Origin of the sequence: Streptomyces sp. NPDC056144 (assembly GCF_042264145.1) — a bacterium.
Lineage (GTDB): Bacteria > Actinomycetota > Actinomycetes > Streptomycetales > Streptomycetaceae > Streptomyces.
On record NZ_JBHJVF010000013.1, the window covers coordinates 55488 to 110393 of the forward strand.

Consider the following 54906-nt stretch of genomic DNA (forward strand, 5'->3'; position numbering starts at 1 on the left):
CCAGGGCCCGGCGCTCCTCGGGCAGGTAGCCGCCCCGGTAGGCGGCGACCCGGCGGGCCAGGGCGCGGTCGGTCTCGGCCAGCCGTTCCTGGGCGATCACCGAGATCAGCTCCGCGCCGCGCCGGGAGCGGACGAAGGCGACCGAGCGGACGCCCTGACGGGTCAGGTCGGTCAGCAGGTCGGCGGTCTCGGCGGTGGCGGTGCGGCGCACGGGCGCGCCGCGCTCGCCGTGCAGCTCGGTGAGCGGCGGCTCCCACAGGGCGAAGACCAGTTCGCCGCGCGGGGAGGCGTCGTCGGAGACCTCGGTCACCGGCAGTCCGGTGAGGCGGCCGGCGGCGAGGGCGGGCTCCGCGGAGGTCGCGGAGGCGAGGAGGAAGACGGGGTCGGAGCCGTACCGGGCGCAGATCCGGCGCAGGCGGCGCAGTACCTGGGCGACGTGGGACCCGAAGACGCCCCGGTAGGTGTGGCACTCGTCGATCACTACGTAGCGCAGGGCGCGCAGGAAGGAGGACCACCTGGGGTGGGAGGGGAGTATGCCCCGGTGCAGCATGTCGGGGTTGGTGAGCACGTAGTTCGCGTACTGCCGGACCCACTCGCGCTCCTCGACCGGCGTGTCGCCGTCGTAGACGGCGGGGCGGATCGCGTTGCCGAGGGGGGCGGCCAGTTCGCGGACGGCGCGGCGCTGGTCGGCGGCGAGGGCCTTGGTGGGCGCCAGGTAGAGGGCGGTGGCCCCGCGTCCGTTGGGGGCCTCCGCGCCGTCCAGGAGGGTCGTGAGGACCGGGGCGAGGTAGGCGAGCGACTTGCCCGAGGCGGTTCCTGTGGCGATCACCACGGAATCACCGTTCAGGGCGTGCTCGGCGGCCTCCGCCTGGTGGGCCCACGGGTGCTCGATCCCGGCCTTCTGGACGGCGCTGATCACCTCGGGACGGATGAGGTGCGGCCAGACGGCATGACGGCCCTCCCGGGCGGGCATGTGCTCCGTATGAGTGATGCGCGCGGCCCGGCTCTCGCCCGCCGAGAGGCGGTCGAGGACCATGCCGGGGGAGGGGCGACTGCCCGTGTACCCGGCTGGAGTAGGGGTGCGCTGTTTCTTGGCCATCGGCACCGAGTGTGTCACTGCCAGGACGGACAATGCCGCGAAGCCGTCGTGCATGACTGCTCGTAAGTGATTGAATGCCATTGCGGCTGGCGATCCGTTCCCTGGCTCCGCCCGGGAGGCCCGAGGGGGCGATCGCCCGATAGCAAGGTGCTGGAGGATCCGTGGACCTGTCCCTGTCGACTCGCAATGTGACCGGCGCTGGTGGTGACCGTACGGTCGTCGAGGTCGGTGGCGAGATTGATGTGTATACCGCGCCCAAGCTGCGCGAGCAGTTGGTCGAGTTGGTGAACGACGGCAGCTACCACCTGGTCGTCGACATGGAGGGCGTGGACTTCCTCGACTCCACCGGCCTCGGTGTGCTCGTCGGCGGCCTGAAGCGCGTCCGCGCGCACGAGGGCTCGCTGCGCCTGGTCTGCAACCAGGAGCGCATTCTGAAGATCTTCCGGATCACGGGTCTCACCAAGGTGTTCCCGATCCACGGTTCGGTCGACGAGGCCGTCAACGCGGTCGACTGATCCGGAGGGATCGCATGGCCACCGTTGAACTCCGATTCAGCGCTCAGCCCGAGCACGTCCGCACCGCCCGCCTCGTGGCGGCGGCGGTCGCCCGCAGGGCCGGAGTGGACGAGGCGGTCCTCGACGAGGTCCGGCTCGCCGTCGGCGAGGCCTGTTCCCGTGCGGTCGGGCTGCACCGCAGCAACGGTGTCACGAACCCGATCCGGGTCGTGCTGACCGAGGAGGAGAAGAGCTTCTCCATCGAGGTCGGCGACGAGGTCCCGGGTGCGGGCGTGGCCGCGGCGGATGCCGTCGGCGTGCCCGGAGCGCGGTCCTCGGCCCCGGCCGACGACTTCGACGACGCCGGGGGCGAGGACGAGATGGGCCTCGCGGTGATCCGCGGGCTCGTCGACGACGTGGAGGTGAGCGCCGGCGAGGACGGCGGCACCATCCGGATGAGCTGGCCGACCAGCCCGGCGGACGTTCTGTCCTGACCGGGGGCGTCGCGTGGGGGAAGAGGTTCCGCTGTGCGGGGCCTCTTCTTCCGTTTCCGGGGTGAAGGTGTCTATTTGTGACGGTTCGGATCCCTATGATCCGTCCCCATGGACCCCGACCCCACTTCGCTCGCCGCCGCGGTGCTCACGAGCGGGAACCGGACGATCGTGGTCGTCGTCGCGGCCGTCGCCCTCGGCGCGCTGGTCGTCGCGGCGCTGCTCGTCCGCCAGGTGCTCGCGGCCGGTGAGGGCACGGAGAAGATGCGGGAGATCGCCGCCGCCGTGCAGGAGGGCGCCAACGCCTATCTCGCGCGGCAGCTGCGTACCCTCGCCGTCTTCGCCGTCGCCGTGTTCTTCCTGCTGATGCTGCTGCCCGCCGACGACTGGCCGCAGCGTGCCGGACGGTCGCTGTTCTTCCTGGTCGGGGCGCTCTTCTCGGCGGTCACCGGCTACACCGGCATGCGTCTCGCCGTACGGGCCAACGTGCGGGTCGCCGCGGCGGCCCGGGAGGCCACCCCGGGGCCCGGCGCGCCGGAGAAGGACCTCGCAGAGGTGTCGCACCGGGCGATGCGGATCGCGTTCCGTACGGGCGGGGTCGTCGGCATGACCACCGTCGGCCTCGGGCTGCTCGGCGCGTCCTGCGTCGTCCTCGTCTACGCCGCCGACGCGCCCAAGGTCCTGGAGGGATTCGGGCTCGGCGCCGCGCTCATCGCGATGTTCATGCGGGTGGGCGGCGGCATCTTCACCAAGGCCGCCGACGTCGGCGCCGACCTGGTCGGCAAGGTCGAGCAGGGCATCCCCGAGGACGACCCGCGCAACGCCGCCACCATCGCCGACAACGTGGGCGACAACGTCGGCGACTGCGCGGGGATGGCGGCCGACCTCTTCGAGTCGTACGCGGTGACCCTCGTCGCCGCCCTCATCCTCGGCAAGGCCGCCTTCGGCGACCACGGCCTCGCGTTCCCGCTGATCGTCCCCGCCATCGGCGTCGTCACGGCCGTGATCGGCGTCTTCGCCGTCGCTCCCCGCCGCGCCGACCGCAGCGGCATGAGCGCGATCAACCGGGGCTTCTTCCTCTCGGCGGCCGTCTCGCTCGCGCTGGTCGCCGTCGCCGCCTTCACCTACCTGCCGTCCTCGTACGCCGAGCTCGAAGGCGTCACCGAGCCCGGCATCCACCAGCACGGCGGCGACCCCCGGGTCCTCGCCCTCGTCGCGGTCGCCATCGGCATCGTCCTCGCCGCGCTCATCCAGCAGCTCACCGGCTACTTCACCGAGACCGGCCGCAGGCCCGTGCGGGACATCGGGAAGTCCTCGCTCACCGGCCCCGCCACCGTGGTCCTGGCGGGTGTCGCCCTCGGCCTGGAGTCCGCCGTCTACACGGCGCTCCTGATCGGCCTCGCCGTCTACGGCGCTTTCCTGCTGGGCGGCGCCTCGATCATGCTGGCGCTGTTCGCGGTCGCCCTCGCCGGTACGGGCCTGCTCACGACCGTCGGCGTGATCGTCGCCATGGACACCTTCGGCCCGGTCTCCGACAACGCGCAGGGCATCGCGGAGATGTCCGGGGACGTGCGGGGCGCGGGCGCGCAGGTCCTCACCGACCTCGACGCCGTCGGCAACACCACGAAGGCCATCACCAAGGGCATCGCCATCGCCACCGCCGTCCTGGCCGCCGCCGCGCTCTTCGGCTCGTACCGGGACGCCATCGCGACGGCGGTCGCGGAGGCCGGCGGGCTCCGGGCGATCGGCGGGGCGGCCGACCTCCTGACGCTGTCGATGGACATCTCGCAGCCCAACAACCTCTTCGGCCTGATCCTCGGCGCGGCGGTCGTCTTCCTCTTCTCCGGACTGGCCGTCAGCGCCGTCTCCCGGTCGGCCGGTTCGGTCGTCCACGAGGTGCGGCGCCAGTTCCGCGAGCACCCGGGGATCATGACGTACGAGGAGAAGCCCGAGTACGGGCGGGTCGTCGACATCTGCACCCGGGACGCGCTGCGGGAACTCGCCACGCCCGGGCTGCTCGCCGTGACCGCCCCGATCGCGGTCGGCTTCGCGCTCGGTGTCGGCCCGCTCGGCGCGTACCTCGCCGGGGCGATCGGGACGGGCGCCCTGATGGCGGTCTTCCTCGCCAACTCCGGCGGCGCGTGGGACAACGCGAAGAAGCTGGTCGAGGACGGCCACTACGGCGGCAAGGGCAGCGAGGCGCACGCCGCGACGGTCATCGGCGACACCGTCGGCGACCCCTTCAAGGATACGGCGGGACCGGCGATCAACCCCCTCCTGAAGGTGATGAACCTCGTCGCGCTGCTCATCGCCCCCGCCGTCGTGAAGTTCGGGTACGGACGGGACGCCGACGACGGACTGAGGGCGGGGGTCGCGGCGCTCGCGGTCCTCGTCGTGGTCGTCGCGGTGTGGATCTCCAAGCGCCGTTCCGTGGAGGTCTCCTGACGTGTCGTCCGTCTCATTCCCCGGCGTGAAGGGGGCGTGAGAGGGGCGTCTCCCTTGGTTCAAATGACTGCAATGTGGTCGAAATCGCTCGTACGAAAGGTGGAAGTAGCCCGTTCGGCGTGTATGTTCCGGGGCCGAGAGCCTTGGAAGGGACCGATCCGGTGAACAAGAAGCTTGCGGCCGCACTGTCCGGCGGCGCGGTACTGATGCTCGTGCTGTCGGGTTGCAGCGACGACGAGGGCAACAAGGTGGACGACTGGGCGAAGACGTTCTGCGACCAGGCGAAGCCGCAGATCCAGAAGCGGGCCAACGCCCACCAGATCATCATCTCGACGGCCGCCGACAGCAAGCCGGCCGAGATCCAGGCCGCCGACTCCAAGGCGTTCCAGGACATCGCCGACGCCGACCGCGCCCTCGCCAAGGCCGTCGAGGCCGCCGGGGCCCCGCCCGTCGAGAACGGCGAGAAGGTCAAGCAGGACGCGATCAAGGAGCTGAACGCGACCGCGGTGGCCTACGAGGGGCTCAAGAAGGAGGTCGACGCGCTGGACCCGACGAACCAGCAGAAGTTCGCCGACGGCCTCCAGGACGTCGCCGACGGCCTCACCAAGATCGAGAAGATGGACCAGGCCGCGCTGTCCAAGCTGGAGGAGGGCGAGCTCGGTCAGGCCATGGCCAAGCAGCCCGGCTGCCAGAAGCCGACGGCCTCCGTCCCGCCGAAGACGTCCGCCTCGGCCGCGCCGAAGAGCTCGGCGCCTGCTTCGGCGAAGCCCTCCGCCTCCGCGAAGCCGTCCGCCTCCGCGGAGTAACACCCGGGAGCGCCCGGGAACACCCGGGAGAGCGAGCCATGACCCGGCGGCGGTGGCGATCGGCCGTCCGCCGCCGGGTCGGCTGCCCGGATGTCGGTGGTGCCCGTCACAATGGTTCGTGTGAGTACGACCAGCCTGCCTTCCCGCCTCCCGCTGCCCGCGCACGCCGCCCGTCTGCGCGAGAAACTCCTCGCCGCCGACTTCACCGCCGACGGCCTGCTCGACCTGCTCGGCGCCCCCGCCTACGCGGCGCTCGCCCGCAGCGAGACCGTGCCCGCCCTGCGCGCCACCCGGGGAGACTCTCCGCTGGAGACCCTCGTCCGGCTCTTCCTGCTCCAGGGGGCCGTCGCGTACGACGCGGCCGCCGCCGCCCTCCCCGTCGACGAGGCACTCGCCGACGGCTGGGTGGTCCGCGAGGACGACGCCGTGCTCGCCACCGTCGACATCCGGCCGTACGGCGGCCCCGACGGCGAGGACTGGTTCATCGTCTCCGACCTCGGCTGCGCCGTCGGCGGCGCCGGAGGCATCGGCAAGAAGGCCGAGGGCGTCGTGCTCGGCGTCGGCGGCGCCTCCACCACGCTCGCCGGCATCACGATCCGTACGCCGGTGTCCTCCGCGCTCGACCTCGGCACCGGCTCCGGCATCCAGGCGCTGCACGCGGCCCAGCACTCCACCCTGGTCACCGCCACCGACCTCAACCCGCGCGCCCTGGACTTCACCCGGCTCACCCTGGCCCTCTCCGGGGCCCGCGAGGCCGAGCTCCTCGAGGGCTCCCTCTTCGAGCCGGTCGACGGCGACACGTACGACCTGATCGTCTCCAACCCGCCGTTCGTCATCTCGCCCGGCGCCACGCTCACCTACCGGGACGGCGGGATGGGCGGCGACGACCTGTGCCGCACGCTCGTGCAGCAGGCCGGTGAGCGGCTCAACGACGGCGGATACGCCCAGTTCCTCGCCAACTGGCAGCACGTCGAGGGCGAGGAGTGGCAGGAGCGGCTGCGTTCCTGGGTGCCGCGCGGCTGCGACGCCTGGATCGTGCAGCGCGAGGTCCAGGACGTCACCCAGTACGCCGAGCTCTGGCTGCGGGACAGCGGCGACCACCGCGGCGACCCGGAGGAGTACCGGATCGCGTACGACCGCTGGCTCGACGAGTTCGAGGCCCGCAAGACCAGGGCGATCGGCTTCGGCTGGATCACCATCCGGCGGAACGCGGCGGTCGAGTCCGGCGCCGTCGAGCCGTCGGTCCTCGTCGAGGAGTGGCCGCACCCCGTCGAGCAGCCCCTCGGCGACACCGTCCGCGCCCACTTCGAGCGCCAGGACTACCTGCGAAGCCGTGACGACGCCGGGCTCCTCGCCGACCGGTTCACGCTCGCGCCCGAGGTGATGCAGGAGCAGGTCGGACTGCCGGGCGCCGAGGACCCGGAGCACGTCGTCCTCCGGCAGAACCGGGGCATGCGCCGCGCGACCAAGGTCGACCACGTCGGCGCCGGGTTCGCCGGGGTCTGCGACGGCACCCTCAGCGCCGGCCGCATCCTCGACGCGATCGGACAGCTCATGGGCGAGGACCCCGTCCTGCTCCGCGACCGCACCCCGGCGGCGATCCGGCTGCTCGTCGAGGAGGGCTTCCTGCTGCCCGTGACCGACGGGAGCGAGGATTGATACGGATCGAACTGGACGAGGCCTCGCTCGGGTCGACCCGCATCGCGATCAGCCCGCTCCGCGACGCGTTCTGCGCGATGCACCTCGCGCTGCCGCACCGGCGGCCCTCCTGGCCGTACCAGGCGTGGGTCGGGCAGGCGCGCGAGGTGTGGCGCGAGGACGACCGGCTGCGCCCGCTGTGGCGGTTGCTCGAAGAGGGACCGGGTGAGGTCTCCGACTTCCTGCTGCCCCGCCCGGTCGGCACGGTCCACGTCCACGAGGAGCTCGCCGCGCTGCGGGCCACCGACCCGGCGTTCGTCCGCGAGCAGGTGGAGGTCTGCTACCCCGGCCTGACCGACGCGCCCTTCCTCCAGCCCTATCTGGAGGACCCGGAGGCCGCCTGTGCTGCCCTCGCCGACGCGTACGCGGCCTGGTGGGAGGGGGCGATCGAGCCGTACTGGCCGACGATGCGCCGCCTCGTCGAGGACGAAGTCCTCTTCCGCGCCAGGACGTTCGCGACCGAGGGCGTCGACGCGCTGTTCGCCGGTCTCGAGTCGCGAGGGCGGTGGACCCCGCCCGTACTCGAACTGACCAAGTACATCGAGGCCGCGTACGCGCCGGGCGAGCGCAGGCTCGTCCTCGTCCCGCTGGTCTTCGCCGAGGGCTGCCGGCTCTACTCGACGGACGACCCCGAGGTCTTCGCCCTCAGCTTCCAGGCCCGCGGCGCCGCCGCCCTGCGCGAACCCGTCGAGCCCGTCGCCGACGACCGCCTCGGGCTGCTGCTGGGGCGGGGCCGCGCGGCGGTCCTGCGCGAGCTCGGCGGCCCCCTGACCACCGCCGGACTCGCCGACCGCCTCGGCCTCGCGCCGAGCACGGTCTCCGAGCACCTCTCCGTCCTCGCCGAGGCCGGGGTCGTGACCCGGCACCGCGTCGGGCGCTCCGTGTACTACCAGCTGACCGACACGGGCCGGTCGCTGCTCGCGCTCCTCGCCGGGGAGGGCGTGCTCCGGGCGGTGGTCTGACGGCCGGACGACCATCGGAGGGGCGTCCGGGCCGACGATTCGGGGCGTCCCGAATCGATGGCCCGGCCCTCCCGCGCCCTCCTACTGTCCGGCGCATGCTCGCAATCGAGGCGGACGCGCTGCGCCGCACCTACACCAGCAGGACCGGGTGGCTCAGGCCCCGTCGGACCGAGACCGAAGCCGTCCGCGGCGTCACCTTCGACGTGGCCCCGGGGGAGCTCTTCGGCCTCCTCGGCCCCAACGGCGCCGGGAAGACCACCACCATCAAGATGCTCAACACCCTTCTCCTGCCGACCTCCGGCACGGCCCGGGTGTTCGGCCACGACGTGGCCCTCGACCCCGTCGCCGTACGCCGCAGGATCGGGTACGTCTTCGGTGGCGACCGCGGCCTGTACGACCGGCTCTCCGCGCTCGACAACCTCCGCTACTTCGCCGAGCTGTACGGCGTCGAGGGACGCGACCAGAAGCGGCGCATCACCGAACTCCTCGACCTCGTCGGTCTCCTGGGCCGCGAGAAGGAGCGGGTCGAGGGGTACTCGCGCGGCATGCGGCAGCGCCTCCACATCGCCCGCGGCCTGCTCCACCGGCCCGACGTCCTCTTCCTCGACGAGCCGTCCATCGGCGTGGACCCCGTCGCCGCCCGCGACCTGCGCCGCACGGTCGCGGACCTGACCGCCTCCGGCACCACCGTCCTGCTCACCACGCACTACATGGCCGAGGCCGACGAGCTCTGCGACCGGATCGCCGTCATCGCGGCCGGCCGGATCCAGGCCCTCGGCACCCCCGAGAGCCTCAAGTCCCGTGTGAGGGGCCGGGACGTGCTGGAGATCGAGGCGTACGGCGTGGACGAGGAGCGGCTCGACCGGGTGCGGCGGCTCGCCGGGGTGGCGGGCGTGGCGGCCGAGGACCGGGGCACGCTCCAGGTCGTGACCGTCCAGGTCACGGCGGGGCGCGGGGCCGCCGAGCTGCACGGTCCGGTGCTCGCCGCGCTGGACGGCGTGCGGACCGGACGGGTCACGAGCCGTGAACCGTCCCTGGAGGACGCGTACATCGCGATCGTGGAGGAGGCGGCGGGCCCCGCCTCCGAGGGGATTCCCGAGCAGGCCTCGTACGCCCTGTGCGCGCCGGCCGAGGACGTGGCCGGATGAGGCGCGTCGTACGGCTCGTTCTCGTCGGGGTCCGCACCCATGTCTCGTACATGTCGCGCTCCCCGCTGGAGATCACCTTCGCCGTCCTCGTCCCGCTCGTCTACGCGACCCTCGCCGTCTACCTGTTCCGCGCCGCCGGCGATCCCGACCGGCTGCTCACCGCCTCCGTCGGCGCCGGACTCATGGGCATCTGGGGCTCGGTGCTCTTCGGTTCGGGCGGCGCGGTGCAGAACCAGCGCTGGCTGGGCACCCTGGAGAACCTCGTCGTGGCGCCCGCGCCGCTCGCGCTCGTCCTGCTCCCCCTCACCCTCGCGACCGCCGTCATCGGCACGTACGCGATGGGCGCGACGATCCTGTGGGGCGCGGTCCTCTTCGGCGTCCCGCTCGACTTCGCGCACCCGCTGCTCTTCCTGGTCGCCGTGCCCGTCTGCGTCCTCGCCCTCGGCATGATGGGGCTGCTGCTCGCCGCCACCTTCGTCCTGCTGCGGAACGCCAACGCCCTGGCCAACCCGCTGGACACGCCCGTCTGGCTGCTGTCCGGACTCCTCGTGCCCGTCACCGTGCTGCCGGCCTGGACGCACCCGCTGTCCTGGGCGCTGCCGACCACCTGGGGCGCGCGGGCCGTGCACGCGGCGACCTCCGGCGGGGACGTGCTCACGCCGCTGCTCGCCGCCGCCGCGCTCGGGGCCTGCTACGCCCTGGCCGCCGTCCTCGTCCTCGGCCGCGTGGAGCGCCGGGCGCGCGCCGCCGCCACCCTCGCCCTCGCCTGAGATCCACTTCGGCTGAAAGGCCAGACAGAGATGTTCCGTTTCCCTGCCACCGCCCGGCTCGTCGTCGTCGGCGGGGCGATCTCCTACCGGGCCCTGTTCAACTGGACGACCCCGCCGATGTTCATCGGAACGCTCCTGGTGGGGCCGCTCCTCCAGGTCTTCTTCTTCGTCTTCCTCGGACGGGAACTCGGCGTCGCGGACGACCGTTTCCATCTCGTGGGCAACGCCGTCCTCGCAGCCTCCGCCTCCTGCGTGTACGGCGGCACGATGGCCGTCGCCAACGAGCGCCGGTACGGCACCCTCGGGGCCGTCCTGCTCTCGCCCCGGCGCCGGGTGCCGCTCTGGGCCGGACGAGCTCTCCCGTACGTCCTCAACGGGCTGTTCGTCAGCGCCCTCGTCCTCACCGTCGCCTCGCTCGTCCTCGGGCTGCCCGTGCCCGCCGGGGCGCTGCCCGGTCTCGGGCTCGTGCTGCTCGCCGCCGCCGGCGCCTGCTCGGCCTTCGGGCTCGCGCTGGGCGCGCTCGGGCTGCGCTTCCGGGACGTGTTCCTGGTGTCGAACGTGGCGAGTTCGGTGCTGCTCCTCCTCACGGGCGCCGCCGTCCCCCGGGAGACGCTGCCCGAGTGGATGCGGGTCGCGGGCGAGCTGCTGCCGCTCACGCACGCGGCGGACGCGGCGCGGCTGCTGACCGCCGGCGGTGGCCTCGACGCCGGCCTGCTCGGGGCCGAGCTCGCCGTGGGCGCCGGGTGGGGGCTGCTCGCCGTCGCCCTGCTCGCCGTCTTCGAGCGGGGCAGCCGCCGCAGGGCCACGCTCGACACGATGTGACGGGGGAGACGGAAGGAACAGGGGAGGTGTGAGGGGTGGGTCACTACCGGCCATCTTCGTGAAACCGCGCAGGACGCTCCGCGTCGTTCACCCGGAATTCGCGCCGACGACGTCCGGAGGTGTCAGCCTCGGCTGCGCGGGCGACGAGCTCCGCACCGGAACGGAACGGGGTACGGGCATGGAGAGCGGGCCGGCGATCTTCGCGGGGGCGGCGTTCACGCTGTTCGGGGGCGCTCTCCTGCTGTGGACGACCGTGCGGACGCTGCACGGCGAGCCCGTGGCGCACGGGGTCGCGCCACGCGCGGCCGTCGCGGTGACGAGTCTCTTCGGCGCCGGTTTCCTCGCCCTCGGCGTCTGGTGCTTCGCCCGCCTCTGACACCGCCGCCGGCCCGCCTCCGACACCGCCGCCGGCCCGCCTCCGACACCGCCGCCGCACCGCCTCCGGCACCGTCGCCGCGCCGCCGCCGGGCCTGCCGAGGCTCCCTCCTCCTCTCCCCGGCGCGCCCCGCCCGTCCGCCCATCCGGGAGTCCGGGCGGCAGGAATGCCAGGACTCGGGTTACCGTTCGAGTGGCCGTTGCGGGCTTTCGCCGTTTGACACGGGGGCGGGTTGTACCGTCACACTCCGCAGCGACGGGAGCGTCACCGTCCGTGCCGCTGCCGTGCGTGCCAGTGCCGTACGTGCCAGAGAGTGTCGATCCGGAGAGAAGAGCGAAGTTGTCCCCGACCAGCGAGACCGCACACGGCGGCCGCCGACTCGTCATCGTCGAGTCGCCTGCCAAGGCGAAGACGATCAAGGGCTACCTCGGCCCCGGCTACGTCGTCGAGGCGAGCGTCGGGCACATCCGCGACCTCCCCTCCGGCGCCGCCGAGGTGCCGGAGAAGTACACCGGCGAGGTCCGCCGCCTCGGCGTGGACGTCGAGCACGACTTCCAGCCCATCTATGTCGTCAACGCCGACAAGAAGGCGCAGGTCAGGAAGCTCAAGGAGCTGCTCGCCGAGTCCGACGAGCTCTTCCTCGCCACCGATGAGGACCGCGAGGGCGAGGCCATCGCGTGGCACCTCCAGGAAGTCCTGAAGCCCAAGGTCCCCGTCCACCGGATGGTCTTCCACGAGATCACCAAGGACGCCATCCGCGAGGCCGTCGCCAACCCGCGCGAGCTGAACCAGCGCATGGTCGACGCCCAGGAGACCCGCCGCATCCTCGACCGGCTGTACGGCTACGAGGTCTCGCCGGTCCTGTGGAAGAAGGTCATGCCGCGGCTCTCCGCCGGCCGTGTGCAGTCCGTCGCCACCCGGCTCGTCGTCGAGCGCGAGCGCGAGCGCATCGCCTTCCGCTCCGCCGAGTACTGGGACCTCACCGGCACCTTCGGCACCGGCCGCACCGGTGACGCCTCCGACCCGTCCTCCCTGGTCGCCCGCCTGAACACGGTCGACGGCAAGCGGGTCGCGCAGGGCCGCGACTTCGGCGCCGACGGCCGCCTGAAGAGCGAGAGCGTGCTGCACCTGGACGAGGAGAAGGCCCGGGCGCTCGCCGCCGCGTTGGCCGACACCGCGTTCGCCGTGCGGTCCGTCGAGTCGAAGCCGTACCGCCGCTCCCCGTACGCCCCCTTCCGGACGACGACGCTCCAGCAGGAGGCGAGCCGCAAGCTCGGCTTCGGTGCGAAGGCGACCATGCAGGTGGCGCAGAAGCTGTACGAGAACGGCTTCATCACCTACATGCGTACGGACTCCACGACCCTCTCCGACACCGCCGTCGCGGCGGCGCGGACGCAGGTCACGCAGCTGTACGGCGCCGACTACCTGCCGGAGAAGCCGCGCGTCTACGCGGGCAAGGTCAAGAACGCGCAGGAGGCGCACGAGGCGATTCGCCCTTCGGGTGATCGTTTCCGCACCCCCGCGGAGACCGGCCTGACCGGCGACCAGTTCCGCCTGTACGAGCTCATCTGGAAGCGGACCGTCGCCTCCCAGATGAAGGACGCGACCGGCAACTCCGTCACCGTGAGGATCGGCGGCACGTCCGCCGACGGCCGGGACGCCGAGTTCAGCGCCTCCGGCAAGACGATCACCTTCCACGGCTTCATGAAGGCGTACGTGGAAGGCGCCGACGACCCGAACGCGGAGCTCGACGACCGCGAGCGGCGCCTGCCGCAGGTCGCCCAGGGCGACGCGCTGACCGCCGACGAGATCACCGCGGACGGCCACGCGACCAAGCCGCCGGCCCGCTACACCGAGGCCTCGCTGGTCAAGGAGCTCGAAGAGCGCGAGATCGGCCGCCCGTCGACGTACGCCTCGATCATCGGCACCATCCTCGACCGCGGCTACGTCTTCAAGAAGGGCACGGCCCTCGTGCCGTCCTTCCTGAGCTTCGCCGTCGTCAACCTCCTGGAGAAGCACTTCGGGCGGCTCGTCGACTACGACTTCACCGCCAGGATGGAGGACGACCTCGACCGCATCGCGCGCGGCGAGGCCCAGTCCGTGCCGTGGCTGAAGCGTTTCTACTTCGGTGAGGGCGAGGCCGGGGCCGGTGCCGGTGCCTCCGGCGGCGCGGCCGACGCGGGCAACGGCGACGGCGACCACCTCGGCGGCCTCAAGGAGCTCGTCACCGACCTCGGTGCCATCGACGCCCGCGAGATCTCCTCCTTCCCCGTCGGCAACGGCATCGTGCTCCGCGTCGGCCGCTACGGCCCGTACGTCGAGCGCGGCGAGAAGGACCAGGAAGGCCACCAGCGCGCCGACGTCCCCGACGACCTCGCGCCCGACGAGCTGACCGTGGAGCACGCCGAGGAGCTGCTCGCCAAGCCGAGCGGCGACTTCGAGCTGGGCGCCGACCCGGTCAGCGGGAACCAGATCGTCGCGAAGGACGGCCGCTACGGCCCGTACGTCACGGAGATCCTCCCCGAGGGCACCCCGAAGACCGGCAAGAACGCGGTCAAGCCGCGCACGGCCTCCCTCTTCAAGTCGATGGCGCTCGACACCGTCACCCTGGAGGACGCGCTCCGGCTGATGTCCCTCCCGCGGGTCGTCGGCGCGGACGCCGAGGGCGTCGAGATCACCGCGCAGAACGGCCGCTACGGCCCGTACCTGAAGAAGGGCACGGACTCGCGGTCGCTCACCGACGAGGACCAGCTCTTCACGATCACCCTCGAAGAGGCGCTGGCGATCTACGCCCAGCCCAAGCAGCGGGGCCGCGCCGCGGCCAAGCCGCCGCTGAAGGAGCTCGGCACCGACCCGGTCAGCGAGAAGCCCGTCGTCGTCAAGGACGGCCGCTTCGGCCCGTACGTGACGGACGGCGAGACCAACGCCACCCTGCGCACCGGCGACTCCGTCGAGGACATCACGCCCGAGCGCGGCTACGAGCTCCTCGCGGAGAAGCGGGCCAAGGGACCGGCGAAGAAGGCCGCCAAGAAGGCCCCGGCCAAGAAGGCCCCGGCGAAGAAGACGGCCACGAAGACCGCCGCCAAGAAGACGACGGCGGCCAAGAAGACGGCGGCGAAGAAGACCACCACCGCCGCCAAGACCACGGCCGCGAAGAAGACCGCCGCGAAGAAGACGACGGCCGCGGCGCAGCCGGAGTAGGACCCGCGGGACCCCGGACCGGGGGTGGGAGCAGCCGCTCCCGCCCCCGGTCCGTCGTTCGGCCTCCTGTTCGGCTGGAGGCCGTCAGGTGTCGGACCCTCCGGATAGGGTGGACGGATGACGCGAGCAGAGCAGCCAGACCGCCTCGGCGATTTCGACGCCGCACTCGTCGCGGATTCCCAGGAGCGTGCCGTACGGGCGCTCCTGCACCACCAGCCGCTCCGCCGCCTGTGGAACGCGCAGCTCGTCGGCAGCGTCGGCGACGCGCTCGGACTCCTCGTCCTCGTCCTCCTGGGCCTCCAGGCGGCCGTCGCCGAGGGCGCGCTCGGGGGCGGCTACCGGGGCGCCGCGTTCGCCGTGGCCGCCGTCGTCGGTACGCGCCTGCTCGCCTCGGCCCTCTTCGGGACCGTCCTCCTCGGCCCCCTCGCCAAGCTGACCGGGCCCGACGGCCCGCTCGACCGGCGCTGGACCATGATCGGCGCCGACGGGCTGCGGCTCGCGCTGTTCGTCGTCGCCCCGCTGTGGATCGACTGGCTCCCCGGCTCCGCCCTCTGGTACGTGCTCGGCACCGTCTTCGTGACCGGCGCCGCCGAGCGGCTCTGGACCGTCTGCCGCGAGGGCGCCGCCCCCGCGCTGCTGCCCGCCGCCCCGCCCGAGGGCGACGCCGTGCGGCCGCTCCCGGACCACCTCGGCGCGCTGTGCCGGCTCTCCCTGCGGACCGCCTTCCTCGCCGTGCCCGCCGCCGCCGTGGCGCTGCTCGTCGCCACCCTCGTCGGCAACCTGCTGGGCGCCGGACTCGACTGGTTCTCGTTCCACCAGGCCGCCCTCGGCTCGTACGTCGCCGCCGGACTCTTCGCCGCCTCCGTCACCGTCCTCTTCGGCATGGCGCTGCCCGGCGGACAGGGACCGGAGCTCCGCTCGCCCCTCGCCGGGCTGCGCCGGACGCCGGAGGCCGAGAAGGGCCGTACGGGCGTCCTCCCCGTCCTGGTCCTGACCTGCGCCACCGTCGCCGGGGCGATCGCCGCTGCCGCGTCCCTCGCCGTCCTCCACGCGTACGACCTCGGCGGCGGCCCCGTCACGTACGCGCTCCTGATCCTCGCGCTCAGCGGCGCCACCGCCGTCGGCATCCGCACCGCGCGGCACGTCCTGCCCGTCCTCTCCCGGCGCCGGCTGCTCGCCCTCGCGACCGCCGTCACCGGCGTCGCGCTGCTCGCCGCGGGCCTCGTGCCCGACACGGCGACGGTCCTGCTGCTCGCCGTCCTCGCCGGGTACGCCGCCGGGGTCGCCGCGAACACCGGCCACACCCTCGTCGACCAGGAGACCGAGGAGCCGGACCGCGAGGCGACCACCGGCCGCCTCCAGGCCGCCGCGCGCGTCGGCATGGCCGTCGGCGCGCTCGCCGCGCCGCTGGTCGCCGCCGCGATCGGCCCGCACCGGCTCGCGTCCTCGGGCGGCACCTTCGTCCTGGAGCACGGCGGGGCGGCCTACACGCTCGCCCTCGTCGGCGCCCTGCTGCTGCCCGTCGCCGCGCTCGTCCTCGCCAAGACCGACGACCGCGCGGGCGTCCCGCTCCGCCGCGACCTGCGCGACGCGGTGCGCGGCTCCGACCCGGCCCAGGCGCCGTCCCCGACCGGCTTCTTCATCGCCCTGGAGGGCGGCGACGGCGCCGGGAAGTCGACGCAGGTCAAGGCGCTCGCCGAATGGATCCGCGCCAAGGGCCACGAGGTCGTCGTCACCCGCGAGCCCGGCGCGACCCCGATCGGCAAGCGGCTCCGCTCGATCCTGCTCGACGTCTCGTCCGCGGGGCTCTCGAACCGGGCCGAGGCCCTGCTGTACGCGGCCGACCGTGCCGAGCACGTCGACTCGCTGGTCCGGCCCGCACTGGAGCGGGGCGCGGTCGTGATCTCCGACCGGTACATCGACTCGTCCGTGGCCTACCAGGGCGCGGGCCGCGACCTCTCCCCGACCGAGATCGCCCGTATCTCCCGCTGGGCGACCGACGGGCTCGTCCCGCACCTGACCGTCGTGCTCGACGTCTCCCCGGAGACGGCCCGCGAGCGGTTCACCGAGGCGCCCGACCGGCTGGAGTCCGAGCCGCCGGAGTTCCACGCGCGCGTACGGGCCGGTTTCCTCGCCCTCGCCGCCGCCGACCCCAGCCGCTACCTCGTCGTCGACGCCGGCCAGGAGCCCGAGTCCGTCACCACCGTCGTACGCCACCGGCTCGACCGGATGCTGCCGCTCTCCGAGGCCGAGATCAAGGCCGCCGAGGAGGCCCGCCGCAAGGCCGAGGAGGAGGCGCGGCGCAAGGCCGAGGAAGAGGCCGCCCGCAAGGCCGAGGAAGAGCGCCTGGAGCGCGAGCGGCAGGAGCAGCTCGCCAAGCTCCGCGCCGAGGAGGAGGAGCGCAAGCGGCGCGAGGAAGAAGAGGCGCGCCGCCTGGAGGCCGAGCGTCAGGCCGAGGAGGCCCGGCGGAAGGCCGAGGAGGAGCGGCTCGCGGCGGAGGCCGCCGCCGAGGCCGAGCGCAAGCGCGTCGCCGCCGAGGAGAAGGCCCGCCAGGAGGAGCAGGAGCGGCTCCGCAAGGAGGCCGAGGAGGAGGCCCGGCTGCGCGCCGAGGCCGAGGAGCGCCGCCTGGAGAAGCAGCGCAGGGCCGAGGAGGCGCTGCTCCGCGCCGAGGAGGCCCGCCGCATGGCCGAGGCGGCTGCTGCCGCCAAGGCGGCGGAGGCCGTCGCGATGAAGGCGGCGGCCGAGAAGGTCGCGGCGGAGGCCGCCGCCAAGGCCGCCGCGGAGAAGGCCGCCGCCGAGCGTGCCGCCGCGGTGGCAGCCGCGGCCCAGCGCGCGGCGGCCGCGGAAGCCGCGGCCGCGGAGCGGACCGCCGCCGCGGAGAAGGCGGCGGCCGAGAAGCGCGCCGCCGCCGAGAAGGCCGCCGCGGAGAAGGCCGCCGAGGAGAAGCGGGTCGCCGCCGAGAAGGGTGCGGCGGCCGCCCGTGCCGCCCAGGAGTCGGCGAACGAGGTCACCGTGCCGACCCCCGTCGTGAAGCCGGACCCGAGGGTGGCCCAGCCGCCCGTGTCGGCGAACGAGGTCACGGTGCAGACGCCGGTCGTGAAGCCGGAGCCGGTCGCGAAGCCCGAGCCTGCTGCCGTGAAGCCGGAGCCGGTCGCGAAGCCCGAGCCTGCTGCCGTGCGGCCCGAGGCGGAGACCGCCGTCCTGCCGCAGATCAAGGACTCGCGGGCCGCCGACGAGACGGCCGTCCTGCCCAGGATCACGGACTCCCGCGCGGTGGACGAGACCGCCGTCCTGCCTCCCGTCCGGCCCGTGGACCGGGTGCCGCAGGGCATCTTCCGCGACGAGCGGCCCCAGGCCCGGCCGGAGCCGGAGGGGGCGAACGACCGCACCCGCGAGCTGCCCCAGCTCGACGAGCACGGCCGCCCGCGCCGCCGCTCGGACTGGGCGGAGGAGACCCCGCTCGACGACCTGCCGACCCTCGCGGACGAGCTGTTCGGCCGGCACGACGACGAGGACGAGGGCCCGCGCCGCCGCCGCTGACGGACCCGGCGGTGAGGCCCGGGGGTGGAGCTAGCTCCACCCCCGGTCCGGCAGCCAGCCCCATACCGTCGTGACCTGCGCTTTTCTAGCGTTGCGGTATGACGACGACAGCAGTGACGGAGAACGGCGCCGCCCTCGCCCTGGACGGCGTGAGCCGGGCGTGCGGACGCGGGACGCCCGCGCTCGACGGGATCGACCTGACCGTGCCGCGCGGACGCTTCGTGGCCGTGATGGGACGGTCGGGCTCCGGCAAGTCCACGCTGCTGCGCTGCGCGGCCGGACTCGAACGGCCGACGGCCGGGAGGGTACGGATCGGGGGCACCGACCTCGCCACCCTGAAGGCTGCCGGTCTGACCCGGCTGCGCCGGGACCGCATCGGCTTCGTCTTCCAGTCGCTCAACCTCGTCTCCGCGCTGAGCGTGCGCGAGAACGTCACCCTGCCGCTGCTCCTCGCCGGGGCCCGCGAGGACCGGGCGCTCGCCGACCGCGCCCTCGCGGGGCTCGACGCCGTCGGCCTCGCCGACCGGGCCGACGACCGGCCCGAGAACCTCTCCGGTGGCCAGCGGCAGCGGGTCGCCATCGCCCGCGCCCTGGTCAACGAGCCCGAGGTCGTCTTCGCCGACGAGCCGACCGCCGCCCTCGACCCGGTCACGGCGTCCGGTGTGCTCGCCCTGCTGCGGCGCGCGGTCGACGAGCGGGGCACCACGGTCGTCCTCGTCACCCACGACCCGGTGGCCGCCACCTGGACGGACGAGGCCGTCTTCCTGGAGCGCGGCCGGATGGCCGGCCGGCTCGACCGGCCGGACGAGGCGGGCGTACGGGCGGCGCTCGGCGCCCGTACCGCCGGGCTCGTGTCGGGGGCCGCCCGATGAGCCGCCGCCTCGGGAACCCGGCGGTGCGGCTGCTCGCTGCCCGGTCGCTGCGGGCCCACCGCAAGGCGTGGGCCGCCGTGTTCGCCGCCGTCGCCGTCACCTCCGCGCTGCTCGGCACGCTGGCCCTCGCCGTCGGCTCCACCGCCCTCGGCCACGCGCGCGTGGAGCGGTACGCCGCCGCGCCCGTCGTCGTCGCCGGGGACCAGGAGGTCGAGTCGACGGTCACGCCGTGGGGCGGCGAGCCGCAGACGGCCTCGACGGGCCTGACCGAACGGGTACGGATCCCGTCCGCCGCCGTCGACGTGCTGCGCGCCGTGCCGGGCGTGCGGGACGTGGTCCCGGACGACACCTTCGTCGTACGGGAAGGGGCGCCCACCCGGGCCCCGGCCCCCGAAGGCGCGGCCCCCGGAGGCGTGGCCCCCGAAGGCCCGGCCTCCGAGGGCGCGGGCACGCGCGCGTACCCCGGGCGTTCCTGGGAGGCCGCCCGTCTGGCTCCGTACACGCTGACCGACGGGCGCGAGCCTCGTGGCGGCGGGGAGATCGTCGCCGGTGCCGGGCTCGGCGCGGGCGTCGGGAGCACCCTGGCCGGGCGGGAGGTCGTCGGGGTGGCCGACGGGCCCGACGCGGTCTACGTCAGCGCGGGGGAGGCGCGGCGGCTCGCCGGGCATCCCGGGGCCGTCGACGCCGTCGGCGTCCTGGCCGAGCCCGGTGTCCCCGTGGAGACCCTCCACGCGCGCGTGCGGGCCGCGTTGGACGAAGCCGGGCTGAAGGACACCGCCTCGGGGCAGCCGCTGCGGGCGCTCACCGGCGACGGCAGGGGCGGTGCCGAGCACCTCGCCGCGCTCCCCGCGCGCGGGGACCTCCTCCAGCTCCTCGCCGCCGTCTCCGGCACGCTCCTCCTGGTCGCAGCCCTCGTCCTCTCCTCGCTGGTCGCCCAGGCCCTCCAGCAGCGCTCCGCCGAGCGGGAGCTGCTCGTCTCCGTCGGCGCGTCGCCCCGGCAGGTGCGGGCGGCGGCGGGCCGCGAGGTGGCCCGGGTGGCCGCCGGGGCGGCCCTGTTCGGCGCGCTCGTCGCCGTACCGGCCTTCCAGCTGCTGTGGTCGACGCTGCGGGCCCGTACCGGAGTCGTACCGGAGGGGCTCGAACTGCCGACCCCGGCCTGGCTGTTCGCCGCCGTACTCGTCGTCGCCCTTCTCGTCGTCGGCCTCGCCCGGCTCGTGGTCCTCTTCGCGGCCCGCAGGCCCGGGCGGCCCGGGGCGGGGCGCGTCCGCCGGGTCCTCGGGATCGCCCTGCTCGTGCTCGGCGCGGGATCGGCCGGGGCGGCCACCGTCCAGGGCGGCGAGGCGGCCGCCGCCGCTGCCGGGGCGGCCACGGTGACGCTGGTCGCCGGGTGCGCGCTGCTCGGCCCGTGGATCGCGCGGGCCGCGACGGCCGTCCTCGACCGGCCGTTCCGCCGGTTCGGCGGCGCGCCCGGCCGGCTCACCGCCGCCGGAGCGGGCGCGCACTCCCGGCGCCTCGGTGCCGCGCTCGTCCCCGTCGTCCTCGTCACCTCCTTCGCGCTCGTGCAGCTCTCGGCGGGCGCCACCATGGAGCGGGCGGCGGCGGCACAGGCGCGCGCGGCGACCACCGCCGACCTCGCGTTCACCGGCGTGACGGCGGAGCGCGTACGGAAGCTGCCGGGGGTCGACGCGGCCACCGACGTGCTGAGCTCCTCGGTCGTCCTGGCCCGCACGGAGGCGGGCGCGCCGCGCCTCGACCGGCTCCCGGTCCTCGGCGTGGACGCCGAGGGGCTCGCGGGCACGCTCGACCCGGGCGTGGTCGCCGGTGACCTCGCCGGACTCGGGCGGGCGGGCACGGTCGCGGTCGGCGCGGACATGGCGAAGTCGCTGGAGGCGGAGCCCGGTTCGACGGTGGAGCTCCGGCTCGGCGACGGTACGGAGAAGCGGCTGCGGGTGGTCGCGGTCTACGAACGTTCGCTGGCCCTCGGGGAGTTCCTGCTTCCGAAGGCCGAACTGGCCCCGCACATGACCGATCCGTATCCCGCGCGCGTACTGGCGTCCGGCGTCGGCCACGGGTCACCGGTCGCGCCTGAGGCGGTGGCGCCCGAGGCGGTGGCGTCCGAGGCGGTGGCGCCCGTGGCGGTGGCGCTCCCCGGGGCCGAGTTGAACGGGATCGTCTCCGGCGGCATCGTGGCCGCGATCGGCGGGCTCACCGTCCTCTCCGTCCTCAGCACCCTCGCCCTCATCGGCGCCGGGCGGCGCGGCGAGCGGGAACTCCTGCGCCAGGTCGGCGCTTCGGCGGGCCAGCTGCGCCGGATGCTCGGCCTGGAGGCCGGATTCCTGACCGCGACCGGCCTCCTCGTCGGGCTCGCGGTGGGCGCGCTGCCGCTGACCGCGTTCGCCTGGGCGCTCACCGGCGGCCTGCCGTACCTGCCGCCCGCGCAGGCCGGCGCGATCGCCGGCGTCGTCCTCGTCACGGTCGTGACGGGGGTGTTCCTGGAGGAGCTCCGGCGGACGGGGCGGCGGCCCGGCGCTACGCGTTGAGGTACGCCAGGACCGCGAGGACCCGGCGGTGGCCGCCGCCGTCGGCCTGCGGCAGGCCGAGCTTCAGGAAGACGTTCCCGATGTGCTTGTGCACGGCCCGCTCGGTGACCACCAGCGAGCGGGCGATCGTCGCGTTGTCGAGGCCCTGGGCCATCAGCCCGAGGACCTCGCGCTCGCGGGGCGTGAGCGAGTCGAGCGGGTCGTCGCGCCGACGGGCCATCAGCTCGGTGACGACCTCCGGATCCAGGGCCGTACCGCCGGACGCGACCCGGTCCAGGGCGTCGAGGAACTCGTCGACCCGGCCCACCCGGTCCTTCAGGAGGTAGCCGACGCCGCGCGCGCCGCCGCCCAGGAGCTCGGCGGCGTACGTCTCCTCCACGTACTGCGAGAGCACGAGCAGCGGAAGCCCGGGGAGGTGCTCGCGGGCCGCGAGCGCCGCGCGGAGCCCCTCGTCGCGGAAGTCGGGCGGCAGCCGTACGTCGAGGACCGCCACGTCCGGGCGGTGGTCGAGGAGCAGGGGCAGGATCTCGGGGCCGGTGGCCGCGACCCCGACGACCTCGTGCCCCGACGAGGTCAGCAGCAGGACCAGGCCCTCCCTGAGGAGGGCGTTGTCCTCGGCGATCACCACACGCACGGAAGCTCCACTTCGATCACGGTCGGGCCCCCGACGGGGCTGGTCAGTCGTACGGTGCCGTCGAGCGCGGCGACCCGGCGCCGCATGCCCGTCAGGCCGGAGCCGCCGCTCTCGGCGGCCTCGGCCCCGCCGCGGCCCTCGTCCGCCACGCGCACGCGTAGCGCGGATTTCTCGCGGGTGAGGGAGACGGAGGCGCGGGAGGCGCCGCTGTGCTTGGCGGCGTTGGTGAGGGCCTCGGCGACGACGAAGTAGGCGGCGGCCTCGACGGCGGCGGGGGCGCGCGGGGCGTCCGGCACGGGAGCGCCGGACCCTCCCTCGTCGGCCAGGCCCGTCACCGTCACCGTCGTCTCCAGGCCGCTGCTCGCGGCGAGAGCCCGTACCGCCCCCGTCAGACCCCGGTCGGTCAGGATCGGCGGGTGGATGCCGCGCACCACGTGCCGGAGCTCGGCGAGGGCCTCCTCCGCCTGCGACTGGGCGTCGTCGAGGAACGCGCGGGCGGTCGCGGGATCGGAGTCGTACACGCGCCGGGCGAGGCCGATCCGCATGGACAGCGCCACCAGGCGGGCCTGCGCGCCGTCGTGGAGGTCGCGCTCGATCCGGCGGAGCTCGGCGCCGTGCGCGGCGACCGCGCCCGCGCGGGTGGCCGTCAGCTGCTCGACACGGGCGGCGAGGGCGGCGTCCCTGGCCGCGGCCGGGGACGGCGTGAGCAGGGCGCGCGACCACTCGGCGGCGAGCTCCGCGAGCCGGCCGAGCAGCGGCAGCGCCACCGCCCGGCGCCCCGCGAGCCCGGCCCAGGCGCCGTCGACGAGCAGCGCGGGGACCCACAGGATCAGCGAGAGGTACCAGAGCAGCAGGCCGTAGACGAGCTGCGCGGCGCCCCAGAGGAGGTCCTGCCGGGTGCCCGGGTCGGTGAAAGCGGTCCGCACGCGCGCGGGGAGCGGGCCTTCGATTGGCAGGTACGCCTCCGGGACCGGCGTCCCGGTCCACGCGGCCGTACGGCGGCGCTCCCACCCGGCGAGCCGGCGCAGCAGCAGCACGCTCTCGGGCAGCACGCCCGCCCCGATGACGGTGAGGGTGAGGACGGCGGTGAACAGGGCGATGCCGACCATCAGGCAGCAGAACAGGGAGATCGCGGCCCCGACCGTGAGATGGAGCCACGCCCGGAACGCTTCCTTGATCGCCACACGCATCAGGCCAGCCTAGGCGGCGCCGGGAGGGGAGACGGTGGAGCGGGCTACACCACGGTCCGGGAGCGGGCACCGCTGTGCGGGGCCATGGGCGGGAACGAGGATCGAAGGGCACCCATCCACTCCGCACGGAGGTACCCCATGCGTCCCCTTCTCTGGCTGCTGCTCGTCGTGAGCGTCCTGGCCAACGTCTACGTCGGCACCTTCTCGGACCTGACCGGCGGGCTCCGCGCCGCCGGAAGCGTCGGCACCGGGGCCGTCGTGCTCGGCTCCGCCGTCGGGCTGTGGCTGACGCGGCGGCGCGAGGAGGCCCGTGGCTGATCCGGGGATGTCCCCGTGGCTGATCCGGGGATGTCAGAGCACTGCCCCACAATGGAGGGCGTACCTGAGGAGGGGCAGACATGGCCGTATGGGACGACCTGGTCGGACAGACGCGGGTGGAGGAGCAGCTTTCCGCCGCCGCGCGTGACGCCGACGCGTTCGTGACCGCCCATGCGGCAGGACAGCCCGCCCCCGAGGCGTCGAAGATGACCCACGCGTGGCTGTTCACGGGCCCGCCGGGGTCCGGGCGGGCGACGGCGGCGCGGGCGTTCGCGGCCGCGCTCCAGTGCGTGAGCCCCGACCGGGCGATGAGCACCGGCGGTCCCGGCTGCGGGTTCTGCGACGGCTGTCACACGACGCTCGTCGGCACCCACGCGGACGTGGAGATCGTCCGCACGGACCTGCTGTCGATCGGTGTGAAGGAGACCCGCGAGCTCGTCCGGCGCGCCCAGCTCTCCCCGGCCGGCGGCCGCTGGCAGGTCATCGTCCTGGAGGACGCCGACCGCCTCACCGAGGGCGCGGGGAACGTGCTCCTGAAGGCCGTCGAGGAGCCCGCGCCCCGCACGGTCTGGCTGCTGTGCGCGCCCTCCCTGGAGGACGTGCTGCCCACGATCCGTTCCCGCTGCCGCCACCTGACGCTGCGGACGCCCCCGGTGGACGCCGTCGCCGACGTGCTCGTACGGCGTGACGGCATCGAGCCGGAGGCCGCGCACGCCGCCGCCCGCGCGACCCAGGGGCACATCGACCGGGCCCGGCGGCTCGCCACCGACGAGCGGGCCCGGGCGCGCCGCTCCGTCGTCCTCAAGCTGCCGCTGCGGGTCGCGGACATCGGCGGCTGCCTCAAGGCCGCCCAGGAGCTCGTCGACGCCGCCGCCGAGGACGCCAAGCAGGTGGCGGAGGAGGTCGACGTCAAGGAGACCGAGGAGCTGAAGGCGGCCCTCGGCGCCGCGCAGGGCGGGCGGATGCCGCGCGGCACGGCCGGCGCGATGAAGGAGCTGGAGGAGCGGCAGAAGCGCCGCAGAACGCGCACGCAGCGCGACAGCCTCGACCTGGCCCTCACCGACCTCACCGGCTTCTACCGCGATGTCCTCGCCCTCCAGCTCCGCTCCCGGACACCCCTCGCCAACGGGGACGTGCGGGACGCGCTGGAGCGGATCGCGGGCGACACGACGCCGGAGCGGACCCTGCGCCGGATCGAGGCGATCCTCGCCTGCCGCCAGGCCCTCGACCGGAACGTGGCGCCGCTGCTCGCGGTGGAGGCGATGACGATGGCGCTGCGGGACTAGGGAGCGCAGGGACGCCCGCCGGATTGGACACGGTGCGTACCCGTCCGGATACCCTCCGGAAATGGACTCCAGGCGTTTGCTCCGTACGTCCGCCACGGCCCTCGCCGCCGCCGGACTGATCCTCTCCGGCTGTACGGGAGGCGGAACCGACGCCGCCGCGTCCCGGGCGCGGAGCGAGACGCCCGCCGTGACCGCGTCCCCCTCCGGGGCGCTGGAGAAGTACTACGGGCAGAAGCTCGCCTGGCGGGACTGCGGCGTCGTGGGCTTCCAGTGCGCGACCCTGCTCGCCCCGCTCGACTACGCGAAGCCGGAGGCGGGCGAGGTGAAGCTCGCCGTCTCGCGGGCGAGGGCGACCGGCCCCGGGAAGCGGATCGGGTCGCTCCTGGTCAATCCGGGAGGCCCCGGCGGCTCGGCCGTCGGCTACCTCCAGGGGTACGCGGGCATCGGCTACCCCGCCCCCGTCCGCGCCCGCTTCGACATGGTGGCCGTCGACCCGCGCGGCGTCGCCCGCAGCGAGCCCGTCGAGTGCCTCACCGGGCCGCAGATGGACGCGTACACGCAGGTCGACCAGACCCCGGACGACGCGGCGGAGGTCAACGCGCTCAGCGCCTCCTTCAAGAGCTTCGCGGCGGGCTGCGAGAAGCGCTCGGGGACGGTCCTGCCGCACGTCTCCACCGTGGAGACGGCCCGCGACATGGACGTCCTGCGGGCGGTCGTCGGCGACGAGAAGCTCCACTACGTGGGGGCCTCGTACGGCACCTTCCTCGGTGCCACCTACGCCGAGCTCTTCCCCGACCGGGTCGGCCGGCTCGTCCTCGACGGGGCCATGGACCCCTCCCTCTCCGCGCTCGACCTCAACCGCGACCAGACCGGCGGCTTCGAGACCTCCTTCCGCGCCTTCGCCGCCGACTGCGTCCGTACGCCGGACTGCCCGCTCGGCACCGAGTCCGTCGACGCGGCCGGGGCGGCGCTGCGGAAGTTCTTCCGCGACGTGGACGCCGAGCCGCTGCCCACCGGCGAGGGCCGCGAGCTGGGCGAGTCGCTCGCCACGACCGGCGTGATCGCGGCGATGTACGACGAGGGGGCCTGGCCCCAGCTGCGCGAGGCGCTCACCCGGGCGATCGGCGGCGAGGGCTCGGGCCTGCTGGCCCTGGCGGACAGCTACTACGAGCGGGAGGCGGACGGCACGTACGCGAACCTGATGTACGCGAACGCCGCCGTGAACTGCCTCGACCTGCCGCCCGCCTACGCGGGGCCCGCCGCGGCCGAGCAGGCGGTGCCGTCCTTCGAGAAGGCCTCCCCGGTCTTCGGCAAGGGCCTCGCCTGGGCCGCCCTCAACTGCACCTACTGGCCCACGTCGCCCACCGGCCGTCCCCACCGCATCACCGCCGACGGCGCCGCCCCGATCCTCGTCGTCGGCACCATCCGCGACCCGGCGACCCCGTACAAGTGGGCCCGCTCCCTCGCCGCCCAGCTCTCCTCCGGCACCCTCCTCACCTACGAGGGCGACGGCCACACGGCCTACGGGCGGGGCAGCGACTGCATCGACACGGCGATCAACACCTACCTCCTGGAAGGCACCCCTCCGCAAGACGGAAAGCGCTGCTCATAGCCATGATCCAGGGGTGGTCGGTGCACCCCTGAAAACTGTGTAGACTTGGCGGCGCTGCTGCACCCGATAATGGGTTCGCACGGCGACGCCGCCTTAGCTCAGTTGGCCAGAGCAACGCACTCGTAATGCGTAGGTCTCGGGTTCGAATCCCGAAGGCGGCTCAGATGGAACCCCAGGTCAGAACTTTCTGACCTGGGGTTTTCTGATTCAGCGGATGCGGCGACGGCGGCGAGCGCGAGCTGTGCGACTGTCGCCGGTCTCATTTTTGGTCTCAGTGTGACCCATGCTGGCCGCCAGGGTCTTGGGCTGCACCTGCGACAGGAACGCGTCTCCCATGCGTTCCATCGCGGCCCGGGACTGCTCGGATCGACCCTTCACGTAGCGCCGCGTCTGGGTCACCTGGGTGTGCCGCAGGATCTCCATGATGGTGACGAGGTCGACGCCGAGCTCATTGAGGATCGTGCCGGCCGTGTGGCGGCTTCCGTCGTACAGGCGCCGGTCGTCGATCCCGCATTCGGCGAGCAGCTCCTTGAACTCCTCCCAGTCCTGTCGCGGGTCGAGGGGGCGTCCGTCCGGGCGAGCGAACAGCACGTCGTACTCCTGCCAGAGATCGCCCGCCGCTGCCCGGTCTTCCTCCTGGAGGGCGTGCAGCTCGCGCAGGGGCTGGATGAACGGCGGGGGGATCGGAACGGGCTCCTTGCTCTTCTTCGTCTTGGGACGGGTGAAGACCAGGCCGCCACCCTTCCGTACGGGGCAGACGCTCGCGTGCTTCGTGCATGTCTTCTCGCACGGCTTTGGGCATCCCCGCTTGTAGCCCTTGTGGGTTGTGCACACTGGCGGGCACGGTTCGAACCGGTGCAGCCGCTCGCCACAGAGATGTGGGTCGGTACAGCCGTGCCGCCAGGTCAGCCGCTGTAGCTGCCAACGGGGGTGAAAGAGTCCCGCCTCAAGGTCTACGTACTTCCACCGCATCCCAAGCGTCTCGCCCTGCCGGAACCCCATGCCGACGCCCACCAGCCAGCGGACGAACGTCGGCCGCTTGGCCGCCGCCTCCAGGAACGTGCGAGCTTCCTCCTGGGTGAACGGGTTGGCCTCGGTCTCCTCCACGCTCGGCGGGTCCACCAGTGTGGCGACGTTCTCCACGATCAGTCGACGGCGGTGCGCGATTTTCAGTGCTCGCGACAGGATGCGGTGGACCTTCAGTACGTGAGACGGGGCGTGTCCCTCACGGAGCATCGCGGCGTACATCGTCTCCAGGTGCTCCGGCTCCAGCTTGTTCAGCCGGTGCTGGCCGATGCCCGGGACGATGTCGTTGCGGGTCTTGGAGCGGTAGTCGTCCAGGGACCTGGGCTTGAGCGTGAGGCTCGCGATCGTCGTCAGATACGTCTCCATCCACGCCTCGACGGTCGGAGCCCGTCCGGCCTTCGGAGCCCGCTGCTCGTCACGCAGCTTCTCCAACTCCTTGACCTTGCGCTTCACCTCGGCCTCGGTCGCAGCGCTGCGATGCCGTCGGTCGGGGCTTCCGTCGGACCTCAGGCCCATGGTGACCCGACCGTGCCACCGGCCGTCGTTCCCCTGGTAGATGGAGGACTCCATGTTCGGCTTGCGGTTCATCTTCGCCTTTCGTGGGTGAGGCGGTCCCGGCTGCTGTGCCGGAACCGCCTCGGAGTTGCGCTGATCAGGTGGTCGAGATCTCCAACTGGGCGACGAAGGCGTCCAGTTCTACGCGGCGAAGGCGGCGAATGCGGCCGACCTTCACGTACGGGAGCTTGTTGGCGGCCATCAGCTCGTAGATGGTCGAGCGGCCGAGGGAGAGATACTCGGCGGCGGCCTGGACGGTGAGCAGGGCGGGGGACGGGGCGGGGTTCGCGGCGGTGGTCACTACGTGTGCCTCCTTGGCGGAGCTCCGAGGTGTCGAGACGGTCGCGTTGCCGGGGGTCGACACCTGTCCGAGGTGGGGATTTCTGCGTCACTGCGACATGCGCGTCACTCGGTCGTCTGACCTGCAGGTTTTGGTGACACAGGGGGTGGCGGTCTCTGTCACGGGTGACGCAGGCCTCCGTCACCGGTGACGCGGGTGACGCGGGGTGACGCAGGCCTCTAGCGTCTGCGTCACCCTGGTATCGCCAGGTCAGGGGGTGTTTTGCGCCCGGTGGTGACGTGGGTGACGCAGCGTCTTCCTACTTAGGAAAAGAGGGGGGGGGTGTCTGTTGTTGTGCGCGGCTGAGAGCGTGAATGGGGAGCCGCTGCGCGGCACGCCTTTGAGGCGGCGGCAAGCCGCCGAAGAACAAGAGGAGCACCCCGCGCGGCTGCGCGGCCGTGCTCCTCTTGCTCGTGCGGGGGCCACGCGGCGGGGGCTAGGACCCCGCGCCGTGCTCGTCCTGGGCCGTCGGGGCGGGGCGGACGACTTCGATGTAGCGGGCGTCCCTGGTGCGGCCCCAGTCGACGAGGACGCCGCGTGCGGCCAGGACGGGCTGGATGCGCTTGAGGCGGTCGGAGAGGACCTTGCCGGTGGTGGGCCAACCCTTGGGCAGGGGACGGCACTCCTCGCCCGTGTAGAGCTGGGTGAGGCACTGCAGCCACTCCGAGGAGGTCATGCGGATCTCTCGGCCGGGGTCGATGCCGGCGGCGTGCTTGAGGACGGTCTGGGCGAGGAGATCGCCCTCGATGACGTCGTCGTTGAGGTCGTCCAGGCTCGCGCGGTAGGCGGGGAGGGCGCCGAAGCCGGTGGCCTTGTCGACCTGCGCGCACAGGTGGGCGAAGTCGGCCATGCGCAGGTCGGTGGGGACGTCGGCCTCGGCGGCGCGGACCTGGACAGTGAGGTCGAGGAGCGAGCCGAGGATGAGCGGGAGAATCTCCTCGAACTCCGCCCACAGCTCGGCTTCGGTGCGCCGGACCTTGGGGCGTTCGAGGCGGAGCGGGAGGAGGCGTTCGGCGAGGTCGGGGCGGATGACACCGACGTCGATGCCGGTGAGCAGGAGGGGTTTGCGGTAGCGGGAGCGGACGACGTCGCCGTCGGTGAACAGGGCGCGCTTGACGTTCTCGGCGCCGGTGACGATGCAGCACATGGCGTCGGACATGTCCGGCGTCAGGTGGGAGAGGTTGTCGAGGGCGGTGACCCATCCGGCGGCGACGGCCGCGATGAGGTTCTCCTCGTCCTTCGGGGCGCGGCGCAGGTCGCTGCTCATGCCCTCGATGATCCGCAGGAGCATCCGGGCGCCGGTGGACTTGCCGGCGCCCTGGGGGCCGGTGAGGAACGGGGCAGGGACGGGCACGGTCGGGCCGAGGCAGCCGATCAGCCAGGCGATGACCATGCTCTCGACCTCGGCGGTGGCGAAGTTGCACAGCCGCAGGAGCAGGTCGAGGCCCTTGCCGTTGGTGTCCTTGGCCGGCAGGGGAAGCTCGCCGGTGAGCTGGGTGCGCCGCCAGCAGACCTCTTCGGGGTCGGGGGTGACGAGGTCCCAGCCGGTGGGGTGGATGCGGACGGACAGGCCGTCGTTGCGGCCCAGGTCGAGCCACGTCGCGCCGTTGAAGCCGGGGGCGACGCGGATGTGGACGGGCTGCACCTTCTCGTCCATGGCCAGTGCCTCGATCAAGTCCAATGCCTCCTTGAGGGCGGTTCCGTTGAAGACGCCGTATCCGTCCTTGAACAGGCCGACGATGAGTTCCTGACGGTGGCTCCCGGTGGTTCCCTGGGAGCGGATCGGGCGGGCGACGGGGTGGCCGATGCGCTGGGCGTAGACGGTGCCGTCGGCGGTGCGGAAGTACCGGAAGTGGTCCCGTGCGTAGGTGCCGATGACCTCGCGGGCCGGGTTCTTCTCGTCCTCGGACATCGCTACATCCCTAGAGCGCTCGTGGCGTTGGACCAGGCGGTAGTGCAGTGCCGCGCCGACTCGCCCTTGGCCTGAGCGGCGGCGAACAGGCGGCTGATGTGGGACTCGGTGAGGCAACCGCACCGGCCGTGCGCGGACAGCACCGCCAGGAACGTCCGGTACACCGTCGCGTGGACCGCGCTCTCGGCATCGGTGATGCGCTGCTCGGCCATGGCGATCCCGCGCTCCAGGTAGGCGGGCGAGCGGTGACGGCACTCCCCACCCCCAGCAGGTGCGGGCACCGTCGGCGCCGCCTGCCGGACGGCGGGCGGCTGCTTGTCGGCGAGGGCGCGTACGACGTCCGGCAGCTCGGCCGGGACGCCGGAGCCGGGGCCGAGCCAGCGGGCGTAGGACATCGTCGACTTGAGGTCGACACCGGGACGGACGGCGTTCACCGACCGCATGGTGCCTCGGTAGATCCAGTGCTCGCCGCGCGTGGTGGCGACGGTCGTGGTCGGTGGGAGCGTGGCGCGGGCCCAGGTGACGGCGGCCTCGTTGTCGAGGTCGACGACGGTGACGCCGGCGCCGCCGGGGTGGTAGCCGATGGTCCGGGCGCGGCGCCATGCGGCCGCCCACTGCGGGGAGGCGATGATCCGGCGGTCGGTGATGGCGGCGGCCCATCCGTGGCACGGCCACGGGCAGACGCATGGCCCGGGGGTGGCCATGCTCGGCCGCCCGCCGCAGGCGAGGTCCTCGCAGGCCCGGCAGTTCCCGAAGGGCCGCTTGTCGGCCCGCAGGGGCAGGACCGGCAAGCCGTGCTCGGCGAGGCCGAGGGCGATCGTGAGGATGCTGTTCACGCGGCCACCTCCACGCCAGGGGTGAGGTTGGCGAGGGCCTGGGTGCCGATCCACCGGGTGTAGGCCGGGGGGATGCACTCGCGGATGCCGTCGCGGTTCATCCACGGGACATCCATGACGCGGCGGGCGTGGTCGACGCCGGAGAAGTTCCCGATGAACTGGCCGAAGTGGCCGGGCGGGATCGGGCGGCCCATCTTCGCCTGGGGCGCCACGTGGGCGGGGTGCTCGGGCTGGGTGAGGGTCCAGCCGCCGGTCTCGAAGTAGCGGTGGCGGTAGGTCTCCAGGCCGAACTGGGTGCCGCAGAGCATGACCGGCTCGTGGAGCTTTGGTACGGCTCCGGCGACGTTCTCGATGACCCACGGGCGGCCGGTGGATTCCAGGGCGGCGCGGGTGGGGGCGATGAGGTCGGGGTGGGTGTTGCCCTGGATGCGCTGGCAGTCGGAGTCGTGCTGGCACGGCGGGGAGGTGTGGATGAAGCCGAACCGGGCGCCGTGCTCGCGGATGAAGGCGACGGCGTCAGCCTGGATGAACCGGTAGGGGTAGCGGGGCTGCGGGTTGATGTCGACGCCGACGACGTCGAACCCCGCAGCGGCGTATCCGGCGGCGGCGCCGCCCTGGCAGCAGAACGCGTCCAGGAGGAGCGGCCGGACTCCATCTCGCCGGATCGGGAAGGGATGGGTCATGCTGGGTGTCTCCAGTTCTCTAGCGAGTGCTCTGGATGGGGCGGCCCCGGACTTTGGCGAGACGGGGCCGCCCTTTGTGCTGTCACGCGGCGAAGAGGCCGCGTTGCCCCGGCTCGACGTCAGGGGTGACGACGGCGGGCGGGGAGTCGGTGGGGACCGGGGCGAGGGCGGGGGCGTGCTTGTCGGTGGTGGGGCCGTCGTTGTGGAAGCGCCAGGTGCCGACGTCGTGCTGCGGGCGGTCCTTGCCAGGAAGGGTGTAGCGGCGGGGCTCGTCGGGGTGGGTGGCGTTCCAGTCCTCGGCGCACACCTTGTGGACGGCCTCGCCCGCGTGGGACCGCATCGGGGTCGGTCTGCCGCACAGGCAGCACGGCCGGTCCCCGTGGTGGTCGAAGTGGCGGGCGTCGCCCCAGTCGAGGAGGGGGTCCACGGCCGTCAGAAGGGCGGTTCGTCGCTGTATCCGCCGCGTCCCTGCCGGCGGGTCAGGCGGGGGAGGGGCAGGAGGGTCCAGCGGCGGGTGTCGTCCCAGCAGTTGCACGGGTCCCAGTCGGTGCCCGCGTACTCGCCGGTCTCGTAGTCGCCGTAGTTGTAGTTGTGGCCGCCGTCGCCGTCGCAGCAGGTGCAGTCGGGGCGGGGGGTGTCGGTCAGGACCAGGGCCGGGCGGGGCCAGGTGGTCCAGTGGATGCGCAGTCGCACGGGGCGTCTCCTTAGAGGTTGGAGAGGGCGTCGGCGAGGGAGGCGGTGAGGTGGTTGATGGGTTCGGCTGCGCCGGTGGAGGCGAGGAGGAAGCCGAACATGATGGCGGTGAAGGCGGCGCCGGGGCCGAGTTCCTTGGAGCGCAGGAGGAAGAACAGGGCGATCCCGAACAGGACGATGAGCGAGACGGTCACGGCCATGCCGAAACTCCGTTGAGACGGGGATGGGTGGGTGGGAGGCTGTGCGGGCCCCGGGTGCTCGCAAGCTTGGGGACATGGATCGGCGGCTGCGCTGGCGAGGACGTGCCCACGGGAGTCTGCCGATAGGCGGGTGGCCGCCGGTCCCAAAAGTCGCGCGTGCTGCCGCGCCCGGATTCCGGCCCTTAGAGGGCTTGACGGGGTGCTGCGAGGGCCCCCCTTTACCGGCCTTACCTTGCAGGTCAGAGGCCCTTACCTGCCCCATGACCGGGGTAAAGGGCCCCCTCTACTTCGCGGCCCCTCCGGATGGTGCGGGCGGGGCCGGTAGCGGGGTGGTGTGGTGGGGGTGGGGTAGTGGGGGACCCCTCTACCTGCCGACCGAGAGGAGGATCTCGGCGGGGACGGCGGCTTCGATGTCGCGGCGCTGGTAGCCCGCGCCGTTGCTGCCGCTGATCTTGACCTGCTTGCTGGTGCGCTTGACTCCGGCCGCGTCGAGGGCGGCGGCGAGGGCTTCGGCGTTGAAGTCGCCGTAGGTGTCCTCGTCGATGTTGGCGAGCGCGACGAGGAGGTCGGGGGTGAACATGCGGGGGGAGTGCCGCATGACTTCGAGGACGTCGGAGACGATCGGCGGGACGGTGACGCCGGCCGCGTCGGCAGCCGCGGTGACGTCTCCGGCGGCATCTCCGGTGAGTTGCCCGGATTCCTCGCGCAGGGCGCGGCCCTTGCGGCAGAGCTGGGCGAACGTGGGGCCGTCGAGGTAGTCGGCCCGCACCGTCACGTACGAGGCGGGGCCGGTGACGAGGACGCCGACGCCCTTGTGCTCCTCGGAGAGCACGGACGCGTCGGCGCCCTGGGCGGCCTTGCCCTTGCCGAGGACCATGTCGCTGGAGGCGCGGTCGACGACCTGGGTCGAGTACCTGATGGTGATGATCTCGCGGAGCTTGGTCGGCACCGAGTCGGCGTCGGGACGCTGGGAGGCGAAGTTCGAGATGAACCCAGCGGCCGGTCCCCGGCGGGCGATCCGGCACAGGTCGTTGATGACCTGCTCGCGGTCCTCGCGCTCCATCGCGGTGAAGTACTCCTGGAGTTCGTCGATGGTGACGAAGATGACCGGGAGGTTGTAGCGGGCGACGATCTCCGGGGTCAGCTTGCCCTCCGGGCACACCGACGTCGGCAGGTCCCGCAGCAGGGCGAAGCGGCGTTCCATCTCGGCGAGGAGCTCGGCGAGCATGGCCTTGAGGGCGTCGATCGCGTCGTCCTCGGCGCCCATGACGAGGCGGTGGGCGACGGCCTTCATCGGCATCCAGTCCGCGCCGCCCTTGCCGTCCGCGACGTAGTGCCGCACGTACGGATCGAGCAGCCCGGCCGCCGTGAGGAGGCGCTGGGTGAAGGTCTTGCCCCGGCGGGGCAGGCCGCCGAAGAACATCGACTGCCACATGACGGGGACGTTGATCCTGGTGCCCCGGGCGTCCTGCCCGAAGGGGACCGGCTCCCAGATCGAGAACCGCTCGGCCTTCTCCAGAGGCGAGGGGTTCGGCGTGCCGAGGTAGGGGTCGTCGTCGGAGACCCACATCGACACGCGCCCAGCGTTCCCGCCGTTCACGGCACGGACGCGGGACATGATGACCTGGATCTCGTCCACGCCGAGTTCCTGCGCGATGACTTCCCGCTTCGCGAGGACGTCGGACGCGGTCTTGCCTCCGCCCCGAGGCATGTCGAAGATCACCGACCAGCCACGACCATCACGGACGGGGCCCATCGTGCACGACACGCGCGGAAGGTCCTTCTCGTCCTTGCCACTGCCGCTTTTCAGGAGGCCGGCGGCACGCAGCGCGTCGTTGAGCTGCTGCGCGGACATGTCCACGCGGATCGGCGGCGCGGCCTGGTCGAGCAGCCGCGTCTCCTCGCCGCGTCCGAGGTGGGCGAGCGGGACTGTGATGGCGGCGCCGATTCCGGCCTGGAGGAGCGGGTCGGCGAGCAGGATTCCGGTCGCTGCCGCCGCGACACCGGTGGCGGCGATCCCGAACCGCCACCGCCGGGACCGGGTCCGCTCTGCGTACGCGGCCTGGTGACGGGCGGCGAGCTCGACATCCTCCGGGCGGAGCTTCGACTGCGCCTTGAGCGCCCGCACGGTCGCGGACTGCTCCTGCGCGGACAGCATCGGCCACAACCCCGCCACCGCGCGGTAGAAGCCGCGTGCGGCGAGCAGCACGGACTTGACCAGGTACTTCGGGACACGCACCGAGTGGTAGCGGGCGTGCCACCAGGCAAGGCGCCCCAGCGCGGCGGCGTTGTCGCGGATCGACTTCACCGACCGCGCCCACACCGGCAGCACCGGCATGTCGGGGACGGTCAGCCAGTCGGCGAGAGGGTTGCCGGGCAGGTCGACGACGTCGACACCCTCCTCGTCGGCCACGGGCTCGGGGGTGGTGGTCTTTTCGAGGTTGATCGGCGGCGACGGCTCGGCGCGGGCGGCGCGGTGCTCGTCGAGGTCCAGCACCGTCGCTTCGGTCGCGGGCTCGGTCATGATGGGTCTCTCCCACTGCTCGAAAGGGCGGGTGAAAGGGGGGCCCGGGGACGGCGCGGTTTCCTTGGCCGGGACGGCCGTCCCCGGGGCACAGCTACTTGCGCTTGCCCTGCTTCTTCGCGTCGCGCTCGGCCTTCGCGGCCTCTTCGGCGTTCTTCTCGATGCGCCGGCGGGCCTTGTCGATGACGCGGTCGACCTTCTTCTCCAGGTCGCCCTGATAGACGGTCTCTCCGGCGAGCCCACGCTTGGCCATGCGGGCGACGAGCCAGCCGACCTGGACGCCCTCGCCGATGCTGAGCTGGGGGTTCTTCTCGTTGAACTCGGTGGTCTTCTTCGACCAGGCCATGACGGTCCCCTTGTCTGGGGCCGGGGCTGTCCCGACTCCCCACCCGCCCCCGACCACACGGGTCGGGGGCGGGCAGGCATTCGTCAGTCCTCCTGCGGCGAGTAGTCGGCGGAGTCGGCCAGGATCTGCAGGGCCACGGACTGGCTGTACTCCCCGGCCTCGGCGACGAGACGGTCGGCGGGCTTGCGGTTGCCCCGGGCGAGCGCGCGTCCGGCGGCGGCGGTCTCCTCCGGCGCGGGGATACGCGACTCGGCCGGAGCGGTGCTCTTACGGCTGAACAGGCCCATGTCAGGGGTCCTTTCGAGAGGTCAGTCGATCGGCTTGAGCTCGTGGGCGTGGCACAGGACCGGGGCGATCCAGAAGCTGATCCGGTCGACCGTCCACCGCCCGTCAGTGAGGGGCCCCGGGGGCACTTCGTCGAGGACGCGGCCGGTCTTGCCGACCGCGCGGCGGTCGTCCTCGCACGCGATGATCAGGACCTTCTGTCCGCCACGGAACACGGTCACTTCCCCTTCCGGATCCGGGGCCGCCGGGCCTTGGCGATGGCCTTGGCGGCCTGTTGTCCGTCGGGTCCGCCGATCGACTTCACGACCGTGTGAACACCCCAGGCCAGGACCACGGCGAGGAACGCGAGGAAGGCGAGGTTCGCGGCGATCGCGGTGAGCGCGCCGACGAGGAGCGGGCCGAAGTAGACCCCGCCGGCGACCGCCCCGGCGCCGATCCCGGAGCCGAGGGCGATCCGCTGGATCGTGCGGTCGGGCGGGGCCTGGTGGATGTGCTGGTGGACCACCTGCGGCATGCCGCCCGGCTGGAGCGGGGCGGGGAGGTGGTCGGCGTAGGTGTAGGTGCCGTCCGGGAGCTGCACGACCCGCAGCGGTTCGGGGAGGTTCGTCATGGCGGTCTCCCTGGTCACAGGTCGGTGAGGGCGGCGGTGGGAATCACGTAGATGTCGGTGATGAAGCTGCCGTTGTCCCAGCGCTCGGGCCCGTAGTGGACGTAGCCGATGTGGAAGGCGATGCCGTCCCGGTCGGTGGTCTCGTAGACGTGGACGGAGGTGGCGGTCTTGCGCGCCGCGCTGATGGTCACGCGGGCGGTGTGGATGGTCAGCCGCTGCGGGCTGTAGTGCCCGATGGGGGCGGCGTCGCTGCGGCGGGCCAGGCTGTAGAGGGTGACGGGTCGCATGGCGTGACTCCTCGGGTCAGGCGGCGGACGTGTCGGGGTATGCGCAGGGGGTGCACATGCCGAGCGAGGGCGGGATTCGGTACCCGGCGTCCCGCCCGCACTCCGGGCAGAGCCGCCGGGCCGCGTTCGCCTTGGCCAGGGCCGCCCGCTTGGCAGGGGTCATAGGGCGGACGGGCAAGGCGAGGTCGATCCGATAGAGGAAGGCGACCAGGGCTCCGCGTCGGCGGCGGGGGCGTTCGAGCTGAGCCACGACGTCCTGCCCGCCAGGCCGGAGCCCGAGGGAACGGAGCTGCCGGACAGTCGCCAGCCCCTCAGGCGCGAGACGCCAGGGGTAGACGGGGATGGCGCTCACGCGGCTTCACCGCGCTCCGTCTTGAGGGTGTCGCGCAGCCATCGACCCTTTTCCGGGGATGTCCGCAGAGCCTTGCGGATCCCGTCGGCCGTCAACTGCTCAACCGGCCATGATTCTGTCAACTGCCTTGCCTCGGCGAGGAGTTCGTCGCGCGTGCGGCGCGGTTGAGCCGAGCGGGCGACGGCAGGTACCCGACCGGTCGCCCGGCGTGGGGGCGACTGCTCGGCGGCGACCGCCCGGACCACAGCCCGACCGGTCGACTTCCGGACCGGCGGCGCGGTGGGCTCTTCCTGCTCGACCGGTCCAGGGTCGACCGGGGCCGGTTCGAGGGCGGGAACGGGCAGGTCAGAGGTAGACCGTTCTGTGATGGACTGGGTAGATTCCTCCGCATTCACGGAGTCGATCGGTCGAGCCGACCGGTCTACCTCCAACTCGACGGCCACCGCACCCGCCGCCTCCTGGACGCTCGCCATGTTCGGGGCGACGATCGTGGCGCCGAACATGGCGGCGAGGGCAGCATCCGCCCCGGCGGTGACCCGCTGACGCTGAACGTCGAGGAGTCGGTCGCCGAGCGCGATGTCTCCGGAGCCGACCTTGCGGGCCAGCTTCCACGACGTCCGCTCGGACCGCTTCCGTACGTTCTCGTCAGGGTGGTTGGCGGCGCGGGCCCGGTGGTAGGCGAGGGCCTGGACGATCGCGGCGGCGTGCGCTTCGGCTTCGGCGTCGCGGCCGTCGCGGTAGACGACAATCCGGCGGGCGAGGAACGCGGCGCCCTCGGCGGACGCCGTCATGCCCATCGGGGTCAGGGCGTAGATGACCATCTCGCCCGGGGACTTCGCGGCGGTGACGGACATCGCGGACGCGGCTGCGGGAAGAGCCCACAGCCCCGCCCGGATCACCTTCGGCGACGCCTGCCCGAGCAGCGTCAGGCCGAGCAGCACGATCGCCAGCACGGCCGTCGCACCCTCGCCCGCCGCGACCGCACCGACGGCGGTGCCGGAGCCGAAGGCGGCCTTGATGTTGGTGTAGGTGCCGTACCCGCCGGCGCCGCCCGTGGCGAGCATCGGCACGAACGCCGCCCCGAGCACGATCTGCTGGAGCCTGCTCAGCTCCCTTCCCGCGACGGCGGTCATCCCTCGACCTCCCGCCCGGTCAGCGGCTGGACCAGGGCCCCGGCGATCAGCGCCACACGCGCCGGGTGCCGGTGGTACTCCGGACCGGTGTCCTCGGTCCACACCCACTCGCTGCCCTCGGCCAGGGTGTAGCCGAGCAGACCGAGGGCCGCCTCCCGCTCGGTGATGGGCGGGACCTCCCGCGACGTCGGCCACGTGTACGTCGGCCACATCGAGACCAGACCGGGCTTGACCACGTACACCTGCCAGCACGGCCCCTCGACACGCTCCGGGGACGTCGTGCCGCAGCACCGCAACGACATCTGCACCCTCAGCGTCGTCGCGCTCACGCGACACCGCCCGTCAGCGCCAGACCGGCGCGGTTCGTCAGGTCCCGGCGCTCGACCAGCACCCGCCGGCGGGCCCGGCGGGTCCGACGCTCGTCCAGCTCCGTGGCCGGATGGTCGAGCGTCATGATCTCCGTGTCGAGCAGGTCGACCTCCGCCAGGATCAGCGGCATCTCCAGCTCGATCGCGTCCAGCTCCGCGTCCGACGGCTCGCCGTCGAACGCCAGGTCCCCGCTGGTCGCGGGGAGTGTGATGATGGACTTCATTGGGTGTGTTCCTCTCAGACAGGAACGGCCCGAACCGAGGCCCCGGAGGTGCAACTCCGGGGCCTCTTGCCGTTGGAACCATCCGGCTCCCCTCAACCCCGCCCGTGCGGCACCCCGCGAACGGGGTCCGGACGGGCAGAGGAGGCAACCGGCCGCAGCCAAGTCGCTGCGGAGGTCAGATGACTCAGCGGGCGTGGCCACTCCGCCGGTCCAGCGGGAGTGGCGCCCAGGGTCTTAAGCGCTTCACGTCGGCCTCCGGGGCGGACATGGTGCGTGGGGTACGAGCGGATCGCGATCTCTGCCCTTGTCTCACCGCACGTCGAGGACTCCTCGGCCGTCCCGGAGGGCGGCGCGGAGCAAGGTGCTTGCTGCTCGTGCGGCAGGGCCTGCGGCTTGTCGCAGATGCCTGTCGTTCTGTGTGTCCACTGTTCAGTTCTCAAGGTGCAGTCGCTTCCTTCGAGCCCGTTCACGAGCAGCTCTCCGGGCGCCGGGACGGTTCCTAGGCCGCCCACCTGCGGGAATAGCGCAGCAAGAGGCATGCTTAATGGTGTTGCACCTCTTGCTCAACTTGTTGGTACAAGCTGATGCAGTGATGTTGCACCCACGGACAGTGAGTCGTCAAGCGATCGGGGCGTACATGTACCAACAAGTTGAGCGAGTGCGTCATGATGGGTCCATGAACAAGCAGCCGAAGTACCGGCAGGTGGCGGACGCCCTCCGCCGCGACATCGACAACGACGTCTACAAGCCGGGCTCTCGCCTGCCCTCCGAGAGTGAGCTTTGTGCTCGCTTTGACGCTTCCCGGAACACGGTCCGGTCGGGCCTGAGCTTGCTGGTCAGCGAGGGGCTCATCTCGTCGAGCCAGGGCCTCGGCTACGAGGTTCGGAAGCATGAGGTCTTCGAGCTCAACGCCTCGCGCTTCGAGAACCTGACGTTCCCGCAGAACGGCGACGCGTACAGCACCGACGTCACGAACGCCGGGCGGCGCCCCACACAGACGTTCCGGGTGGAAGTGACACCGGCGTCTGAGTACGTGGCTGAGCGGCTCAAGGTCGGCCGCGAGTCAACCACGGTTCTCCGGTTCTGCCATCGGTTCGTGGACGACGTGCCGTGGTCGACTCAGGCCACGTACTACCCCGACTGGCTCGTGAAGCAGGCGCCGCGACTGGCCGAACCGGGGGACATCGCCGAGGGGACGACTCGGTATCTGGCAGGCATCGGCGTCGAGCAGGTCGGCTACTTCGACGAGATCGCCGCCAGGATGCCCACGCCGGACGAGGCACGCCTGCTCGACATCGGCGCCGGCGTCCCGGTGCTGCTCTGGACCCGCACCGGCTACTCGGCGGACAAGGTCATCCGGTGCACCATCACGACCTTCCGGGGAGACCTGAACCGGATGAACTACGAGATCGGCACGCTGTCCGCTCGGCAGGAGGATGAACTCCAGTGATCATCGAGCGAGCGACCGCAGACGACTTGGCCGTACTGCTCGCATTCCGCGAGGAAGCTGCGTCGTGGCTCACTGCCCTCGGTACCGACCAGTGGCAGCGACCCTATCCGGCCGACAAGCTTCTGAGCACCATCGAAGCCGGGGTGGTGTTCATGGTCCGGGACGGTTCGGCGACAGCGGCAACGATCACGTTGACCCCGGAGGCGGAGGACGGACTCTGGACCGAGGGGGAGCTCCAGGAAGAGTCCCGCTTCGTGAACAAGCTGACCGTCGCGCGTACGCACGCTGGGCAGGACCTCGGCGGTCGGCTGCTCGACTGGGCGGGCGACCGGGCGAATCGTTCCGGCGCCGTGTGGCTCCGGCTCGACGCGTGGACCACAAACAAGCCGCTTCAGGAGTACTACGTTCAGCACGGCTTCATGCACGTCCGGACGGTCACGGAGGGCGGGGCGGTGAACGGAGGCCCCCGCGTGTCCGGGTGGCTGGCGCAGCGACCGACGGCCCTCACGGGCACTCATGGGTTCACAGATCTGACGCGGCCGTCGACTGTTCTTCCCGGTCGCGAGTGATCAGCTGCCGGTCTCAGTCGTGGTCTCAGTCCTTGTTGATTCCGGGAGCGTCCACTAGCGTCCGGAGTAGACCAGGGAGCCGTTTGACCAGCGGATTCGGGCTCTGATCGGACGCCTGTGGATGCTGCCGGAACAAGATCGGACAACTCGTAATGCGTAGGTCTCGGGTTCGAATCCCGAAGGCGGCTCAGAAAGACCCCAGGTCGGATCCATCCGACCTGGGGTTTTCTGTTGTCGGTTCTCTGCGAGGCGGAACGAGAGGGCACGTGGCATGAGCTCCACCGGAGGAACCGTCGGCGCGTCGGCCGACGGCACGCTTGTCGTCACCGAGCGGACGCGGTTGCGGCGGATGAAGGAGAAGGGGAGCCACCGGCGGGAGGACCTGGACGCCGTGCTCGCCGCCGGGTTCCTCTGCCACCTCGGCGTCCCCGTCGACGGGACGACGATGGTCGTGCCCACCGTGTACGGCGTGGACGGCGGGCAGCTATACCTGCACGGTTCCGTCGCCAGCCGCAGCCTCGTGCAGGCTCCCGACACCACCGTCTGCGTCACGGTCACGCACGTCGACGGACTCGTGCTCGCCCGGTCCGTCTTCGAGCACGGCGTCAACTACCGGTGCGCGATGGTCTACGGGATACCCCGGGTCGTGACCGACCCGGAGGAGAAGCTGCGGGGGCTGCGCGCGCTCACCGAGCAGAGCTCCCCGGGGCAGTGGGAGTACGCGCGGCAGCCCAGCCGCAAGGAGCTCGCCGCGACCACGCTCCTCGCGCTCGACCTCACCGAGGCCTCGGTGAAGATCGCGAGCGGGCCGCCGGACGACGGCGACTCCGAGGACGCCGCGCTCGGGCTGTGGGCGGGGGTCCTGCCGGTGGTGACCACCTTCGGCGAGCCGGCCACCGACCCCTGCCTGCCCGAGGGGTCCGCTCCGCCCGCCCACGTCGCCGAGCGGGCCGGGCGCGTGCTGGGCGCGTAGGTCCGGCGACGGTCCTGGGCGCACAGGTCCGGCGACGGTCCTGGGCGCACAGGCCCGGCGACGGTCAGTCGCCGTGGCCGGTGCCGCCGCTGCCGAAGCCGCCGCTGGAGATCCCGCCCCATTTGCGCTTCTCCTCGCTCGGCGGCTCCGGCGAGGTCTCGGTTCCCGAGGTGCCCGAGTCCTTGAGCTGGTACGGCATGAGCCGGTGCTCGCCGTCGGTCTGCGGCATCACGGCCGGCCTGCGGTACTCCGACATCTCGCCGGGCAACCGGTCCGTCTCCGGCCGGTGCGGCTGCTCCTCCGGTTTCGGGGGAGCCGGCTCGCGGTCCCTGATCCGCTGGCCGAACCAGAAGGCTCCGATGAGTACGGCGACGATGACGAGGCCGCCGATGACCTGTGCGAGACCTGACTGCCAAACCCCAGCGGCCAGGATCTCTGCTGCGCTGAGAGTGTTCATACTTCAGGATTACCCGATTCCGCTTCCCGGGACTCGTCGGGCGGGCATCCCCTCCGAGATTTCCTGAAACATTTCCGCGCGCCCGTCGCGTCAATGAGGTGTACGGCGACCACACAGGCGACGACACCACGTGACCGCGAGGAAGGGAGGGGCATGAAGACGTCCCGCGCGGACGAGTTCCTGGAGTTCGCCTCCGCACGCACAGGGCACCTCTTCCGGTCCGCATGCCTGCTGACCAGCGGCGACACCCATCTCGCCGAAGACCTCACGCAGGAGACCCTCGGCCGGATGTACGTCCTCTGGGGCCGCATGGCACGGATCGACAACCCCGCCGCGTACGCCCAGACCGTGCTCGTCCGCACGTTCCTCAGCCACCGGCGGCGCCGCTCGGCCACCGAGCGACCCCTCGGCGAGCTGCCCGACCGCGCCCCCGCGGACGGCGGCGACCCGGCACTCCGGATCGCCCTGCTCGACGCGCTCGCCGGGCTCGCGCCCAAGGACCGGGCGGTCGTGGTGCTGCGCTACTGGGAGGACCGCACCGTCGAGGAGACCGCCGACGCCATGCACGTCAGCTCGGCGGCGGTCCGCACCCGGTCCACCCGGGCGCTCGCGAAGCTGCGCGTCCGGCTCGGCGGGACCGTGACGGAGCTCGCGGCGCGCTGAGCCATCGGTTCTCGGCTCTCTTTCTCTCTTCATTCCTTTCGTTCTCTTCCTCTCTTCCTCTCTTTCGCTATCGACCGGAGACGGTGGTTTGCCATGCCTCAGAACGACCCCCAGCACGACCCGTTCGAGGACGACCTCGGCGAGGTCCTCCGCAGCGCCGGCGAGAGTTTCTCCCTCGACGGCCGCCGCGAGCTCGTCAACGGCGGCCTCGCCCGCGGCAGGCGCCGCCTCGTGCGCCGCCGTCTCGCCGTGACCGGCGGCGCCCTCGCGCTCGCCGCCATCGGCATCGGCGGTGTGTACGGCGGTTCCGTCCTCACCCCGGCGGGCAAGGCGACCACCACCTCGGTGGGCGCGCCCGCCACGCCCAAGCCCACCGGCGCCACCGCCGCGCCCGGCAAGGACGCCCCGGAGCCGGAGGGGATCCCGCTCAAGGACATCGCCGCCGCCCTCAAGAGCAACTCCCCGGAAGGGAAGTGGACGTTCGACTCCCTGGACGGTACGGGCCGGCACGTCGCGGGCGTCTACGACGACGGCCAGGGCGAGGCCGGTGTCACCGTCGGCTTCTTCCGCTCCGCCGGCGGCGACGGCGAGGCCGGCGCCGGCCAGGTCACCTGCCCCAGCAAGGTCGCCGTCCCGTACGACGACTGCGACGAGGAGACCCTGCCGGGCGGCGACCGTCTGATGGTCTTCCAGGGGTACGAGTACCCGGACAAGCGCGAGGAGACCAAGAACTGGCGTGCGGTCCTGCTCACCAAGGACGGCTTCGTCGTCGACGTCAGCGAGTACAACGCCCCCGCCGAGAAGGGGGCCGCGATCACCCGCGAGGACCCGCCCTTCGACGAGGCCGAGCTGCGGGACCTCGTCACCGCCGACGACTGGCGTCCGCTGTTCGAGCAACTGACCGAGAACGTCAAGGTGAAGGGCGGGGCGACCCCGGCCCACCAGCCGCCCGCCGAGCTCAGCGCGGCCTTCATCCAGGCGGGCCTGCGCTCCCTCCTGCCGAAGGGCCTCACCGTCGTCGACAAGGACGGCCAGGACGGGTACGGCTACCTGGTCGTCGACGACGGCAAGGGCAGGAGCCTCGTCCAGATCAACGTCCAGTACGGCATGAACGACGTTGCGGGCGACATCTTCACCGGAGACGTCACCACCCTCCCCGACGGCCGCAAGGTCAAGCTCACCCAGCAGCCCGGTGAGAAGGGCGGGGCCGGGGTCGTCTGGTGGACGGCCGACACCATCACGCCCGAAGGCCTCCGGGTCGTCGTCTCCGCCTTCAACGCCGGCACCCAGCACGAGGACGCGACCCGCGCCGAGCCCGCGCTGACCATGGATCAGCTGAAGGCGATCGCGCTCAGCGCCAAGTGGCAGACGCGGCCGGCCCAGAAGTAGTTCCGGGGGAGGGGTGGGGAGGGGAGCCGGAACGGACCCCTCCCCACCCCTACTTCGCGTCCGCGTACCGCTCCACCGTCGCCGTCGTGAACGGGAACCTCACCGGCGTGTCCCCGAACGCGATCCGGCCCGCCTCGTCCCCCGCCGCCGCGATCGCCGCCGTCACCGCCTCCGCCTCCTCCGCCGGGCAGTGCACGATCACCTCGTCGTGCTGGAAGAAGACCAGCTCCGCCCGCATCCCCGCGAGGGAGCGGCGGAGCGCCGCCAGCATCAGCAGCGCCCAGTCGGCGGCGCTGCCCTGCACGACGAAGTTACGGGTGAACCGGCCGCGGGCCCGCGCGTTCCCCGAGGCGTACCCGGGGACGAACTCGCCCTCCTGCGACTCCGGTTCGCCGCCGTCCTGCGGCAGGCCCGCCTCCTCCGCGTCTCCCGCGCCGACCGCGCGCGGGCTCGTCCTGCCCAGCCAGGTCCGGACGAGCCGGCCCTCCTCGCCCGCCTTCGCCGCGTCGTCGACATAGGCCACCGCGCGCGGGAAGCGGCGGCGCAACGCCGCCAGGTTCTTCAGCCCGTCGCCGCTGGTCTGCCCGTAGATCGCGCCGAGCAGGGCGATCTTCGCGTGGTCGCGGTCTCCGGAGAACGCGCGGTCGGAGAGACGGCGGTAGAGGTCGTCGGGATGGCCCGCGACCTCCATGAACCCCGGGTCGCGGGAGATCGCGGCCAGCACGCGCGGCTCCATCTGGTCGGCGTCCGCGACGACCAGCCGCCAGCCCTCGTCGGCGACCACCGCCCGCCGGATCACCTTCGGGATCTGCAGCGCGCCGCCGCCGTTGGTCGTCCAGCGCCCGCTGACCGTGCCGCCCGGCAGGTACTCCGGCCGGAAACGGCCGTCCCTGACCCAGTCGGCCAGCCACGACCAGCCGTGCGCGGTCCAGATCCGGTACAGCTTCTTGTACACGACGAGCGGCGCGACCGCCGGGTGGTCGACCTCCTCCAGCTCCCAGCGGCGGGTGGAGCGGAGCCTGATGCCGGCCCCCGCGAAGGCCTTCACCACGTCGGCCGGCAGGTCCGGTCGCACCCTCCGGCCGAAGGCGGCGGAGACCTCGTCCGCGAGCTCGGCCAGACGACGGGGCTCGCCCCCGCCCGCGTACCGCTCGCCCAGCAGCTCGTGCAGCAGCTCCCGGTGCACGTCCGCCCGCCACGGCAGACCCGCGCGGTGCATCTCGGCGGCGACGAGCATGCCCGCCGACTCCGCCGCCGTGAGCAGTTTCATCCTGCCCGGGTGTTCGGCACGGTCGTGGCGGCGGAGCTGCTCCGCGTACACCGCGAGCAGGCCGTCGAACGGCACGACCGCCGTCGGACGGGGCTCGAACAGGGAGTCCTGCGAGCCGGGCTCGGCGGCGCGCTGCGGGGGATCGGGGGGTACGGGGGCGTTGCGTAGGCGCGCCCAGGCGGCGGCGGCCGAGCGGGGCTCGCCGAGCCGGCCCTCGTGGCCGAGGAGGAGCTGCTCGGCGTCCTCCACGTCGTAACACCGCTCGACGCGGACGCCGGCGGCGAGGAGGCGGGGATAGACCTCGGCGGTCGCCCGCCACACCCAGCGGGTGACGTCCGGGCGGGTGCGGACGGCGGTGACGAGGTCGGGCTCGTGGCGCACGGGGCCGGTGGGCAGGCCGTCGGGGCCGAGGGGGACGAGCTGTGCGCCGTTTCCCTCCGGCTCGGGGGCGAGGGCCCACCTTTCGGTCATGGGTGCGAGTGTGGCAGGCGGGTCTGACAGTGGGGGTGAGGCGGGGCGGGTCCCTGCGGGGCGGGGCGGGGTGGGTGCGGGGCGGGAGCCGGTGCGCGTGCGGGTGGGCGTGCGCGTGTGGGTGCGGGTGGGTGGGGTGGGCGCCTGCGGCGGGCCTTCACCCCACCCCGCCCCTTCCCGAAACCGGGGCTCTGCCCCGGACCCCGCGCCTCAAACGCCGGCGGGGCTGAGTGTGCGCCTCAAGCGCCGGCGGGGCTGAGTGTGCGCCTCAAGCGCCGGCGGGGCTGGATTGGGCCGGCGGGGCTGTGGTGGCGGACGGGGCGGTGACCCGGCTCCGACCCTTGTCACCGCCCCGTTGTCCCACCATCGCCGGTCAGCGCGTGAGGCGCCACGTGGGGAGGGCCGAGGCGGCGATGGACACGGTGGTGCAGGCGGCCGCCGTCGCGGTCGTCGTCGTCCAGGGGACGGCCAGTGCCACCGGGGCGCCCAGGGACGACAGGGCCGCGCCCAGGGCGCCCAGGACCGTCGCCGTCACCGCCAGGCCGAGGAGTGTGCCGATCGCCGTCGCCAGGACCGCCTCGCCCGTCACGACCCGCAGGATCTGCGCGCGCGTGGCGCCCGCCAGGCGGAGTGAGGCCAGTTCGGCGCCCCGTACCGACGTCGCCATCAGGAGGGTGTTGGCGAGGCCGATCACCGTGTAGACGAGCGCGATGCCGAGGACCAGGATCATTCCCAGACGGGTCTGGGGGTTGCCGCCCGGCGCCGCCTCGGCCGTCGGCGTCGTGACCGTTCCGCCGCTTCGCTCCAGGGTCCGTACGGGCACCCCGGTCGCCTCGATGCGGTCCACCGTCGCACCCGGCGCGTTCACCCGCGTCACGTACGGGCCGTTGTCGCCCGTCCCGCGCGCGAGGACGGCCGCCACCCGGAGCCGTACCGGACCGCTCCCGTCCGCCCGCCACACCTCGACCGTCCCGCCGACCTCGCGCCGTTCGAACTCCTCGTTCACGACGATCGATCCGTCGTCCAGGTCCCGCAGGTCCCCCGCCACCACCGGGAGGCGTGCGAGCCGTGCGAAGGCCGCCGGGTCGGTGACCGCCCGTGCCGCGTACTTCACGACCGCCTCCTCCCCGTCCCGTACGAAGACGGAGGTCGCCGCGGTCGGGGAGACCGTCGCCCCGGCCGGGGGCCTCACCTCCCTCAGGTCCTCGCCCCTCACCACGTGCTCCGCCGTCGTCTGCTGCCGCCCTTCCTCCGCACGCGCGCGCGTGACGCTCGACGCCGAGCCGAAGAGCGTGCCCGCGAGCGCCACCGTCACGAGGACGGGCGCGGCCACCGCGGCCGTGCGGCGTACGGACGCGGCGCTGTTCTCCCGTACGAGCATCCCCACGGCACCCCGCGTGCCGAACAGGCGCGCCACCGGGCGGACGACCAGGGGGGAGAGGAGGGCCGTGCCGCCGATCAGGAGCATCGGGAGCGTCGTGTACGTCTTCCGCTTCAGGAGCGACGACGGGTCGGTGACGCAGGCGTGGACGAGGAGGACCAGGCCGGCGGCCAGCAGACCCGCCCCGAGCAGCGCCCGGCCCACGGGCAGCACGTCCGTGTCGACGTCCGCGTCCCGCAGCGCCGCCGTCGGGCCGACCTTCCCCGCCCGGCGGGAGGCCGCCGCCGCCCCCGCGAGCGCGACGGTCAGGCCGGTCCAGAAGGCCAGGTGGAACGGCCAGACCGCCTCGCCGACCGCGAACCACTCCGGTGCCAGGCCGCCCTCGACCAGCGTTCCGGCGAGGACCGGCGCGCCGGCCGCGCCGAGCACGCAGCCCGTCGCGGAGGCGAGGACGCCGAGCACCGTCGCCTCCGCGAGGAGCATGCGGCGGACCTGCCCGGGGGTCGCTCCGGCGGTGCGGAGCAGCCCGAACTCGCGGCGCCGCAGGGCGACGGCGAAGGCGAAGGTCGAGGCGACGACGAAGACGGAGACGAAGGCGGTGACACCGCCGGTCGTGCCGAGGAGGGCGTTGAGCGCGACGAGCGCCCGGGCGTCCCGCTCGGGGTCGGGATCGGCCTCCACGCGCGCGTGGCCGGTGAGAACGCGCGCCCGGTCACCCACGAGGGCGCGGACGTCGGCGGCGGGGGCCTCGACACCGACGGCGTCGGGGCCGCCGGACGCCGTGACCGTCCAGCGGGCGCGCAGCTCGCGCAGCAGTTCGGTATCCACAGGCTGTGGACGGTCGAGGCGGTGCGTGACGGGCACGGTCCCGGGGCCGCGCCGTACGTCGAGCGTCAGCCGGTCCTGACCCTGCACGACGACGGGGGAGGAAGCGAATCGCTGGGGAGCACGCTCGGGCGCGTGGAAGGTGGCGGAGAGGCCGAGGCCCATGGTGGCGAGCAGTCCGACGCCGAGGGCCAGCGCCAGGAACCCGCCGACGAAGGAGGCCCAACGGGCCCGCAGGCCGCAGACGATGACGGTCAGCATGCGGGGACCCCCTCCTCGATCGCGGCCTTCTCGGCCGTCTCCAGGGCGGCCATCCGCCCCGCCGCCGACTCCGCCGTCGGCGCCCGCAGTTCGCCCGCCAGGCGGCCGTCCGCCAGGAACACCACCCGGTCCGCGCGGGCCGCCGCCACCGGGTCGTGGGTGACCATCACGATCGTCTGGCCCTCCTCGTCGACCAGGCCCCGCAGCATGTCCAGGACCTCGCGGCTCGTCGTCGAGTCCAGCGCGCCCGTCGGCTCGTCGCCGAAGAGGACGGCGGGCCGGGTGATCAACGCCCTCGCGATGGCCACGCGTTGCTGCTGACCGCCGGAGAGTTCGCCCGGCCGGTGCCGTTCCCGACCGGCGAGGCCGACGCGGGCCAGGGCCTCCCTCACCTGCGTACGGGACGGGCGGCGGCCGGCGAGACGGAGGGGGAGGGCGACGTTCTGCGCGGCCGTCAGGGAGGGCAGCAGGTTGAAGGACTGGAAGACGAAACCGATCCGGTCCCGCCGCAGAAGCGTCAGGCGCCGCTCGCTCAGCCCCTCCAAGGAGGTGCCGCCCACCTCCACGGTCCCGGCCGTCGGCCGGTCGAGGCCCGCGGCGCAATGGAGGAGGGTGGACTTCCCCGAGCCGGAAGGGCCCATGACGGCGGTGAAGGTCCCGGCGGCGAAGTCGAGGTCGACGCCGTCGAGGGCGCGGACGTCGCGGTGATGGCGGACGAGGCCGCGGAGCCGTACGGCGGTGGAGGTGGTGGAGGTGGTGGAGGTGGTGGAGGTGACGGTCGGGGTCATGGCTCCAGCGAACCGTTTCCGCGCGCGCCGATCACGACCACCAGGGGGCGTCCCGGAGGTAGGGCCTGCCCTACCCCTGAGACCATCGGGGGAGCGGGACCGGCATCGGCATCTGCATCGGGAGTAGAGGGGTACACGGCATGACCAGCGGCACCGTCGACAAGGCCTTCGAGGCGCTGTACGCGGGCGGTGACCGCGCGCTGGACGCCCTCGACACGGCAGCCTCGCTGCTCGCGGCCGACCGCGAGGCCGACGCGGAGCTGGCGCGGCGCGGCGAGGAGTTCGTACGGACCCTGTGGGGGCGCGGCTGGCAGCCGGCGGACCTGGCGAGGACGGTCCGGCGGGAGCTGGAGGACGAGCACGCGCGCGTGCTCGCCGGGCTGATCGCGCGGGAGACCGCGCGGTACGAACGGCTGCCGCACCGCTGGGAGGCGCAGCTGGAGGCCCTCGACGCGGGCGCCGTCCGCCCCACCGACCGCTTCTCGTACGCCACGACGGTCCTGGAGCTGTACCGGCTCCTGGTCCGGCTCCCCAGGCTCGACGCCGTCGGGCCCGTGCCGGGTGAGGCGCTGCCGCCCGCGGCCGCCGGTGAACCCCGGATGCTGACGCGGATCAGGGCGCTGCTCGCGAAGGCCGAGGCGACGGGGTACCCGGAAGAGGCGGAGGCGCTCACGGCGAAGGCCCAGGAGCTGATGGCCCGGCACAGCCTCGACGAGGCGACGCTCGCGGCGGGGGCGCCGTCCCCGGAGACGCCCGGGGCGATCCGAATCGGCGTGGAGCCGCCGTACGAACAGGCGAAGGCGATCCTGCTCGACGCGGTCGCGACGGCGAACCACTGCCGGGCGGTGTGGAACGAGGCGTACGGCTTCTCGACGGTCGTCGGCTTCGAGGCGGACCTCGACCCCGTGGAACTGCTCTACACCTCGCTGCTCGTGCAGGGGACCGCGGCGATGGCGCGGGCGGAGGCGGAGCAGCGGGCGGGAGGCCGCAAACGCACGAAGTCGTTCCGGCAGTCGTTCTTCCTCGCGTACGCGAACCGGCTCGGCAAACGTCTCTCCGCGACGTCGCGGCGGGTGGCGGCGGAGGCGCCGACGCTGCTTCCGGCGCTGGCGAGCCGGGAGGTCGCGGTGACGGCGCGCACGGACGAGCTGTTCCCGGAGACCCGTACGACTCGGGTCCGGGCGGCGTGGGACGAGGCGGGGTGGGCGGGGGGTTCTGACGCGGCCGATCGGGCGGGGTTGCAGCCGGGGCGGGCGCGGCTGCGGTAGCCCGTCTGTGGGCGGGTGTGGGTCCGGGGCCGGGGCCGGGTCCGGGGCCGGGTCCGGGTCTGGGTGCGGGTGGGTGGGGTGGGCGCCTGCGGCGGGCCTTCACCCCACCCCGCCCCTTCCCGAAACCGGGGCTCTGCCCCGGACCCCGCGCCTCAAACGCCGGCGGGGCTGAGTGTGCGCCTCAAGCGCCGGCGGGGCTGGGTACCCCCGCCTTTCGGCCCGTCCCGGACCGCCCGCGGTGGGCCGAAAGGCGGGGGTTCCCGCTGACCTTCGCCTCGACTTGCGGACTCGGGGGGCGGGAGGAGGTGTCGGGGCGGACGGGCCGGGCCCGTCGTGCCGTCGGCCGCGCCCGGGGGGCGGGCGGCAACCCCCGTACTCCCGGACGGGGTTCCAGTTCCGCCGTAGGCGTGCCCCACCCGCCCCCGGCAGGGTTTCGGGAAGGGGCGGGGTGGGGGAGCGACAAAAGAGCGAAATGCCCGGTTACGTCGCGTTCGCGGATACGCTCAAGGCATGAGTTGGCTCCGGGCCCTGAAGGAGACCGCCCGCTCGGGGCTCAGCGTCGAGCGGCGGCGGCTCGAACCCGCCATCGCCGCGCGTGGCGCCCTCGGGCTCGCTCTCGTCGTCGGGGTCTCGCTCGCCTTCTTCGGGCCCGCCGTCGCCGCCTCCTCCGCCTTCGGCGCCTTCCAGGCGGCCATCGCCACCTTCCAGCGTTCCTGGCGGCCCCGGCCCACCCTCGCCCTCGCCTCCGGCGCCAGCCTCGCCGTGTCGACGTTTCTCGGGTATCTCACCGACGCGAGCGCCCACCCCGCCCTGTTTCTGGGCCTGCTCCTGCTCTGGACCTTCGCCGCCGGGCTCTCCTGGGCCGCCGGTCCCACCGCCGGCATCATCGCCTCCTCCAACGTCGCGATGATGCTGGTCACCGTCACGCTCCCCACCTCCGTCGCGGGCGCCGCCGGCCACGCCGCCATGATCTTCACCGGCGGCCTCGTCCAGGCGGCCCTCGTCGTCCTGCTGCCCGTCCGCCGCTGGGGCGCCCAGCGCGACGCCCTCGCGGACGCGCTCGCCGCCGAGGCCGACTACGCCCGCCGCCTGCGCCACGACCCGGTCGCCGAGTTCGACCCGGTCCCCCTCATGACCGCCCGCAACGCCGCCGCCGTCACCCCCCGCCAGGCCCGCCGCCGTCCCGCCGAGCTGCACGGGGCCCGCGGGCTCGCGGAGCGGATCCGGCCGGTCCTCGCCTCGCTCGCCGACCCGGCCGTCGGCGTCCCCGAGGAGGGGCCGCAGCGGGCGCGGGTGCGGGAGCTGCTCGCCGCCTCCGCCGAGCTCCTGGACGCCGCCGCCCGCGCCATCCGGCACGGCGAGCCGGTGATCCTTCCTCCGGCGGCCGTCGCCGCGCTCCGTACCCCCGACACCGGCGCGATCCTCTCCGGCCCGTCCCGCCGCGCCGCCCTCCGCCTCGGCGCCCTGCTCGGCGACGTCGTCGAGACGGCGGAGCCCCGTACGGAGACGAGCCCCGGGGAGTCCGGCGGGCGCACCCGGCCCACGCTGCCGCGCCTCGCGCCGATCGTCCTCGCCAAGATGCGCGCCGAGTTGCGCCCCGACTCCCCGATCCTCCGCCACGCCGTCCGCGTCTCCGCCGTCACCGCCGCCGGCTACCTCCTCGGCACCGCGCTCCCCTTCGGCCACGGCTACTGGGCCCCCATGGCCTCCGTCATGGTCATGCGCCCCGACTTCACCCAGACCTACTCCCGCTCGGTCGCCCGCTTCGGCGGCACCCTCGTCGGCGTGGCCTTCGCCACCGTCGTCGTGCAGACCGCCCACCCGGGCACGTACCTCTCCGCCGCCTTCGCCGTCCTCTGCGCCTTCGGCATGTACCTCCTCATGCGCACCGGCTACGCCGTCAGCCAGGTCTGCGTGGCCGCCTACGTCGTCTTCCTCCTCGGCATGGCCGGCGAGGGCGTCTCCCAGACCGTCCGGGAGCGCGTCCTGCTCACCCTCCTCGGCGGCCTTCTCGCGATGCTCGCGTACGCCGTCTTCCCCGCCTGGGAGACGCCCCGCCTGCGCGGCCGCCTCGCCGACTGGCTCACCGCCGCGGGCCGGTACGCCGCCGCCGTCGCCGCCCGGTACGCCGAACCGGCCGGGCACTCCTGCCCCGACGTCCGCGAGGCGCTCCTCGCCACCCGCGCCGCCCGTGTCGCCTGGCAGGAGGCCGTCGCCCGCGCCGCCCACGAGCCGGTACGCCACCGGGGCCTCTCGCACGCCACGGCCGAGGCCGCCGGGCAGGCCCTCGCGGAGTTCGGCCGGGCGGCGATGCTCCTGGAGGCGCACCTCCCCGAGCGCGGCGCCACTCCGCTCCCCGCCGCCACGGCTCTCGCGGAGGCCCTCCACCACGCGACCGAGCGCGGCGCCAAGGAGGTACGCGAACGCCGCGAGCCCCACTGGGACGAGCTCCGCGAGACCGTCGCCGCCTGGACCGCCGATCCGCCGGACCACTTCCTCCTCGACAAGGGCGCCAGGCTCCTCCTCGACGCCCTGGACGAACTCACCGCCGCTCTGTCGGACTCCTCGAAGACGCGCTAAGACTTCGGCACGCCAAAACTTTTCGCGGGCATGTCATCCGGCGGGGGGCCGGTCGGAGTTGAGAGAGGTGTGAGGCCCCGGCTGGAACTCCCGGCCAGGGGCCGACCCCCGAGACCGGGGGCGGGGCCCGACACGGGGCGGGTCCCGCCCCCGCACACCGCACACCGCGCCCACGCCCCCCACCGATCGCGAGGCCCCCCACCGTGCCCCACCCGCCCGCCCCGGACGACGACGGCTTCGGCGCGTACGCCGTGGCCGCCTGGCCCCGACTGGTGCGTACGGCCCAGCTCCTCACCGGCGACTTCCACGAGGCCGAGGACCTGGTGCAGACGACGCTCGCCAAGGTGTACGGGCGGTGGCGGTGGGTCCCCCGGGCCGAGATCGACCTGTACGTGCGCCGCGCCCTCGTCAACAACAACCTCAGCCGCCTGCGCCGCAAGCGCGTCGCCCACCTCCTCACCCCCGTCCTGCCGGAGTCCCTCCGTCACCGGGACGCGGGGCACGCCGACGTCGTCGACCAACGCACCGCCGTCGGGGCCGCCTTGGCGGACCTGACCGCGCGCCAGCGGGCCGTGGTGGTCCTGCGCTACTGGGAGGACCTGACCGAGCAGGAGATCGCGAGCGTGCTCCAGTGCTCGGTCGGCACGGTCAAGACGCACGCACGGCGCGGACTCGAAGCCCTCCGCCGCCATCCCGGGATCATCACGCCTTCCTCGGACCCCGCCCGCCCGTACGCCGACGCCGCCCCGTCCGGAGCCCGCCCGTGACCCTTGAGACCCAGCCCGAGGCCGAGGCGATCCGGCAGGCGTTCGCCCGGGAGGTCCTCGCTCTCGCCCCCGGGCCCGCTCCCGTCGCCGAGCTCCGGCGCGCCGGGCTCGCCCGCCGTCACCGTCGCCGTACGGCCACGGTCTCCGCCCTCTCGGCCCTCTCCGTCCTGTCCGTCCTCGGCGTGGCCGCCGTCGTGACCGCCGGGCCGGGAGCCGGGCGGCCGACGTCCGTCCCGCCCGCCGCCGTCGATTCCGTGGCCCCGACGTCCCGCCCCGCCCCCACCCCGCCCCCCGTCCGCACCGTCGCCCCCGGCGAGCGCGTCGACGCCGGCCGGGGATGGACCGTCTGGCTCACGCCGGAGGGCAAGCACTGGTCCGGGCCCGAGGGGGACGAGGACTTCCGCAGCGTCACCGACGGGAACATCGGGGACTTCGGGAACATCGCCACCGCCGAGCCGGGCGTCACCGTCCAGAGCCCCGGCGGCCCGGCCGGTGCCTTCCGCTCGGGCATCTACCACGGGACCCGCGACGCGGGCCGCGTCGAGCTCACCGCCCCCGGCCTCCGCACGGTCACGGCGACCCTCCTCGAACTGCCGGGCCGCCCCGGCTGGGGCGTCTGGTACGCCCACACCGGGCCGGAGGCGTACAAGAAGGAGCTCACCGTGACGGTGTACGACCGTGAGGGCGCCCGGGTCACCTCGTACCCCCGCTGAGGGCGGAGAGACGTCTCACCACGAGGCCTTTCGCACCCCCGGCAGGAACCCCGCGTGCGCCTGCGCCCGCACCCGTACCCGCGACAGGCCGAACTTCCGCAGGTGGCCCCGCGGCCTGCCGTCCACCGCGTCCCTGTTCCGCACCCGGGTCGCGCTCGCGTCCCGGGGCTGGCGGGCCAGTTCGCGGGCCGCCGCCTCGCGCTCGGCCGCCGGCGTCGAGGGGCGGCGGATCAGCTCCTTGAGCGCGGCCCGCCGCTCGGCGTACCGCGCGACGACCGCCTTCCGGTGCTCGTTGCGCGCGATCTTGCCGGTCTTCGCCATCAGACCTTCCCTCCGCGCGCCCGGATGCGGGCCACGGCCGCCTCGACGCCGATGACGTCGACCGTCCTGATCGCGCGGGCGC

General features: G+C 73.3%; 53 protein-coding genes and 1 tRNA gene (2 of these 54 running past the window's edge). 27 read left to right on the plus strand and 27 right to left on the minus strand.

The genetic code is table 11. From position 1 onward, the window contains the following. On the minus strand, nucleotides 1–1180 hold the beginning of the coding sequence (locus ACFC0Z_RS29605) for a DEAD/DEAH box helicase (protein WP_376444289.1). 1328 nt of this gene lie to the left of the window's left edge; the window shows 1180 of its 2508 coding nt (coding positions 1–1180); it begins with the start codon at nucleotides 1178–1180; its stop codon lies off the left edge, out of view. Nucleotides 1181–1260: 80 nt separating this feature from the next. On the opposite strand from ACFC0Z_RS29605, the gene ACFC0Z_RS29610 reads away from it, so the two are divergent. From ACFC0Z_RS29610 to ACFC0Z_RS29675, 14 genes are all read left to right on the plus strand, one after another. Then, on the plus strand, nucleotides 1261–1614 hold the full coding sequence (locus ACFC0Z_RS29610; protein WP_376444291.1) for an STAS domain-containing protein: 354 nt from the start codon (nucleotides 1261–1263) through the stop codon (nucleotides 1612–1614). Nucleotides 1615–1628: 14 nt separating this feature from the next. Then, entirely contained in the window at nucleotides 1629–2087 is a 459-nt protein-coding gene (locus ACFC0Z_RS29615; protein ID WP_376444293.1) for an ATP-binding protein, read from the plus strand. Nucleotides 2088–2195: 108 nt separating this feature from the next. After that, nucleotides 2196–4529 carry a sodium-translocating pyrophosphatase gene (locus ACFC0Z_RS29620; RefSeq protein ID WP_376444295.1) on the plus strand — a complete coding sequence of 778 codons (2334 nt, stop codon included), beginning with the start codon at nucleotides 2196–2198 and terminating at the stop codon, nucleotides 4527–4529. A 161-nt stretch (nucleotides 4530–4690) separates the two neighbouring features. After that, the gene (locus ACFC0Z_RS29625; RefSeq protein ID WP_376444298.1) at nucleotides 4691–5335 is read left to right on the plus strand and encodes a small secreted protein; all 645 of its coding nucleotides are present in this window, start codon (nucleotides 4691–4693) and stop codon (nucleotides 5333–5335) included. Nucleotides 5336–5446: 111 nt separating this feature from the next. Beyond that, nucleotides 5447–6994 carry a methyltransferase gene (locus ACFC0Z_RS29630; RefSeq protein WP_376444301.1) on the plus strand — a complete coding sequence of 516 codons (1548 nt, stop codon included), beginning with the start codon at nucleotides 5447–5449 and terminating at the stop codon, nucleotides 6992–6994. Further along, a complete protein-coding gene (locus tag ACFC0Z_RS29635; RefSeq protein WP_376444304.1) occupies nucleotides 6991–7995 on the plus strand; it encodes an ArsR/SmtB family transcription factor in 1005 nt (334 codons plus the stop codon). Before ACFC0Z_RS29630 ends, ACFC0Z_RS29635 begins: the two co-directional genes overlap by 4 nt. Nucleotides 7996–8090: 95 nt before the next feature. Beyond that, the gene (locus ACFC0Z_RS29640) at nucleotides 8091–9143 is read left to right on the plus strand and encodes an ATP-binding cassette domain-containing protein (RefSeq protein WP_376444307.1); all 1053 of its coding nucleotides are present in this window, start codon (nucleotides 8091–8093) and stop codon (nucleotides 9141–9143) included. Next, a complete protein-coding gene (locus tag ACFC0Z_RS29645; protein WP_376444310.1) occupies nucleotides 9140–9913 on the plus strand; it encodes an ABC transporter permease in 774 nt (257 codons plus the stop codon). Before ACFC0Z_RS29640 ends, ACFC0Z_RS29645 begins: the two co-directional genes overlap by 4 nt. 30 nt (nucleotides 9914–9943) lie before the next feature. Further along, nucleotides 9944–10735 (plus strand): ABC transporter permease, encoded by a 792-nt coding sequence (locus ACFC0Z_RS29650; protein WP_376444312.1) that lies wholly within the window; start codon nucleotides 9944–9946, stop codon nucleotides 10733–10735. A gap of 178 nt (nucleotides 10736–10913) precedes the next feature. Further along, on the plus strand, nucleotides 10914–11111 hold the full coding sequence (locus ACFC0Z_RS29655) for a hypothetical protein (protein WP_376444615.1): 198 nt from the start codon (nucleotides 10914–10916) through the stop codon (nucleotides 11109–11111). A gap of 339 nt (nucleotides 11112–11450) precedes the next feature. Next, nucleotides 11451–14312, plus strand: a complete 2862-nt coding sequence (gene topA, locus ACFC0Z_RS29660; protein WP_376444315.1) for a type I DNA topoisomerase — start codon at nucleotides 11451–11453, stop codon at nucleotides 14310–14312. A 117-nt stretch (nucleotides 14313–14429) separates the two neighbouring features. Continuing rightward, a complete protein-coding gene (tmk, locus tag ACFC0Z_RS29665; protein ID WP_376444317.1) occupies nucleotides 14430–17852 on the plus strand; it encodes a dTMP kinase in 3423 nt (1140 codons plus the stop codon). A 98-nt stretch (nucleotides 17853–17950) separates the two neighbouring features. Further along, nucleotides 17951–18724 carry an ABC transporter ATP-binding protein gene (locus tag ACFC0Z_RS29670; RefSeq protein WP_376444319.1) on the plus strand — a complete coding sequence of 258 codons (774 nt, stop codon included), beginning with the start codon at nucleotides 17951–17953 and terminating at the stop codon, nucleotides 18722–18724. Then, nucleotides 18721–21264, plus strand: a complete 2544-nt coding sequence (locus ACFC0Z_RS29675; RefSeq protein WP_376444323.1) for an FtsX-like permease family protein — start codon at nucleotides 18721–18723, stop codon at nucleotides 21262–21264. The genes ACFC0Z_RS29670 and ACFC0Z_RS29675 overlap by 4 nt, the downstream gene beginning before the upstream one ends. Here the strand turns inward: ACFC0Z_RS29675 and ACFC0Z_RS29680 are convergent. Together ACFC0Z_RS29680 and ACFC0Z_RS29685 are read right to left on the minus strand one after the other, a co-directional pair. Continuing rightward, a complete protein-coding gene (locus ACFC0Z_RS29680; RefSeq protein WP_376444326.1) occupies nucleotides 21254–21898 on the minus strand; it encodes a LuxR C-terminal-related transcriptional regulator in 645 nt (214 codons plus the stop codon). The two genes, ACFC0Z_RS29675 and ACFC0Z_RS29680, sit on opposite strands and share 11 nt — an antisense overlap. Then, nucleotides 21886–23088 (minus strand): sensor domain-containing protein, encoded by a 1203-nt coding sequence (locus tag ACFC0Z_RS29685; protein ID WP_376444328.1) that lies wholly within the window; start codon nucleotides 23086–23088, stop codon nucleotides 21886–21888. The genes ACFC0Z_RS29680 and ACFC0Z_RS29685 overlap by 13 nt, the downstream gene beginning before the upstream one ends. Before the next feature lie 138 nt (nucleotides 23089–23226). On the opposite strand from ACFC0Z_RS29685, the gene ACFC0Z_RS29690 reads away from it, so the two are divergent. The 4 genes from ACFC0Z_RS29690 to ACFC0Z_RS29705 all read left to right on the plus strand — a co-directional run bounded on the left by ACFC0Z_RS29690 (nucleotide 23227) and on the right by ACFC0Z_RS29705 (nucleotide 26465). Continuing rightward, on the plus strand, nucleotides 23227–23406 hold the full coding sequence (locus tag ACFC0Z_RS29690; protein ID WP_360812888.1) for a hypothetical protein: 180 nt from the start codon (nucleotides 23227–23229) through the stop codon (nucleotides 23404–23406). Nucleotides 23407–23486: 80 nt separating this feature from the next. Then, nucleotides 23487–24692 carry a DNA polymerase III subunit delta' gene (locus ACFC0Z_RS29695; protein ID WP_376444331.1) on the plus strand — a complete coding sequence of 402 codons (1206 nt, stop codon included), beginning with the start codon at nucleotides 23487–23489 and terminating at the stop codon, nucleotides 24690–24692. A gap of 61 nt (nucleotides 24693–24753) precedes the next feature. Beyond that, nucleotides 24754–26304: an alpha/beta hydrolase gene (locus ACFC0Z_RS29700; protein ID WP_376444334.1), complete on the plus strand. Its 1551-nt coding sequence runs from the start codon at nucleotides 24754–24756 to the stop codon at nucleotides 26302–26304. 87 nt (nucleotides 26305–26391) lie between these two features. Then, a tRNA-Thr gene (locus ACFC0Z_RS29705) sits at nucleotides 26392–26465 on the plus strand. Nucleotides 26466–26511: 46 nt separating this feature from the next. Here ACFC0Z_RS29705 and xerC read toward each other — a convergent pair. The 18 genes from xerC to ACFC0Z_RS29795 form a co-directional block, all read right to left on the minus strand. Then, nucleotides 26512–27918: a tyrosine recombinase XerC gene (xerC, locus tag ACFC0Z_RS29710; RefSeq protein WP_376444337.1), complete on the minus strand. Its 1407-nt coding sequence runs from the start codon at nucleotides 27916–27918 to the stop codon at nucleotides 26512–26514. A gap of 64 nt (nucleotides 27919–27982) precedes the next feature. After that, entirely contained in the window at nucleotides 27983–28186 is a 204-nt protein-coding gene (locus tag ACFC0Z_RS29715; RefSeq protein ID WP_376444340.1) for a helix-turn-helix domain-containing protein, read from the minus strand. Nucleotides 28187–28661: 475 nt separating this feature from the next. Then, nucleotides 28662–30137: an ATP-binding protein gene (locus ACFC0Z_RS29720; RefSeq protein WP_376444343.1), complete on the minus strand. Its 1476-nt coding sequence runs from the start codon at nucleotides 30135–30137 to the stop codon at nucleotides 28662–28664. 2 nt (nucleotides 30138–30139) lie between these two features. Then, entirely contained in the window at nucleotides 30140–30973 is an 834-nt protein-coding gene (locus ACFC0Z_RS29725) for a bifunctional DNA primase/polymerase (protein ID WP_376444345.1), read from the minus strand. Then, nucleotides 30970–31656: an SAM-dependent methyltransferase gene (locus ACFC0Z_RS29730; RefSeq protein ID WP_376444348.1), complete on the minus strand. Its 687-nt coding sequence runs from the start codon at nucleotides 31654–31656 to the stop codon at nucleotides 30970–30972. Before ACFC0Z_RS29730 ends, ACFC0Z_RS29725 begins: the two co-directional genes overlap by 4 nt. An 82-nt stretch (nucleotides 31657–31738) precedes the next feature. Continuing rightward, on the minus strand, nucleotides 31739–32083 hold the full coding sequence (locus ACFC0Z_RS29735) for a hypothetical protein (RefSeq protein ID WP_376444351.1): 345 nt from the start codon (nucleotides 32081–32083) through the stop codon (nucleotides 31739–31741). A 5-nt stretch (nucleotides 32084–32088) separates the two neighbouring features. Then, nucleotides 32089–32349, minus strand: coding sequence for a hypothetical protein (locus ACFC0Z_RS29740; RefSeq protein ID WP_376444354.1), 261 nt, complete (start codon nucleotides 32347–32349; stop codon nucleotides 32089–32091). A gap of 11 nt (nucleotides 32350–32360) precedes the next feature. After that, entirely contained in the window at nucleotides 32361–32549 is a 189-nt protein-coding gene (locus ACFC0Z_RS29745) for a hypothetical protein (RefSeq protein ID WP_376444356.1), read from the minus strand. A gap of 364 nt (nucleotides 32550–32913) precedes the next feature. Beyond that, nucleotides 32914–35073, minus strand: a complete 2160-nt coding sequence (locus tag ACFC0Z_RS29750) for an FtsK/SpoIIIE domain-containing protein (protein WP_376444358.1) — start codon at nucleotides 35071–35073, stop codon at nucleotides 32914–32916. 94 nt (nucleotides 35074–35167) lie between these two features. Further along, nucleotides 35168–35419 carry a DUF6257 family protein gene (locus ACFC0Z_RS29755; protein WP_376444360.1) on the minus strand — a complete coding sequence of 84 codons (252 nt, stop codon included), beginning with the start codon at nucleotides 35417–35419 and terminating at the stop codon, nucleotides 35168–35170. A gap of 83 nt (nucleotides 35420–35502) precedes the next feature. Beyond that, nucleotides 35503–35706 carry a hypothetical protein gene (locus ACFC0Z_RS29760; protein ID WP_376444362.1) on the minus strand — a complete coding sequence of 68 codons (204 nt, stop codon included), beginning with the start codon at nucleotides 35704–35706 and terminating at the stop codon, nucleotides 35503–35505. 21 nt (nucleotides 35707–35727) lie between these two features. Continuing rightward, a complete protein-coding gene (locus tag ACFC0Z_RS29765) occupies nucleotides 35728–35925 on the minus strand; it encodes a hypothetical protein (protein WP_376444365.1) in 198 nt (65 codons plus the stop codon). Next, on the minus strand, nucleotides 35922–36314 hold the full coding sequence (locus ACFC0Z_RS29770; protein ID WP_376444368.1) for a DUF6251 family protein: 393 nt from the start codon (nucleotides 36312–36314) through the stop codon (nucleotides 35922–35924). Before ACFC0Z_RS29770 ends, ACFC0Z_RS29765 begins: the two co-directional genes overlap by 4 nt. Nucleotides 36315–36328: 14 nt before the next feature. Beyond that, nucleotides 36329–36601: a hypothetical protein gene (locus ACFC0Z_RS29775; RefSeq protein WP_376444371.1), complete on the minus strand. Its 273-nt coding sequence runs from the start codon at nucleotides 36599–36601 to the stop codon at nucleotides 36329–36331. Between the two features lie 16 nt (nucleotides 36602–36617). After that, nucleotides 36618–36953 carry an RRQRL motif-containing zinc-binding protein gene (locus ACFC0Z_RS29780; RefSeq protein ID WP_376444372.1) on the minus strand — a complete coding sequence of 112 codons (336 nt, stop codon included), beginning with the start codon at nucleotides 36951–36953 and terminating at the stop codon, nucleotides 36618–36620. Further along, entirely contained in the window at nucleotides 36950–38086 is a 1137-nt protein-coding gene (locus ACFC0Z_RS29785; protein WP_376444375.1) for a conjugal transfer protein, read from the minus strand. The genes ACFC0Z_RS29780 and ACFC0Z_RS29785 overlap by 4 nt, the downstream gene beginning before the upstream one ends. Next, nucleotides 38083–38415: a DUF6303 family protein gene (locus tag ACFC0Z_RS29790; RefSeq protein ID WP_376444378.1), complete on the minus strand. Its 333-nt coding sequence runs from the start codon at nucleotides 38413–38415 to the stop codon at nucleotides 38083–38085. The genes ACFC0Z_RS29785 and ACFC0Z_RS29790 overlap by 4 nt, the downstream gene beginning before the upstream one ends. Then, nucleotides 38412–38678 carry a DUF6284 family protein gene (locus ACFC0Z_RS29795; protein ID WP_376444381.1) on the minus strand — a complete coding sequence of 89 codons (267 nt, stop codon included), beginning with the start codon at nucleotides 38676–38678 and terminating at the stop codon, nucleotides 38412–38414. The genes ACFC0Z_RS29790 and ACFC0Z_RS29795 overlap by 4 nt, the downstream gene beginning before the upstream one ends. Nucleotides 38679–39354: 676 nt before the next feature. Here ACFC0Z_RS29795 and ACFC0Z_RS29800 point away from each other — a divergent pair. From ACFC0Z_RS29800 to ACFC0Z_RS29810, 3 genes are all read left to right on the plus strand, one after another. Continuing rightward, the gene (locus tag ACFC0Z_RS29800) at nucleotides 39355–40128 is read left to right on the plus strand and encodes a GntR family transcriptional regulator (RefSeq protein ID WP_376444383.1); all 774 of its coding nucleotides are present in this window, start codon (nucleotides 39355–39357) and stop codon (nucleotides 40126–40128) included. Continuing rightward, nucleotides 40125–40697, plus strand: a complete 573-nt coding sequence (locus tag ACFC0Z_RS29805; RefSeq protein WP_376444386.1) for a GNAT family N-acetyltransferase — start codon at nucleotides 40125–40127, stop codon at nucleotides 40695–40697. The genes ACFC0Z_RS29800 and ACFC0Z_RS29805 overlap by 4 nt, the downstream gene beginning before the upstream one ends. A gap of 271 nt (nucleotides 40698–40968) precedes the next feature. Then, nucleotides 40969–41670 (plus strand): pyridoxamine 5'-phosphate oxidase family protein, encoded by a 702-nt coding sequence (locus ACFC0Z_RS29810; RefSeq protein WP_376444388.1) that lies wholly within the window; start codon nucleotides 40969–40971, stop codon nucleotides 41668–41670. A gap of 64 nt (nucleotides 41671–41734) precedes the next feature. On the opposite strand, the gene ACFC0Z_RS29815 is transcribed toward ACFC0Z_RS29810, so the two are convergent. After that, nucleotides 41735–42127, minus strand: coding sequence for a DUF6479 family protein (locus ACFC0Z_RS29815; protein ID WP_376444390.1), 393 nt, complete (start codon nucleotides 42125–42127; stop codon nucleotides 41735–41737). 153 nt (nucleotides 42128–42280) lie between these two features. Here ACFC0Z_RS29815 and ACFC0Z_RS29820 point away from each other — a divergent pair, with 153 nt between their 5' ends. Beyond that, nucleotides 42281–42790, plus strand: a complete 510-nt coding sequence (locus tag ACFC0Z_RS29820; protein ID WP_376444393.1) for a SigE family RNA polymerase sigma factor — start codon at nucleotides 42281–42283, stop codon at nucleotides 42788–42790. Between the two features lie 93 nt (nucleotides 42791–42883). Then, nucleotides 42884–44179, plus strand: coding sequence for a hypothetical protein (locus ACFC0Z_RS29825; protein ID WP_376444395.1), 1296 nt, complete (start codon nucleotides 42884–42886; stop codon nucleotides 44177–44179). Nucleotides 44180–44228: 49 nt separating this feature from the next. Here the strand turns inward: ACFC0Z_RS29825 and ACFC0Z_RS29830 are convergent, their stop codons facing one another. The 3 genes from ACFC0Z_RS29830 to ACFC0Z_RS29840 all read right to left on the minus strand — a co-directional run bounded on the left by ACFC0Z_RS29830 (nucleotide 44229) and on the right by ACFC0Z_RS29840 (nucleotide 49175). Continuing rightward, on the minus strand, nucleotides 44229–45920 hold the full coding sequence (locus ACFC0Z_RS29830) for a bifunctional 3'-5' exonuclease/DNA polymerase (RefSeq protein WP_376444398.1): 1692 nt from the start codon (nucleotides 45918–45920) through the stop codon (nucleotides 44229–44231). Nucleotides 45921–46293: 373 nt separating this feature from the next. After that, nucleotides 46294–48387: an FtsX-like permease family protein gene (locus ACFC0Z_RS29835; protein WP_376444400.1), complete on the minus strand. Its 2094-nt coding sequence runs from the start codon at nucleotides 48385–48387 to the stop codon at nucleotides 46294–46296. Beyond that, on the minus strand, nucleotides 48381–49175 hold the full coding sequence (locus ACFC0Z_RS29840) for an ABC transporter ATP-binding protein (protein WP_376444403.1): 795 nt from the start codon (nucleotides 49173–49175) through the stop codon (nucleotides 48381–48383). The genes ACFC0Z_RS29835 and ACFC0Z_RS29840 overlap by 7 nt, the downstream gene beginning before the upstream one ends. 140 nt (nucleotides 49176–49315) lie before the next feature. Between ACFC0Z_RS29840 and ACFC0Z_RS29845 the strand changes: the two genes are divergently transcribed. The 4 genes from ACFC0Z_RS29845 to ACFC0Z_RS29860 all read left to right on the plus strand — a co-directional run bounded on the left by ACFC0Z_RS29845 (nucleotide 49316) and on the right by ACFC0Z_RS29860 (nucleotide 54503). After that, a complete protein-coding gene (locus tag ACFC0Z_RS29845; protein WP_376444405.1) occupies nucleotides 49316–50443 on the plus strand; it encodes a DUF2786 domain-containing protein in 1128 nt (375 codons plus the stop codon). Nucleotides 50444–50953: 510 nt separating this feature from the next. Next, complete coding sequence (locus tag ACFC0Z_RS29850; RefSeq protein ID WP_376444408.1) at nucleotides 50954–53023, plus strand: FUSC family protein; 2070 nt, start codon at nucleotides 50954–50956, stop codon at nucleotides 53021–53023. A gap of 203 nt (nucleotides 53024–53226) precedes the next feature. Then, nucleotides 53227–53790 carry a SigE family RNA polymerase sigma factor gene (locus tag ACFC0Z_RS29855; protein ID WP_376444411.1) on the plus strand — a complete coding sequence of 188 codons (564 nt, stop codon included), beginning with the start codon at nucleotides 53227–53229 and terminating at the stop codon, nucleotides 53788–53790. After that, nucleotides 53787–54503, plus strand: coding sequence for a hypothetical protein (locus tag ACFC0Z_RS29860; protein ID WP_376444414.1), 717 nt, complete (start codon nucleotides 53787–53789; stop codon nucleotides 54501–54503). Before ACFC0Z_RS29855 ends, ACFC0Z_RS29860 begins: the two co-directional genes overlap by 4 nt. A 15-nt stretch (nucleotides 54504–54518) precedes the next feature. Here the strand turns inward: ACFC0Z_RS29860 and rpsN are convergent, their stop codons facing one another. Both rpsN and rpmB read right to left on the minus strand, forming a co-directional pair. Then, a complete protein-coding gene (rpsN, locus tag ACFC0Z_RS29865; RefSeq protein ID WP_376444417.1) occupies nucleotides 54519–54824 on the minus strand; it encodes a 30S ribosomal protein S14 in 306 nt (101 codons plus the stop codon). Beyond that, on the minus strand, nucleotides 54824–54906 hold the final stretch of the coding sequence (gene rpmB / locus ACFC0Z_RS29870) for a 50S ribosomal protein L28 (RefSeq protein WP_360811598.1). It continues 154 nt past the right edge of the window; the window shows 83 of its 237 coding nt (coding positions 155–237); its start codon lies beyond the right edge, outside the window; the stop codon is at nucleotides 54824–54826. Before rpmB ends, rpsN begins: the two co-directional genes overlap by 1 nt.

What these genes read in the sequence shown, in the direction of transcription:
- ACFC0Z_RS29615 (WP_376444293.1), top strand. Translation starts at nt 1,629, where the DNA reads ATGGCCACCGTTGAACTCCGATTCAGCGCTCAGCCCGAGCACGTCCGC.
- ACFC0Z_RS29620 (WP_376444295.1), top strand. Translation starts at nt 2,196, where the DNA reads ATGGACCCCGACCCCACTTCGCTCGCCGCCGCGGTGCTCACGAGCGGG.
- ACFC0Z_RS29630 (WP_376444301.1), top strand. Translation starts at nt 5,447, where the DNA reads ATGGTTCGTGTGAGTACGACCAGCCTGCCTTCCCGCCTCCCGCTGCCC.
- ACFC0Z_RS29640 (WP_376444307.1), top strand. Translation starts at nt 8,091, where the DNA reads ATGCTCGCAATCGAGGCGGACGCGCTGCGCCGCACCTACACCAGCAGG.
- ACFC0Z_RS29645 (WP_376444310.1), top strand. Translation starts at nt 9,140, where the DNA reads ATGAGGCGCGTCGTACGGCTCGTTCTCGTCGGGGTCCGCACCCATGTC.
- ACFC0Z_RS29650 (WP_376444312.1), top strand. Translation starts at nt 9,944, where the DNA reads ATGTTCCGTTTCCCTGCCACCGCCCGGCTCGTCGTCGTCGGCGGGGCG.
- ACFC0Z_RS29655 (WP_376444615.1), top strand. Translation starts at nt 10,914, where the DNA reads ATGGAGAGCGGGCCGGCGATCTTCGCGGGGGCGGCGTTCACGCTGTTC.
- tmk (WP_376444317.1), top strand. Translation starts at nt 14,430, where the DNA reads ATGACGCGAGCAGAGCAGCCAGACCGCCTCGGCGATTTCGACGCCGCA.
- ACFC0Z_RS29670 (WP_376444319.1), top strand. Translation starts at nt 17,951, where the DNA reads ATGACGACGACAGCAGTGACGGAGAACGGCGCCGCCCTCGCCCTGGAC.
- ACFC0Z_RS29675 (WP_376444323.1), top strand. Translation starts at nt 18,721, where the DNA reads ATGAGCCGCCGCCTCGGGAACCCGGCGGTGCGGCTGCTCGCTGCCCGG.
- ACFC0Z_RS29685 (WP_376444328.1), bottom strand. Translation starts at nt 23,088, where the DNA reads ATGCGTGTGGCGATCAAGGAAGCGTTCCGGGCGTGGCTCCATCTCACG.
- ACFC0Z_RS29690 (WP_360812888.1), top strand. Translation starts at nt 23,227, where the DNA reads ATGCGTCCCCTTCTCTGGCTGCTGCTCGTCGTGAGCGTCCTGGCCAAC.
- ACFC0Z_RS29695 (WP_376444331.1), top strand. Translation starts at nt 23,487, where the DNA reads ATGGCCGTATGGGACGACCTGGTCGGACAGACGCGGGTGGAGGAGCAG.
- ACFC0Z_RS29700 (WP_376444334.1), top strand. Translation starts at nt 24,754, where the DNA reads ATGGACTCCAGGCGTTTGCTCCGTACGTCCGCCACGGCCCTCGCCGCC.
- xerC (WP_376444337.1), bottom strand. Translation starts at nt 27,918, where the DNA reads ATGAACCGCAAGCCGAACATGGAGTCCTCCATCTACCAGGGGAACGAC.
- ACFC0Z_RS29720 (WP_376444343.1), bottom strand. Translation starts at nt 30,137, where the DNA reads ATGTCCGAGGACGAGAAGAACCCGGCCCGCGAGGTCATCGGCACCTAC.
- ACFC0Z_RS29730 (WP_376444348.1), bottom strand. Translation starts at nt 31,656, where the DNA reads ATGACCCATCCCTTCCCGATCCGGCGAGATGGAGTCCGGCCGCTCCTC.
- ACFC0Z_RS29745 (WP_376444356.1), bottom strand. Translation starts at nt 32,549, where the DNA reads ATGGCCGTGACCGTCTCGCTCATCGTCCTGTTCGGGATCGCCCTGTTC.
- ACFC0Z_RS29750 (WP_376444358.1), bottom strand. Translation starts at nt 35,073, where the DNA reads ATGACCGAGCCCGCGACCGAAGCGACGGTGCTGGACCTCGACGAGCAC.
- ACFC0Z_RS29755 (WP_376444360.1), bottom strand. Translation starts at nt 35,419, where the DNA reads ATGGCCTGGTCGAAGAAGACCACCGAGTTCAACGAGAAGAACCCCCAG.
- ACFC0Z_RS29760 (WP_376444362.1), bottom strand. Translation starts at nt 35,706, where the DNA reads ATGGGCCTGTTCAGCCGTAAGAGCACCGCTCCGGCCGAGTCGCGTATC.
- ACFC0Z_RS29770 (WP_376444368.1), bottom strand. Translation starts at nt 36,314, where the DNA reads ATGACGAACCTCCCCGAACCGCTGCGGGTCGTGCAGCTCCCGGACGGC.
- ACFC0Z_RS29775 (WP_376444371.1), bottom strand. Translation starts at nt 36,601, where the DNA reads ATGCGACCCGTCACCCTCTACAGCCTGGCCCGCCGCAGCGACGCCGCC.
- ACFC0Z_RS29785 (WP_376444375.1), bottom strand. Translation starts at nt 38,086, where the DNA reads ATGACCGCCGTCGCGGGAAGGGAGCTGAGCAGGCTCCAGCAGATCGTG.
- ACFC0Z_RS29795 (WP_376444381.1), bottom strand. Translation starts at nt 38,678, where the DNA reads ATGAAGTCCATCATCACACTCCCCGCGACCAGCGGGGACCTGGCGTTC.
- ACFC0Z_RS29800 (WP_376444383.1), top strand. Translation starts at nt 39,355, where the DNA reads ATGAACAAGCAGCCGAAGTACCGGCAGGTGGCGGACGCCCTCCGCCGC.
- ACFC0Z_RS29810 (WP_376444388.1), top strand. Translation starts at nt 40,969, where the DNA reads ATGAGCTCCACCGGAGGAACCGTCGGCGCGTCGGCCGACGGCACGCTT.
- ACFC0Z_RS29815 (WP_376444390.1), bottom strand. Translation starts at nt 42,127, where the DNA reads ATGAACACTCTCAGCGCAGCAGAGATCCTGGCCGCTGGGGTTTGGCAG.
- ACFC0Z_RS29820 (WP_376444393.1), top strand. Translation starts at nt 42,281, where the DNA reads ATGAAGACGTCCCGCGCGGACGAGTTCCTGGAGTTCGCCTCCGCACGC.
- ACFC0Z_RS29825 (WP_376444395.1), top strand. Translation starts at nt 42,884, where the DNA reads ATGCCTCAGAACGACCCCCAGCACGACCCGTTCGAGGACGACCTCGGC.
- ACFC0Z_RS29830 (WP_376444398.1), bottom strand. Translation starts at nt 45,920, where the DNA reads ATGACCGAAAGGTGGGCCCTCGCCCCCGAGCCGGAGGGAAACGGCGCA.
- ACFC0Z_RS29835 (WP_376444400.1), bottom strand. Translation starts at nt 48,387, where the DNA reads ATGCTGACCGTCATCGTCTGCGGCCTGCGGGCCCGTTGGGCCTCCTTC.
- ACFC0Z_RS29840 (WP_376444403.1), bottom strand. Translation starts at nt 49,175, where the DNA reads ATGACCCCGACCGTCACCTCCACCACCTCCACCACCTCCACCACCTCC.
- ACFC0Z_RS29845 (WP_376444405.1), top strand. Translation starts at nt 49,316, where the DNA reads ATGACCAGCGGCACCGTCGACAAGGCCTTCGAGGCGCTGTACGCGGGC.
- ACFC0Z_RS29850 (WP_376444408.1), top strand. Translation starts at nt 50,954, where the DNA reads ATGAGTTGGCTCCGGGCCCTGAAGGAGACCGCCCGCTCGGGGCTCAGC.
- rpsN (WP_376444417.1), bottom strand. Translation starts at nt 54,824, where the DNA reads ATGGCGAAGACCGGCAAGATCGCGCGCAACGAGCACCGGAAGGCGGTC.